This is a genomic window from Pseudomonas sp. A-1, assembly GCF_004801855.1.
Classification (GTDB): Bacteria; Pseudomonadota; Gammaproteobacteria; order Pseudomonadales; family Pseudomonadaceae; genus Geopseudomonas.
In genome coordinates this window covers 1-56,160 of the sequence record NZ_SSTC01000023.1, presented here as the reverse complement: position 1 = coordinate 56,160, position 56,160 = coordinate 1, and the positions used below count along the sequence as shown (strand labels likewise).

53 protein-coding genes (1 of these 53 only partly in view) are annotated in these 56,160 nt (G+C 67.3%); 26 read left to right on the top strand and 27 right to left on the bottom strand.

Going from position 1 to position 56,160, the window contains the following annotated elements; genetic code table 11:
* Positions 1-673 carry the 3' portion of an AraC family transcriptional regulator gene (locus E5198_RS07375; protein WP_136489355.1) on the top strand. 395 nt of this gene lie to the left of the window's left edge, so only the last 673 of its 1,068 coding nucleotides appear in the window; its start codon lies beyond the left edge, outside the window; its stop codon occupies positions 671-673.
* A 24-nt stretch (positions 674-697) separates the two neighbouring features.
* Here E5198_RS07375 and adhP read toward each other — a convergent pair whose 3' ends face one another.
* The 3 genes from adhP to E5198_RS22325 form a co-directional block, all read right to left on the bottom strand.
* Positions 698-1,726, bottom strand: coding sequence for an alcohol dehydrogenase AdhP (gene adhP, locus E5198_RS07370; RefSeq protein ID WP_136489354.1), 1,029 nt, complete (start codon positions 1,724-1,726; stop codon positions 698-700).
* A gap of 159 nt (positions 1,727-1,885) precedes the next feature.
* On the bottom strand, positions 1,886-2,215 hold the full coding sequence (locus tag E5198_RS07365; RefSeq protein WP_136489353.1) for a hypothetical protein: 330 nt from the start codon (positions 2,213-2,215) through the stop codon (positions 1,886-1,888).
* Between the two features lie 528 nt (positions 2,216-2,743).
* Positions 2,744-3,358 (bottom strand): PAS domain-containing protein, encoded by a 615-nt coding sequence (locus E5198_RS22325; RefSeq protein ID WP_136489352.1) that lies wholly within the window; start codon positions 3,356-3,358, stop codon positions 2,744-2,746.
* 356 nt (positions 3,359-3,714) lie between these two features.
* On the opposite strand from E5198_RS22325, the gene E5198_RS07355 reads away from it, so the two are divergent.
* The 6 genes from E5198_RS07355 (at position 3,715) to zapE (ending at position 11,422) form a co-directional block, all read left to right on the top strand.
* Positions 3,715-5,085, top strand: a complete 1,371-nt coding sequence (locus E5198_RS07355; RefSeq protein WP_136489351.1) for an NAD(P)/FAD-dependent oxidoreductase — start codon at positions 3,715-3,717, stop codon at positions 5,083-5,085.
* 157 nt (positions 5,086-5,242) lie between these two features.
* On the top strand, positions 5,243-7,582 hold the full coding sequence (locus E5198_RS07350; RefSeq protein ID WP_136489350.1) for a DUF1989 domain-containing protein: 2,340 nt from the start codon (positions 5,243-5,245) through the stop codon (positions 7,580-7,582).
* 48 nt (positions 7,583-7,630) lie between these two features.
* Complete coding sequence (locus E5198_RS07345; RefSeq protein ID WP_136489349.1) at positions 7,631-8,950, top strand: ammonium transporter; 1,320 nt, start codon at positions 7,631-7,633, stop codon at positions 8,948-8,950.
* Positions 8,951-9,242: 292 nt separating this feature from the next.
* Positions 9,243-9,716, top strand: coding sequence for a hypothetical protein (locus tag E5198_RS07340; RefSeq protein WP_136489348.1), 474 nt, complete (start codon positions 9,243-9,245; stop codon positions 9,714-9,716).
* A 113-nt stretch (positions 9,717-9,829) separates the two neighbouring features.
* Positions 9,830-10,285 (top strand): nucleoside deaminase, encoded by a 456-nt coding sequence (locus E5198_RS07335; protein ID WP_136489347.1) that lies wholly within the window; start codon positions 9,830-9,832, stop codon positions 10,283-10,285.
* Entirely contained in the window at positions 10,286-11,422 is a 1,137-nt protein-coding gene (gene zapE / locus E5198_RS07330) for a cell division protein ZapE (protein WP_136489346.1), read from the top strand. It begins immediately after the preceding gene.
* A gap of 156 nt (positions 11,423-11,578) precedes the next feature.
* Here zapE and E5198_RS07325 read toward each other — a convergent pair whose 3' ends face one another.
* The 7 genes from E5198_RS07325 to E5198_RS07295 form a co-directional block, all read right to left on the bottom strand.
* Positions 11,579-12,049, bottom strand: coding sequence for a hypothetical protein (locus tag E5198_RS07325; protein ID WP_136489345.1), 471 nt, complete (start codon positions 12,047-12,049; stop codon positions 11,579-11,581).
* 163 nt (positions 12,050-12,212) lie between these two features.
* Positions 12,213-12,557 carry a multidrug efflux SMR transporter gene (locus E5198_RS07320; RefSeq protein WP_136489344.1) on the bottom strand — a complete coding sequence of 115 codons (345 nt, stop codon included), beginning with the start codon at positions 12,555-12,557 and terminating at the stop codon, positions 12,213-12,215.
* A gap of 175 nt (positions 12,558-12,732) precedes the next feature.
* On the bottom strand, positions 12,733-13,866 hold the full coding sequence (locus E5198_RS07315; RefSeq protein WP_136489343.1) for an aminomethyltransferase family protein: 1,134 nt from the start codon (positions 13,864-13,866) through the stop codon (positions 12,733-12,735).
* Positions 13,867-13,993: 127 nt separating this feature from the next.
* Complete coding sequence (locus E5198_RS07310) at positions 13,994-15,022, bottom strand: DUF3445 domain-containing protein (RefSeq protein ID WP_136489342.1); 1,029 nt, start codon at positions 15,020-15,022, stop codon at positions 13,994-13,996.
* A gap of 15 nt (positions 15,023-15,037) precedes the next feature.
* A complete protein-coding gene (locus E5198_RS07305; RefSeq protein WP_136489341.1) occupies positions 15,038-15,994 on the bottom strand; it encodes a PDR/VanB family oxidoreductase in 957 nt (318 codons plus the stop codon).
* Entirely contained in the window at positions 15,991-16,506 is a 516-nt protein-coding gene (locus E5198_RS07300; protein WP_136489340.1) for a dimethylamine monooxygenase subunit DmmA family protein, read from the bottom strand. The genes E5198_RS07305 and E5198_RS07300 overlap by 4 nt, the downstream gene beginning before the upstream one ends.
* Positions 16,507-16,796: 290 nt before the next feature.
* Positions 16,797-17,342: a hypothetical protein gene (locus tag E5198_RS07295; RefSeq protein WP_136489339.1), complete on the bottom strand. Its 546-nt coding sequence runs from the start codon at positions 17,340-17,342 to the stop codon at positions 16,797-16,799.
* 178 nt (positions 17,343-17,520) lie between these two features.
* On the opposite strand from E5198_RS07295, the gene E5198_RS07290 reads away from it, so the two are divergent.
* The 3 genes from E5198_RS07290 (at position 17,521) to E5198_RS07280 (ending at position 20,762) form a co-directional block, all read left to right on the top strand.
* A complete protein-coding gene (locus tag E5198_RS07290; RefSeq protein ID WP_136489338.1) occupies positions 17,521-18,825 on the top strand; it encodes an ATP-binding protein in 1,305 nt (434 codons plus the stop codon).
* Between the two features lies 1 nt (position 18,826).
* Positions 18,827-19,735 carry a response regulator gene (locus E5198_RS07285; RefSeq protein ID WP_136489337.1) on the top strand — a complete coding sequence of 303 codons (909 nt, stop codon included), beginning with the start codon at positions 18,827-18,829 and terminating at the stop codon, positions 19,733-19,735.
* A gap of 244 nt (positions 19,736-19,979) precedes the next feature.
* Entirely contained in the window at positions 19,980-20,762 is a 783-nt protein-coding gene (locus E5198_RS07280) for a TorF family putative porin (protein WP_136489336.1), read from the top strand.
* 63 nt (positions 20,763-20,825) lie between these two features.
* Here the strand turns inward: E5198_RS07280 and gstA are convergent, their stop codons facing one another.
* Positions 20,826-21,434, bottom strand: a complete 609-nt coding sequence (gene gstA, locus E5198_RS07275; RefSeq protein ID WP_136489335.1) for a glutathione transferase GstA — start codon at positions 21,432-21,434, stop codon at positions 20,826-20,828.
* 25 nt (positions 21,435-21,459) lie between these two features.
* Positions 21,460-21,768 carry a hypothetical protein gene (locus E5198_RS07270; RefSeq protein WP_136489334.1) on the bottom strand — a complete coding sequence of 103 codons (309 nt, stop codon included), beginning with the start codon at positions 21,766-21,768 and terminating at the stop codon, positions 21,460-21,462.
* Here E5198_RS07270 and E5198_RS07265 point away from each other — a divergent pair.
* Positions 21,767-22,633 carry an oxaloacetate decarboxylase gene (locus E5198_RS07265; protein ID WP_136489333.1) on the top strand — a complete coding sequence of 289 codons (867 nt, stop codon included), beginning with the start codon at positions 21,767-21,769 and terminating at the stop codon, positions 22,631-22,633. The two genes, E5198_RS07270 and E5198_RS07265, sit on opposite strands and share 2 nt — an antisense overlap.
* A 10-nt stretch (positions 22,634-22,643) precedes the next feature.
* Here the strand turns inward: E5198_RS07265 and E5198_RS07260 are convergent, their stop codons facing one another.
* Positions 22,644-23,621, bottom strand: coding sequence for a hypothetical protein (locus tag E5198_RS07260; RefSeq protein WP_136489332.1), 978 nt, complete (start codon positions 23,619-23,621; stop codon positions 22,644-22,646).
* A 179-nt stretch (positions 23,622-23,800) separates the two neighbouring features.
* On the opposite strand from E5198_RS07260, the gene E5198_RS07255 reads away from it, so the two are divergent.
* Positions 23,801-24,067 (top strand): DksA/TraR family C4-type zinc finger protein, encoded by a 267-nt coding sequence (locus tag E5198_RS07255; protein ID WP_136489331.1) that lies wholly within the window; start codon positions 23,801-23,803, stop codon positions 24,065-24,067.
* Between the two features lie 58 nt (positions 24,068-24,125).
* Here E5198_RS07255 and E5198_RS07250 read toward each other — a convergent pair whose 3' ends face one another.
* The 5 genes from E5198_RS07250 to glnT form a co-directional block, all read right to left on the bottom strand.
* A complete protein-coding gene (locus tag E5198_RS07250; protein WP_256659004.1) occupies positions 24,126-25,400 on the bottom strand; it encodes an ammonium transporter in 1,275 nt (424 codons plus the stop codon).
* A gap of 297 nt (positions 25,401-25,697) precedes the next feature.
* Positions 25,698-27,020, bottom strand: a complete 1,323-nt coding sequence (locus tag E5198_RS07245) for an FMN-binding glutamate synthase family protein (RefSeq protein WP_136489329.1) — start codon at positions 27,018-27,020, stop codon at positions 25,698-25,700.
* A gap of 92 nt (positions 27,021-27,112) precedes the next feature.
* Complete coding sequence (locus E5198_RS07240) at positions 27,113-27,796, bottom strand: protein glxC (protein ID WP_136489328.1); 684 nt, start codon at positions 27,794-27,796, stop codon at positions 27,113-27,115.
* Between the two features lie 11 nt (positions 27,797-27,807).
* The gene (locus tag E5198_RS07235) at positions 27,808-28,710 is read right to left on the bottom strand and encodes a glutamine amidotransferase family protein (RefSeq protein WP_136489327.1); all 903 of its coding nucleotides are present in this window, start codon (positions 28,708-28,710) and stop codon (positions 27,808-27,810) included.
* Between the two features lie 59 nt (positions 28,711-28,769).
* Positions 28,770-30,104 (bottom strand): type III glutamate--ammonia ligase, encoded by a 1,335-nt coding sequence (gene glnT, locus E5198_RS07230; protein WP_136489326.1) that lies wholly within the window; start codon positions 30,102-30,104, stop codon positions 28,770-28,772.
* A 253-nt stretch (positions 30,105-30,357) separates the two neighbouring features.
* Between glnT and E5198_RS07225 the strand changes: the two genes are divergently transcribed.
* On the top strand, positions 30,358-30,957 hold the full coding sequence (locus E5198_RS07225) for a helix-turn-helix domain-containing protein (RefSeq protein WP_136489325.1): 600 nt from the start codon (positions 30,358-30,360) through the stop codon (positions 30,955-30,957).
* Positions 30,958-31,321: 364 nt separating this feature from the next.
* Here E5198_RS07225 and E5198_RS07220 read toward each other — a convergent pair whose 3' ends face one another.
* From E5198_RS07220 to E5198_RS07210, 3 genes are all read right to left on the bottom strand, one after another.
* Entirely contained in the window at positions 31,322-32,707 is a 1,386-nt protein-coding gene (locus tag E5198_RS07220; protein ID WP_136489324.1) for an IS4 family transposase, read from the bottom strand.
* A 630-nt stretch (positions 32,708-33,337) separates the two neighbouring features.
* Positions 33,338-33,943 carry a hypothetical protein gene (locus tag E5198_RS07215; RefSeq protein ID WP_136489323.1) on the bottom strand — a complete coding sequence of 202 codons (606 nt, stop codon included), beginning with the start codon at positions 33,941-33,943 and terminating at the stop codon, positions 33,338-33,340.
* Positions 33,933-35,246 carry an AAA family ATPase gene (locus tag E5198_RS07210; RefSeq protein ID WP_136489322.1) on the bottom strand — a complete coding sequence of 438 codons (1,314 nt, stop codon included), beginning with the start codon at positions 35,244-35,246 and terminating at the stop codon, positions 33,933-33,935. The genes E5198_RS07215 and E5198_RS07210 overlap by 11 nt, the downstream gene beginning before the upstream one ends.
* Before the next feature lie 762 nt (positions 35,247-36,008).
* On the opposite strand from E5198_RS07210, the gene E5198_RS07200 reads away from it, so the two are divergent.
* Positions 36,009-37,931, top strand: a complete 1,923-nt coding sequence (locus E5198_RS07200; protein ID WP_136489321.1) for an FAD-dependent monooxygenase — start codon at positions 36,009-36,011, stop codon at positions 37,929-37,931.
* A 158-nt stretch (positions 37,932-38,089) separates the two neighbouring features.
* Positions 38,090-39,088, top strand: coding sequence for an LLM class flavin-dependent oxidoreductase (locus tag E5198_RS07195; RefSeq protein ID WP_136489320.1), 999 nt, complete (start codon positions 38,090-38,092; stop codon positions 39,086-39,088).
* Positions 39,089-39,293: 205 nt separating this feature from the next.
* Here the strand turns inward: E5198_RS07195 and E5198_RS07190 are convergent, their stop codons facing one another.
* The 4 genes from E5198_RS07190 to E5198_RS07175 all read right to left on the bottom strand — a co-directional run bounded on the left by E5198_RS07190 (position 39,294) and on the right by E5198_RS07175 (position 41,260).
* The gene (locus E5198_RS07190; protein WP_136489319.1) at positions 39,294-39,506 is read right to left on the bottom strand and encodes a cold-shock protein; all 213 of its coding nucleotides are present in this window, start codon (positions 39,504-39,506) and stop codon (positions 39,294-39,296) included.
* A 395-nt stretch (positions 39,507-39,901) separates the two neighbouring features.
* Complete coding sequence (locus tag E5198_RS07185) at positions 39,902-40,129, bottom strand: DUF2798 domain-containing protein (RefSeq protein WP_136489318.1); 228 nt, start codon at positions 40,127-40,129, stop codon at positions 39,902-39,904.
* A complete protein-coding gene (locus E5198_RS07180; protein WP_136489317.1) occupies positions 40,126-40,725 on the bottom strand; it encodes a flavodoxin family protein in 600 nt (199 codons plus the stop codon). Before E5198_RS07180 ends, E5198_RS07185 begins: the two co-directional genes overlap by 4 nt.
* Positions 40,726-40,762: 37 nt before the next feature.
* Positions 40,763-41,260 (bottom strand): DUF2938 domain-containing protein, encoded by a 498-nt coding sequence (locus E5198_RS07175; RefSeq protein ID WP_136489316.1) that lies wholly within the window; start codon positions 41,258-41,260, stop codon positions 40,763-40,765.
* 82 nt (positions 41,261-41,342) lie between these two features.
* Here E5198_RS07175 and E5198_RS07170 point away from each other — a divergent pair, with 82 nt between their 5' ends.
* The 3 genes from E5198_RS07170 to E5198_RS07160 all read left to right on the top strand — a co-directional run bounded on the left by E5198_RS07170 (position 41,343) and on the right by E5198_RS07160 (position 44,713).
* Complete coding sequence (locus E5198_RS07170) at positions 41,343-41,768, top strand: helix-turn-helix domain-containing protein (RefSeq protein ID WP_136489315.1); 426 nt, start codon at positions 41,343-41,345, stop codon at positions 41,766-41,768.
* A gap of 118 nt (positions 41,769-41,886) precedes the next feature.
* Complete coding sequence (locus E5198_RS07165; protein ID WP_136489314.1) at positions 41,887-42,504, top strand: hemolysin III family protein; 618 nt, start codon at positions 41,887-41,889, stop codon at positions 42,502-42,504.
* A gap of 142 nt (positions 42,505-42,646) precedes the next feature.
* Entirely contained in the window at positions 42,647-44,713 is a 2,067-nt protein-coding gene (locus tag E5198_RS07160; protein WP_168772493.1) for an HD domain-containing protein, read from the top strand.
* A 10-nt stretch (positions 44,714-44,723) separates the two neighbouring features.
* On the opposite strand, the gene E5198_RS07155 is transcribed toward E5198_RS07160, so the two are convergent.
* Both E5198_RS07155 and E5198_RS07150 read right to left on the bottom strand, forming a co-directional pair.
* The gene (locus E5198_RS07155) at positions 44,724-45,824 is read right to left on the bottom strand and encodes an NADH:flavin oxidoreductase/NADH oxidase (RefSeq protein WP_136489312.1); all 1,101 of its coding nucleotides are present in this window, start codon (positions 45,822-45,824) and stop codon (positions 44,724-44,726) included.
* Positions 45,825-45,902: 78 nt separating this feature from the next.
* Positions 45,903-46,583, bottom strand: coding sequence for a type 1 glutamine amidotransferase domain-containing protein (locus E5198_RS07150; RefSeq protein WP_136489311.1), 681 nt, complete (start codon positions 46,581-46,583; stop codon positions 45,903-45,905).
* 107 nt (positions 46,584-46,690) lie between these two features.
* On the opposite strand from E5198_RS07150, the gene E5198_RS07145 reads away from it, so the two are divergent.
* From E5198_RS07145 to E5198_RS07110, 8 genes are all read left to right on the top strand, one after another.
* The gene (locus tag E5198_RS07145) at positions 46,691-47,611 is read left to right on the top strand and encodes a LysR substrate-binding domain-containing protein (RefSeq protein ID WP_136489310.1); all 921 of its coding nucleotides are present in this window, start codon (positions 46,691-46,693) and stop codon (positions 47,609-47,611) included.
* 401 nt (positions 47,612-48,012) lie between these two features.
* A complete protein-coding gene (purU, locus tag E5198_RS07140) occupies positions 48,013-48,879 on the top strand; it encodes a formyltetrahydrofolate deformylase (RefSeq protein ID WP_136489309.1) in 867 nt (288 codons plus the stop codon).
* On the top strand, positions 48,876-49,793 hold the full coding sequence (gene folD / locus E5198_RS07135; protein ID WP_136489308.1) for a bifunctional methylenetetrahydrofolate dehydrogenase/methenyltetrahydrofolate cyclohydrolase FolD: 918 nt from the start codon (positions 48,876-48,878) through the stop codon (positions 49,791-49,793). The genes purU and folD overlap by 4 nt, the downstream gene beginning before the upstream one ends.
* Positions 49,775-51,016 carry an FAD-dependent oxidoreductase gene (locus E5198_RS07130; RefSeq protein WP_136489307.1) on the top strand — a complete coding sequence of 414 codons (1,242 nt, stop codon included), beginning with the start codon at positions 49,775-49,777 and terminating at the stop codon, positions 51,014-51,016. The genes folD and E5198_RS07130 overlap by 19 nt, the downstream gene beginning before the upstream one ends.
* A gap of 10 nt (positions 51,017-51,026) precedes the next feature.
* A complete protein-coding gene (locus E5198_RS07125; RefSeq protein WP_136489306.1) occupies positions 51,027-51,335 on the top strand; it encodes a sarcosine oxidase subunit delta in 309 nt (102 codons plus the stop codon).
* Positions 51,332-54,238, top strand: a complete 2,907-nt coding sequence (locus tag E5198_RS07120; protein WP_136489305.1) for a 2Fe-2S iron-sulfur cluster-binding protein — start codon at positions 51,332-51,334, stop codon at positions 54,236-54,238. The genes E5198_RS07125 and E5198_RS07120 overlap by 4 nt, the downstream gene beginning before the upstream one ends.
* Positions 54,239-54,240: 2 nt before the next feature.
* Complete coding sequence (locus E5198_RS07115; RefSeq protein ID WP_136489304.1) at positions 54,241-54,921, top strand: sarcosine oxidase subunit gamma; 681 nt, start codon at positions 54,241-54,243, stop codon at positions 54,919-54,921.
* 147 nt (positions 54,922-55,068) lie between these two features.
* Positions 55,069-55,851: an IclR family transcriptional regulator gene (locus E5198_RS07110; protein WP_136489303.1), complete on the top strand. Its 783-nt coding sequence runs from the start codon at positions 55,069-55,071 to the stop codon at positions 55,849-55,851.
* Positions 55,852-56,160: the final 309 nt, after the last annotated feature.

Genomic DNA, 56,160 nt, shown 5'->3' with positions numbered 1-56,160 from the left:
CCGCCTGGTCGACGAGGGCGAGTGCTACCGCTTCGACTACCAGGTGCGCCACGGCGCCATCCTGGTCCGCCGCCAGGATGCCGAGCTGACCCTGGGCATGGCTCTCAACCTGATCCGCCACGTGCTGGGCAGCCAGTGGGCGCCGCGCGCCGTGCACTTCGAGCACCCGCGCCCGGAGCACTGGCACGAGCACTGCAAGGTGTTCGACGCCCCGGTGTACTTCGAGCAGCCGTGCAATTCGCTGCTGATCCCCAAGCGCGACCTCGGCCGCGCCATGCCCGAGCACAACCCGACCCTGCTGCTGGTGATGCAGGACTCGCTGCGCCAGCTCAGCCTGGCCGGCCGCGAGGCACCGAACATCGTCGACGACACCCGCGCCCGGGTGCGCCAGCAGCTGCTGGCCGGCGAGCCGAGCCTGGAGGATGTCGCCGAGCAGATGGGCCTGGCCAGCTGGTCGCTGCAGCGCCGCCTGCGCGAGCAGGGCCTCACCTTCAGCCAGCTGGTCGACAAGGTGCGCTGCGAGCTGGCCACCCACTACCTGCGCCAGCAGCAGCTGCCGATCTCCGAGCTGGCGCCGCTGCTCGGCTACTCGGAAACCAGCGCCTTCTCGCGCGCCTTCCGCCGCTGGTTCGGCGTCAGCCCGCGGCAGTGGCGCCAGGGCGGCGCGCACTGAGCGACGCCCGCCCCGGCGGCTGGCTCAGGCGCCGAAGTCGAGGACGATGCGCCCCTCGATCTGCCCCCTGTGCATGCGGGCGAAGATGTCGTTGATGTTTTCCAGCGGCTCGCTGGCGACCGTGGCGTGCACCTTGCCCTGGCCGGCGAAGTCCAGCGCCTCCTGCAGGTCCAGGCGGGTACCGACGATGGAGCCGCGCACCGTGGTGCCGTTGAGCACCATGTCGAAGATCGACAGGCTGAACTCGCCGGGCGGCAGGCCGTTGAGGGCGACGGTGCCGCCGCGGCGGGCCATGCCCAGGGCCTGCTCGAAGGCCTTCGCCGAGACGGCGGTGACCAGCACGCCGTGCATGCCGCCGACCTCCTGCTGCAGGTAAGCCGCCGGGTCCTGCTGGCGGGCGTTGACGGTGAGGCTGGCGCCGAGCCGCCGGGCGAACTCGAGCTTGGCGTCGTCGACGTCCACCGCGGCGACGTTCAGGCCCATGGCGCAGGCGTACTGCACGGCCATGTGACCGAGGCCGCCGATGCCGGAGATCGCCACCCACTGGCCCGGACGGGTATCGGTCATCTTCAGGCCCTTGTAGACGGTCACTCCGGCGCAGAGGATCGGCGCGATCTCGACGAAGCCGACGTTGTCCGGCAGACGGCCGACGTACTCGGCCTCGGCCAGCGCGTATTCGGCGAAGCCGCCGTTCACCGAGTAGCCGGTGTTGTGTTGCGCGAGGCAGAGGGTTTCCCAGCCGCCCAGGCAGTGCTCGCAATGGCCGCAGGCGGAGTGCAGCCAGGGAATGCCGACCCGGTCGCCTTCCCTGATGTGGGTGACCCCGGCGCCCACGGCGACCACGTGGCCGACGCCCTCGTGGCCGGGAATGAACGGTGGCTGGGGCTTGACCGGCCAGTCGCCCTGGGCGGCGTGCAGGTCGGTGTGGCAGACGCCGCAGGCGGCGATCTTCACCAGCAGTTGGCCGGGACCGGGGGTGGGTACCGGTACTTCGCGGATCTCCAGCGGCTTGCCGAATGCGGCGACAACCGCCGCTTTCATCGTCTTGGCCATGATGATGGCCCTCGTCGAGCGGATGGATGACCCATTCAGTAAAGACCGCCCGGTGTGGCTCGCCAGACCAGGGGACGGAAGGCGGATGAGCGCGCAAAAAAAAAGCCTGACCCGCGAGGGTCAGGCAAAACTGAGGGTTGTTGCTCGTTTCAGCCGCGATCAGCAGTAGCGATCGATGTAGGCGATCTCGGGCTGGCTGCGAACTGCCGGCCATTCCTGTTGCAGGGTCTGGTACACGCGGCCGATGAATTCCTTGTCGGCGGCGGCCTTCTTGCCCACGTAGCCCTTGCCGCGGTGGTAGGTGCGCAGGCGGGCGCGCATGCCGGGGGTGCGCTTCTCGAATTCGTCCTCGCCGAGTTCCGGTGCCAGGGTGTCCAGGTGCACCTCGCCGCACTCGCTGATCCACAGGATGTGGCTGCCGTGGGTGTCCTTGCGGGTGGCGAACAGCTTGGCCAGGTCTTCGGGAGTGTGCTGGTTGTTCAGATTCATGGTGTGAGCCCCTTAATTGTCGGTCGAAAACGTCGATTCTGAATTTGGGTGGACCCGGATACCGTCGGCGGTAGGCCGACGAGTGCACGCTGGGTCGCCTCTCAACCTGAGCCTGATGTAGCGCTGATCCAAGCGAGCTACAGAAGGCGGCAGAGCGTTGAAGCCTGCGGCGGGATCGCAGGGTCGGGGAGCAGGAGGTGGACGTTCGAAGATGCGGGAAGGCTCAACCGAGCAGCATACGGCCTTGGCCAGCATCATGAAGACGTTTCACCAGCGCTTCTCGTCCGCAGACGAACTTGCCAGTCAACTTCATCAGTCTGCCTTGTGGGCAGTACAAGCACGGGAGTCCGGCTGGTGGGCCGGAGAGACGCTGGAACCCCTTGCCAGGGCCCCCGCGTCTGGGAGTGGCTTCATCCTGCAATGCGGGATGGGCCCTCGTCAACAGTTTTGTAGCGTTTTTTTTGCCGCACTACAAAAGCACTACGGAAAGCCAGTACCAAGGTAGCGAGTCGGCCTGGATGAATGCCGCTAACGCGCCATCACCACCCCCTCCAGCTCCAGCACCTCGCCGCTGCCTGCGTAGATGCCGCAGCCGCGCTCCTGCACCGGACGCTCGCTGCCGTCGGCGCACAGCAGGCGGTAGTCGACGCTGAAGGGGCGGCCTTCCTGCAGGCCGCGCTGCACCGCCAGCCACACCCGCTGGCGGTCGGCGGGATGGATCAGGCTGTTCCAGCTCAGCCGCCGGCTGCCGACCAACTGCGCGGGGCTGTAGCCGGTCAGCGCCAGGCAACCGCCGCTGACGTAGGCCATGCTCCAGTGCGGGTCGTTGCGGCAGCGGTAGAGCATCAGCGGCAGGTCGTCGAGCAGGTTGCCCAGATCCTGCGGGCCGACCGCCAGGTGACGCACCTCCGGCAGCGACGCCTCCCGCTGCTCGCCGGAACGATGGGCCCAGGCCGCCAGCTCCAGGCGCGAATGCAGGCCGAGCTTGCTCAGCAGGTGGCGGACGTGAACCTTCACCGTGCCGTCGCTGATGCCCAGCTGGCGGGCGATCAGCTTGTTGCTCAGGCCCTCGGCGATCAGCGCCAGGGTCTGCCGTTCCCGTTCGGTCAACTCGGGCGCGCCCGGCCCCGGGGCGCCCATCATCCCCGCTCTCCCAGCCGGCGGGTGGGCATGTTCGCGTGCGACGCCATGGGTAGTCCCTCGCAGAAAGGATCGCCGGAACCACGCAGCAAGTTCCGTGCCCCAGGCGCGTCGCCGCGCGAAACCTGCAGGAAACCATCTTTCCCTCCAGGCATATCAACCCCCCCTGCACCAACGCGAAGCAGAGCGTCCGTTGCCCGCCTGTTCGCGGTGCTTCAGCGCCGATCAGCCACCGATCTACCTCCAACGGCGTATCTCCACCGGCAGAGTTTCGCCGCGGCGCGGTCACGGTAGCGTAATTCGCAACGGGAAATTTTGTTTCCCAAGAATCCGCCACTCACCGTTCCCAGGAGCTGACCATGACCACTCGCATCGCCATCATCGGCGCCGGCCCCTCGGGCCTTGCCCAGCTGCGCGCCTTCCAGTCCGCCAGGGCCAAGGGCGCCGAGATCCCCGAACTGGTCTGCTTCGAGAAGCAGCAGGACTGGGGCGGCATGTGGAACTACACCTGGCGCACCGGCCTCGACGAGAACGGCGAGCCGGTGCACGGCAGCATGTACCGCTACCTGTGGTCGAACGGGCCCAAGGAGTGCCTGGAGTTCGCCGACTACACCTTCGACGAGCACTTCGGCCGGCCGATCGGCTCCTACCCGCCGCGCGAAGTGCTGTGGGACTACATCAAGGGCCGCGTGGAGAAGGCCGGCGTGCGCGACTACATCCGCTTCAACAGCGCGGTGCGCCAGGTCAGCTTCGATCCGGCCAGCGGCCTGTTCACCGTCAGCGTGCACGACTACACGAAGCACGAAACCTACGCGGAAACCTTCGACTACGTGGTCTGCGCCAGCGGCCACTTCTCCACCCCCAACGTGCCCTACTTCCCGGGCTTCGAGAGCTTTGCCGGCCGGGTGCTGCACGCCCACGACTTCCGCGACGCGCTGGAGTTCAAGGGCAAGGACGTGCTGATCGTCGGCGCCAGCTACTCGGCCGAGGACATCGGCTCGCAATGCTACAAGTACGGCGCTCGCTCGATCACCAGCTGCTACCGCAGCGCGCCCATGGGCTACCGGTGGCCGGCCAACTGGGAGGAGAAGCCGCTGCTGGAGCGCGTCGAGGGTCACAGCGCCTGGTTCGCCGACGGCAGCCACAAGCACATCGACGCGGTGATCCTGTGCACCGGCTACAAGCACCACTTCCCCTTCCTGCCCGAGGAACTGTGCCTGAAGACCGACAACCGCCTGTGGCCGCTGAACCTGTACAAGGGCGTGTTCTGGGAGCCCAACCCGAAGCTGATCTACCTGGGCATGCAGGACCAGTGGTACAGCTTCAACATGTTCGACGCCCAGGCCTGGTACGTGCGCGACGTGCTGCTCGGCCGCATCGCCCTGCCCGGGCGCGAGGAAATGCACGCGGAGAACCTCGCCTGGCGCGCCGAGGAGGAAACCCTGCAGGACGCCAGGGAAATGTTCGAGTTCCAGGGCAAGTACATCCAGCAGCTGATCGACGCCACCGACTATCCGCGCTTCGACATCGCCGCGGTGAACCAGACCTTCCTGCAATGGAAGAAGGACAAGTACGCGGACATCATGGGCTACCGCGACAAGTGCCATCGCTCGCTGATGACCGGCACCCTGGCCACCCCCCACCACACCCCCTGGCTCGACGCGCTGGACGACTCGATGGCCGCCTACCTGTCCGACCAGCCGGAGCAGTCGCTCAAGGCGGTCGGCTGACACCCGTAGGGTGCGCCATGCGCACCACGCGCGTGCCCGATGGTGCGCACGGCGCACCCACCGGACCTCGACGGCGCCACCACACGGTGCGCGCGGCGCACCCCACGAGACCTGTCCTCCCGGAGACTTCCGCCGCGCCCTCGCGCAGGAGCCTTGCATGCACACGCCCGTGATTTCCCGACCGCGCGAACCCGCGCTGTTCGCCCGCGCCCCGGCGCTGGAACGCCACCGCGTCGCCCCCGGCGGGCTGACCGTGGTCGCCCTCGAGCCCGGCGACCGTCTCGAGGTGATCGACCTCGAAGGCCGGCAGAGCGCCGAGCTGCTGGCCTTCGCCGGCGGCCGTGCCGCCCTGAGCGCCCTCGGCCTGAGCGCCAGCCCCGGCGCGCGCTTCATCGCCGAGCTGCTCGGCGAGGCCAGCGCCGCATCGCTGCAAACCCGTCTCGGCCTGGCCCGGCGCGACATCGACTGCCGCCAGTTGCCCGACGCCGCCCGCCTGTGGGACAGCGACACCGCGGCCGGCTTCTCCCGCAGCCTCACCGCCAGCGCCGAACTGCTGGTGATCGTCGCCGCCCCCGGCGGTCGGGTCGCGGTGGACTGCCAGCAGCGCGCCAGCGAACTGCGGCTGGTCATCCAGCGCGTCAACCCGCGCAGCGTGCTGGCGCCGCCGCTGCCGGCACCGCTCGGCGAAGTGATCGACGAGTTCACCATCAGCCCCGGCACGGCCCGCGACTACGTGGTCGAAGCCGGCCAGTACCTCCAGGTGCTCGACGTGGCCGGGCGGCAGTGCTCGGACTTCGTCGCCTTCGACCGCCGCGGCCTCGACGCCGGCCGCGAGATCGACCTCGACCCAACGGTCACCCGCACCCTCAACGGCAACGCCTACCCCGGGCCGGGGCTGTTCTCCAGGTTCTTCGACCGCAACCTGCAGCCGATGCTCGAGGTGGTGCGCGACACCGTCGGCCGCCACGACACCTTCGCCCTCGCCTGCACCGCGCGCTACTACGAAAGCCAGGGCTACTTCGGCCACGCCAACTGCAGCGACAACCTCAGCCGCGCGCTGGCTGCCCATGGCGTCGGCGCCCGGGCCGGCTGGCCGGCGATCAACTTCTTCTTCAACACCGGCATCGACGCCCACCAGCAGCTGACCGTCGACGAGCCCTGGTCGCGCCCCGGCGACTACGTGCTGCTGCGCGCGCTGACCGACCTGGTGTGCGCCAGCAGTTCCTGCCCGGACGACATCGACCCGGCCAACGGCTGGCAGCCGACCGACATCCACATCCGCGTGTATTCCGCCAAGGAGCGCTTCAGCATGGCCATGGCCACCCGCAAGACCGCCGACGCCGACCCGGTGCTGACCCGCGAGAGCGGCTTCCATCCCGGCACCAGCGCGCTGACCGGCAACTTCGTCGACTACCGCGGCTGGTGGACGCCGACCCACTACGCGGGCTTCGGCGCCATCGAGGAGTACCACGGCTGCCGCGAACGGGTGGCGGTGATGGACCTCTCCGCGCTGCGCAAGTTCGAGGTGCTCGGCCCGGACGCCGAGGCGCTGCTCAACCACTGCCTGACCCGCGACGTGCGCAAGCTGGCGGTGGGCCAGGTGGTCTACTCGGCGCTGTGCTACGAGCACGGCGGCATGCTCGACGACGGCACCCTGCTGCGTCTGGGCCCGGACGCCTTCCGCTGGATCGGCGGCGAGGACTTCGCCGGCGACTGGCTGCGCCAGCAGGCCGAACGGCTCGGCATGAAGGTGTGGGTGAAGTCGGCCTCCGAGCAGGTCCACAACGTCGCCGTGCAGGGACCGCGCTCGCGCGAACTGCTCAGCCAACTGATCTGGACGCCACCCAGCCAGCCGCAACTGGAGGAACTCGGCTGGTTCCGCTTCCTGGTCGGTCGCCTGGGCGACTACAACGGCTGCCCGCTGATGGTCTCGCGCACCGGCTACACCGGCGAGCTGGGCTACGAGATCTGGTGCCACCCCAGCGACGCCATGCAGGTCTGGCAGCGCCTGTGGCAGCTCGGCGAGCCCATGGGGCTGGTGCCGCTCGGCCTGCACGCGCTGGACATGCTGCGCATCGAGGCCGGGCTGATCTTCGCCGGCTACGAGTTCTGCGACCAGACCGACCCGTTCGAGGCCGGCATCGGCTTCTGCGTGCCGCTGAACAGCAAGCAGGACGACTTCATCGGCAGGGAAGCCCTGCTGCGCCGCAGCGCCCACCCGCAGCGCAGGCTGGTCGGCCTGCAGCTGGAGGGCAACGAACAAGCCCAGCACGGCGACTGCGTGCACGACGGCCGCGCGCAGATCGGCGTGGTCACCAGCGCCACCCGCTCGCCGATCACCGGCAGGAACGTCGCCCTGTGCCGGCTGGACATCGGCTACTGCACGCCCGGCACGGCGGTGGAGATCGGCAAGCTCGACGGCCAGCAGAAGCGCATCGCCGCCACGGTGTGCGCGCCGATCTTCTACGACCCGGACAAGAGCCGCGTGCGCGCCTGAGCGCCGCTCCCCCGCTCATCGCTTACCACTCAACCAGAGGAACAGACCATGAAGCGATTCGGACTTCTGCGTCGCAGCCTGATCGGCACGCTCCTGCTATCGGGCTCCATCGGAGCATGGGCGGATGACGCCGCCCCGACATTGAACAGCGGCGACACGGCCTTCGTGGTGGTGTGCGCGCTGGTGGTGCTGCTGATGACCCTGCCCGGCCTGGGCCTGTTCTACGGCGGCATGGCGCGCAGCAAGAACGTGCTGTCGGTGCTGATGCAGGTGTTCTCCGGCGCCGCGCTGATGGCGCTGCTGTTCGCCGTCTACGGCTACAGCCTGACCTTCACCGACGGCGGCGAGCTGCAGGCGTTCATCGGCGGCACCGACAAGCTGTTCCTGCAGGGCGTCGGCCCGGACTCGATGCAGGGCAGCATCCCCGAGCTGCTGTACTTCCTGTTCATGCTGCTGTTCGCCGCCATCACCCCGCCGATCATCGTCGGCTCCTTCGCCGAGCGCATGAAGTTCTCCGCCGTGATGGTGTTCATGGCGCTGTGGCTGACCCTCAACTACATCCCCATGGCGCACATGGCCTGGGGCGGCGGCTGGGTGTTCGCCCTCGGCGTGCAGGACTTCGCCGGCGGCAACGTGGTGCACCTCAACGTCGGCATCGCCTCGCTGGTCGGCGCCTGGCTGATCGGCCGGCGCCGCGGCTTCGGCACCGCGACCCTGTCGCCGCACAACATGACCATGACCGTCACCGGCGGCTGCCTGCTGTGGGTCGGCTGGCTGGGCTTCTGCGGCGGCTGCGTGCTGGCGGCCAACGGCTTCGCCATGCTGGTGATGGTCAACACCATGCTGGCCAGCTGCGCCGGCGCGCTGGCCTGGCTGCTGGCCGAATGGAGCTACCGCGGCAAGCCGAGCATGTTCGGCGCGGTGTCCGGCGCCATCGCCGGGCTGGTCGCGGTCACCCCGGCGTGCGGCTTCGTCGGCCCGATGGGCGCCATCGGCCTGGGCCTGATCGCCGCACCGATCTGCGTCTGGGCCGTCGACAGGCTCAAGCCGCTGATCGGCCTGGACGACGCCTTCGACGTGTTCGGCGTGCACGGCGTCGCCGGCATCGTCGGCGGCCTGCTCACCCCGGTGTTCGCCATGAGCGTCCTCGGCGGCCAGGGCTTCGCCGCAGGACGCGGACTGCTCGACCAGCTGGCGGTCAACGGCGGTGCCATGCTGTTCAGCATCCTCTACTCGGCGCTGAGCAGCTGGCTGGCGTTCAAGCTCGCCGCGCTGCTGTGCCGGGGCCTGCGCGTCGACGAGGAGCACGAGGTCTACGGCCTGGATCTCTCCAGCCACGGCGAGGTCGGCTACAAGTACGCCAACTGAGTTCCCCGCCCCGCGGCCCGTCCGGCCGCGGGGCGGGGCGTGCCGGCCAGCGGCGACGGCTCCCGGATGGCGGCATGGCCGGGCCACGCCCTGCGGCACCGTGTCACGCACGGGAATGTGACGCAACGCACAAAGCGCGCGCGCCGCCGCCATCGCCGCGTAAGACCTTGATCGACTTCGACGCTGCCGCCGCCTTGGGCATACTCCCGCCGCTCGACGCGCGAGCGGTGCGCCCCGCCGCTCACGGCCCCATGGGGGGTTTCTTGGCCAATAACGAAAGAAAACTAGAAAAATGAAAATTCGCTGCTTTGCACCCGCTGTCGCTCTCCTCGTCGTCGCCCACCAGGCCGTCGCCCAGGGCGATCCCGCCCAACAGCCGTTCAAGTACCTCGACCTGCCGGTGAAGGAAGCCGCCAGCCGCGCCGGCGTGCAGCCCAACCAGGCCAACAACGTGGTGTTCGACACCGCCAGGCACCATGTCTTCCTCGAGGCCGACGGCACCAGCATCGGCTACGCCGACGTCGAGTTCCGCGGTACTCCCCCGTGCAGCCCGAAGCAGCCGCTCGACTCGGTGGCGGCGCTCAAGGAACTGGGCGTCGACGCCAGCGCGCTCGAACTGGCCATCGACAAGCCCGACAACCACACCTACTACGACCACCAGCAGGGCATCAAGGTGAGCGTCACCTGCAACTACGAAGGTGCCCCGCTGACCGCCGGCTTCAGCCGCAAGCAGTACGGCGTGCTGATGGGCAGCACCAACCGCTGATGTCCCGCCCCCGGGCTGCCGCGGCCCGGGGCGCAGATTTCCGGCAACACATCGGCCAACGCGCCGGACAGGGTTATGATGGCTTCCCGACCGTTCCATCGCGAGGAAGCCCCATGGATCCGTTCATGCAAGCCGCCATCGAGGAAGCCCGAGCGGGCCTCGCCGAGGGCGGCATCCCCATCGGCTCGGTGATCGTCCACCGGGGCCGCATCATCGGCCGCGGCCACAACCGCCGGGTGCAGCAGGGCAGCGCCATCCGCCACGGCGAGATGGACGCCTTCGAGAACGCCGGCCGCCAGCCGGCCAGCGTCTACCGCGACGCGGTGCTCTACACCACCCTGTCGCCCTGCCCGATGTGCAGCGGCGCCATCCTGCTCTACGGCATCCCGAAGGTGATCGTCGGCGAGAACCGTACCTTCATGGGCGAGGAGGAGCTGCTGCGCGCGCGCGGCGTGCAGGTCGAGGTGCTGCAGGATGAAACCTGCATCGCCCTGATGCGCGAGTTCATCGCTGCGCGTCCCGAGCTGTGGAACGAGGACATCGGCGTCGACGACGCGGGGCAGGCCTGAATGCCGCACGGCGCCACCGAGCACCGCCCCCTGGCGCCGCTGGCCGCCTGGCAGGCCGCCGTCGCCGCCGGCTTCCAGGCCGACGAGGCCCAGCGCCAGGCCGCGCAGCTGCTGGACGACTGCCATGCGGCGCTGCACCGCAGCGGCCCGCCGCCACGCGGGGTGTACCTGTGGGGGCCGGTCGGCCGCGGCAAGACCTGGCTGATGGACCAGTTCCACGCCAGCCTGCAGGTGCCGGCGCGGCGCCAGCACTTCCACCATTTCATGCGCTGGGTGCACCGCCGCCTGTTCCAGCTCACCGGCACCGCCGACCCGCTGCCGGCGCTGGCCCGCGAACTGGCCGCCGAGGTGCGCGTGCTGTGCTTCGACGAGCTGTTCGTCAGCGACATCGGCGACGCCATGCTGCTCGGCCCGCTGCTGCAGGCGCTGTTCGTCGAGCAGGTCACCGTGGTCGCCACCTCCAACCAGCCGCCGGCGCAGCTGTACGCCGATGGCTTCAACCGCCAGCGCTTCCTGCCGGCGATCGCCGCCCTCGAGCGGCACATGCAGGTGGTGGCGGTGGACGGCGGCACCGATCACCGCCTGCATCCCGGCGCGCTGCAGCAGCGCTACTGGATCGCCGAGACCGGCCAGCCCAGCGCGCTGGAGGCGGTGTTCGCGCAGCTGAGCGCCGGCCTGCCGGTGTCCACCGAGCCGGTCGAGATCGGCCCGCGCCGGATCGGCGCGCTGCGCCACAGCCCGGCGGCGCTCTGGTGCCGCTACGCCGACCTCTGCCAGCAGCCGCTGGCGGCCTTCGACTTCATCGCCCTGTGCGACCGCTTCCCGGCGATCCTGCTCGGCGAAGTGCCCAACCTCAGCGCCCGCCGGCGCGCCGCGCGCATCGCCCGCGGCACCGAGGACGGCGTGGAACGGGTGGTCGCCGGCGACCGCCAGTTGCCCGAGCTGTCGGTGCTCGACGACAGCGTGCGGCGCTTCATCGCCCTGGTCGACGAGTGCTACGACCGCCGCGTGCCGCTGTACCTGGAAGCGCAGGTGGCGCTGGAGCAGCTGTACACCGAGGGCGGCCTGGCCTTCCCGTTCCGCCGCACGCTGAGCCGCCTGCGCGAGATGCAGCTGGCGCGCTTCGCCAGGCCCTGAACGCCTCGCGCGAGCGCCGGGCAGGCGCAACCTGCGCCAGTCCGGGCGCGCCATCGCAGCCGGGAAGTCGGTCTGCTGCGGCGACCGCGCGCGTCAGGCGGCAGCAAGGGCAGGAGTGCGATCCTGCCTTGCCGCCTGCGGGGAAAACCTCATGCGTCAGGCCGAGGCGCGACGCGCCTGCAGCCGCTGCTCGCCCTCGCGGATCCGCTCGGCAAGGCCCAGCAGATCGCCGGGGCTGAAATACAGCCTGCGCGACAGCGCGCCGAGGCTCATGCGCCAGACCCCCTCCTCCCGGCCGGGACGCCCCTGCTCGGCCTCGTACACCCAGACGCTCCCGTACACCACCACGCTGCCGCTGACGGTCAGCATGCCGGAGGCGCCCGCCCCGCTCCACTCGCCGCCATCGAGCAGCTGGCAGCAGCCAATGCCGCGGACCCGCCGCACGAACATCTGTTCGGCGTCGACCACGCCATGGGCGAAGGAGCAATCGATGAAGACCCGGCACAGCTCGGCCTGGCACAGGGTCAGCAACTGCCGGCTGCCCAGGGACAGGCCGGTCAGTTCACGCAAACGATCCAGAGCCTGCGACGCATCCAGCCACGACTCCGGGCAATACGCCATGTCCATCCCTTGCCTCCTTATGGCTGTTGTTCTTGTAGGAATAAGGCTAGCAGCCACGCTGGAGGGCGTCGCTGCGACTTTCCGCAGAAGCGGAAAATATCCGACCGGCATGGTGGGACGACTGGCGGCATGGCGCCGGCCCGCCGGCGCAGATGAGCCGCTGCGCGGCTCAGGCCAGTTGCGGCGAAAACAGCTTGAGCCCGACCACCCCGGCGACGATCAGCGCCAGGCAGGCGATACGCCCGGCGTTGGCAGCCTCGCCAAGGAAGGCGATGCCGTAGATCGCCGTGCCCACCGCACCGATGCCGACCCACACCGCATAGGCGGTGCCCACCGGCAGGGTGCGCATGGCCAGGGCCAGCAGGTACAGGCTGAGGCCGATGAACAGCGCGCAGTAGAGCGTCGGCCACAGGCGGGTGAAGCCTGCGGTCCTCGGGATGACGGCGGCGTAGCAGATCTCGCAGATGCCGGCGCTGATCAGGAACCACCAGCCGGCGCTGGTACCGGTGAACATGTCTCCCCCCTTGCAATGAAAATCAGGCGGCACGTCCGTGTGCCGCCCGGTTCCTGCCCCAGGAACGCGTTGACGGACGCCGCCCATCGTGCGGGCGGCGCCGGTATCTATTCGCAGGGTTCGCCATGCGCACCGCCCCGACGTGGAGAGCGGTGCGCACGGCGCACCCTACTGATCAGCCCTTGGCCGTACGCTTCTTCTTCTCCGGATCGTCGAACGGCATGCTGTGGGCGATGGCCTTGACCTCCAGGCTGCCGCGCACCTCCAGCGGGCAACCCTGCTCGGCGTAGGGCACCTCCATCCGCGCGATGGCCATCGACTGGCCGGTCAGACGCGAGTACATGGCGCAGGTGATCACCCCGACCTGGCGGTCGTCGGCCCACAGGCTGTCGCCGCCGGCGGCGGCCTGCTCGCCCTCGAGCAGCACGCCGAAGATCCGGAAACGCTCCTTGCCCTTGAGCCTTGCATGTTCCAGGCCACCGCGGAACTCGCCCTTGGTCGGCGACACGGTGAAGTCCAGGCCCAGCTCCCACAGGGTGTCGCCGGCGGCCTGGTCGGCGAAGGGGTACATCTCCGAGTTGTCGTAGGGGAAGAACAGCAGGTAGCTCTCCACCCGCAGCCAGTCCAGCGCGGTGAAGGCGCAGGGGATGATGCCCAGCGCCTTGCCCTTCTCCAGGATGGTGTCCCAGAGCAGCGGGGCGTCGGCGGCCTTGCAGAAGATCTCGTAGCCGCGCTCGCCGGTGTAGCCGGTGCGCGAGATCATCACCGGGCAGCCGAACAGCCTGGTCTGCAGGTGGTGGAAGTACGGCAGCTCGCGGATGCCCGGCACGTGCTCGGCGAGAAAATCCACCGCCAGCGGGCCCTGCAGCGACAGGTCGTGCAGGTCGTCGTCGAACAGCACCGCCACCTGGCGGCCCTGGGCCGAGCGCACCAGCATCTCGTAGCCCTGGCCTGCGCCGTGCACCACCATGAAGGCGTTGGGGCCGGTGCGGTAGATCACGCAGTCGTCGACGAACTTGCCGCTCTCGCTGAGCATGGTCGCGTACACCGACTTGCCCGGATACAGCCTGGAAATGTCGCGGCTGGTGGCGTATTCGAGCAGCGATTCGGCGTGCGGGCCGACGTAGTGGACCTTCTTCAGCCCGGACACGTCCATCAGTCCCGCACGGGTGCGGATCGCCTCGTGGGCCTCGGCCAGCGAGGTGGCGCCGTAGGTCCAGGCGGTGCCCATGCCGTTCCAGTCCTCGAGGGCCGAGCCGAGGGCGCGATGGCGGGAAGCCAGGGCGGAAATTCGCCAGGAATTGGCCATGTCGTTCTCCTTGATCTTTCGGGCGCGCGCCGGCCCATCCGGCGCACGCAAGGCGGTCGGGGTATTCGGGTAATCGCAGGGTGGATGACGCCGCCTGCGGCTTATCCACCGGCCATGGTGGGTAACGCTACGCAGCGACCTCGGCGTCGGGGTCGTACTGGCGCAGCCAGTCCACCACCGTCTGCCGGTAGCGGGTCAGGCCCTTGTAGTCGGCGATGGCCTCGGGCAGGTCGCGCAGCACGCGGTGCAGGCGCCGCGCCCAGACCGGGTTGCTCGCCAGCTCCTCGAGGCTGATCAGGTAGGTGCGGATGCCGAACAGCAGCGCGTTGCTGCGCGGCAGGCGCGCCATGTGCTGCAGCTCGACGCGCAGGTGCACCAGTTTCGCGACGTTGTCCGCGGTGACCAGGCCGCGCTCGTGGCCCCACTCGTGGAAGGTTTCCGAGGAAGTGTCCAGACGCGGGTTGACGGTCATGGTCCAGTTCAGCCGGCGCGCCGGGCGCTCGACCGGGATGTTCAGCAAAAACTTCAGCGCGCGGTCGAACACGCCCAGCTGGTGGGCCATCGGCACCGGCGCATGCCACTGCCTGAAGCTCATGCCGGCGTCGAAGGCCAGCGACCAGTCGGCCGGCCCGGTGACCAGGCCGGCGTCCATGAACAGGTCGCCGTCGCGCTGGTCGAGCAGGGCGAAGTCGCCCTGCACCTGGCGGCCGATGTACTCCAGCGGCTCGTAGGGCAAGGTGTCGGCGTCGCCGAAGGTGAAGCGCTGGCAGAGGTCGAGGGCGTGGTTCTCCCAGGTCCACTGGTCGCCGTCGCGGGTCAGGCGGAACAACTCCGGGTAATCGGCGGCCAGGTGGGTCATCAGCATTTCCAGCGCGTCCCAGCAGGCCTCGTGCATGTGCGGCATGACCACGCAGCGCAGCGGATCGCGGGCCAGCACCCGCGCGCGCTCGGCGGTTTCCGAGCGGTAGTGCTCGTCGATGTCGAAGCAGTGCTCGAACACCGAGCCCGGCGCGCCGCAGCCGGCCGGCTCGATGTTGACCGAGTACATGTACTGGTCTTCGGGGAACGGGAAGGGAAAGCGGGCGATGGCCTGCGGGCTGTTGCGGAAGGTGAAATCGTCCCGGTAGCTTTCCAGCGGCTTGAGGGTGACGGGCATGACGGACTACTCCTCTCAGAGATCGAGCAACAGGGTGCTGCCGCAACGGCCGCGGGAAACGCAGGGCATCAGCTGGCGGGTGCGCTCGGCGGCGCCGAGGCATGCGTCGCGATGCTCGACCTCGCCGGCGAGATGGCGCGTCGCGCACTGACCGCAGACCCCGCCGCGGCACAGGCTGGGCACCGCCACCCCGGCGGCTTCCAGCGCCTCCAGCAGGCTGACCTCGGCGGGCACCGCGATGCGCCGGCCGCTCCCCGCCAGCTCGGCGACGAAGGGTTCGGCCGGCGCACCGGCACCGGGCGCGGCGGCGAAGGCTTCCCAGTGCACCCGCTGCGCCGGCCAGCCGAGAGCGGCGGCCGCCTCGCGCACGCCGTCGATCAGCCGCTGCGGACCGCAGACGTAGACGTGGCTGCCGAGCGGCTGGCCGGCCAGCACGGCCGCCAGGTCGAGGCGCGCGCCGGCGCCGGCGTCGTAAGCGTGGAAGCGTGCGCCGAGACGTGCGGTCAGCTCGTCGCGATAGGCATCGGTGAGCCCGCCGCGGCAGGCATGGTGCAGCTCGAAGCTGGCGCCGCGGCGCTGCAGTTCGGCGATCTGGGAGAGGAACGGGGTGATGCCGATGCCGCCGGCGATCAGCAGGTGATGCTGCGCCTGGGAATGCAGGGCGAACAGGTTGGCCGGCGGCGACAGCTGCAGGCGCTCGCCCTCGCCCACCTGCTCGTGCAGGAAGCGCGAGCCGCCGCGCGAGTCCTCCTGCAGGCGCACGGCGATGCGGTAGCGCTGCGCATCGGCCGGGTCGCCGAGCAGCGAGTAGGCGTTGCGCAGGGTGCGCTGCGCCGTCGGCAGGTGCACCAGCACATGGCTGCCGGCGGAAAAGCCGGGCAGCATGCCGTGCGCGGCCTCGAAGGTGAATTCGCGCACCAGCGGGGTCAGCTGGCGCACCGCGGCCACCCGCACGTCGAGCAGTCCGTTCATGGCCGGGCCTCCGCGAAGGGCTGGTCCGGGTCCAGGCACACGCCCATGTAGGCGCCCAGGCGCCGGGAGAAATGCTCGCGCACCAGCAGGCGCACGCCGCAGCCCTGGCAGGTCACCTCACCCTCGCCGCCGATACTCTGCAGGTGCGCGCAGTGCACGCAGTACAGCTCGCGGCGGCTGCCGGCGCGCACCAGTTCGATCTCCTCGGCGAGCAGGCCGCTGCTGCGCGCCAGGCGGTAGACGCGCCAGAGGAAGCTCTCGTCGCCGCAGACGTACAGGCGGCTGCCGACCGGTGCCGCCGACAGCAGGGCGAGCACGCGCACCTGCAGCAGCTCGAAATCGCCGCCGCCGGCTTCGCCGTGCAGGGCGACCCGCTCCACCGCCCGGCCGTCGGCCGTCAGTTGCCCGTGCAGCCGGGCAGCCTCCTCCGCGCCGGCATCCTGGATCACCAGCAGGCGTCGCCCGCTGGCGAGGATGGAAACCTCCGGTGCGTACACCGGCTTGCTGGGCATTGCGCCCGTAACCGCGCCACTCATCCGCCACCCCTCCCGTGCTCCCGCCGGGCAACGCGGCCGGGGGCCGCTGCACGACGGATAAGATTACCCAAGAGAACATTTTGTTCTCAAAGGGAAAGCACATGGCATGCCAGACTCTTTCAATCCGTTGATTTGACGAGGGTTTCAGCGGGAGCAGGGAAATTCGCTTCGTCCAGCGGGAGCCCGGCCGACGACCGCGTGCACAGCCCTTGCGCACGCGGGGCGAAAATGGGGCGGGCGACGCCGACAGGGCGCGGCCGGGACGCTTACTCGTCCTCGCCGCCTTCCTCGAGCTGCGCCCGCAGGCTCTCGTAGGCCGGCGCGGCGTAGATGCCCACCTCCACCGCCAGCTCCAGCACCCGCGGCAGGTCGGCGGTGTACACCAGCACGCACTGCAGCTCGTCGTCCAGCGGCTCGCTGAAGTCGACCAGCACGTAGCCGCCCTTCTCCGGATACAGCGCGCTCAGCTGCACCTGGATGCGGCGCAGGCCGGCGAGCAGGTCGGCCTTGGCCAGCTGCTTGGCGGTGAGCACGAAGGGCACGCCCGGGCCGAAGGAGTCGCGGATCTGCTGGAACAGCTCGCTGGGGCTGTCGCCCAGGAACAGCACGGTGTCCGGCAGGCTGCCGACCACCACCCATTCGCCCAGCGGGATGGGGTAGTCGTCGTCGTAGTTGATGTCGGGATTGGCGGCGAGGAACGCCTGCGGATCGGCATAGGCCTGGGCGGCCTCGTCGGCGATGCGGGCGATCTCGTCGTCGCGCATGCAGCCCGAGCTGATCAGGGTGATCAGCTCAACCAGCGGGTCTTTCATGGGGAGGTCCTGTTGGGAGCCAAGGAAATTCGCCGGCATTTTCGCCGATGCCGCCGCCGGCGGATACGCCATTCGCCGGCCGGCGGAAAACCGCCGGCGCCAGCGGGCCGCGTTCACACCATCGCAACCTTGCGCTGTTTCAATGGCGGCCTCTCGCAACCGGAGGCCGGGAGCTGCCATGACCCACCAGAGAGTCCTGAACTACCTGCTGATGCCCGTGGCGCCGCTGGAGGCCGAGATGAGCATCGTCGACGTCGCCGACCGTCTGCTCACCCCGGAGTGCAAGGCGTTCCTGTCGCTGCCGGTGGTCGACGCCGATGGCCGCCCGCTGGGCCTGATCAGCCGCTACACCCTGCAGGACATCTTCATGCTGCGCTTCGGCCGCGACCTGCACGGGCGCAAGCCGGTGCGCGAGGTGATGAACCCGGCGCCGCTGGTGGTCAGCCTGGAAAACTGTCTCGAGGAGGCCGCCCAGGTGGTCACCTCGCAGCTCAGATACCCGATCACCGAGGACTTCATCCTGGTCGACGGCGAAGGCCGCTACCGGGGCCTGGGCACCGTGCTCGACCTGCTCAAGGCCATGGAGAAGCGCGTCGCCCAGCGCAACGCGGTGCTGCGCCGCACGCTGATCGACCTCAAGGAATCCCAGGCGCAGCTGGTGCAGTCGGAGAAGATGGCCTCGCTCGGCCAGATGGTCGCTGGCGTCGCCCACGAGCTGAACACCCCGCTCGGCTACGTGAAGAACAACGTGCAGCTGCTGCGCGAGCTGCAGGCGCCGCTGCTGCAGCTGGCCGAGGCGCAGCGCGAGCTGATCGCCTGCCTGCACGACCCGGACTGCGACGAGACCCGCCTGGCCAGCGCGCTGGACAACGCCAGCCGCAACCGCGAGGCCGCTGCCGCCGACGGCCTGGCCGAGGACCTCGAGCAGCTGTTCGACGACACCCTCTACGGCCTCGGCCAGATCGGCGAACTGGTGGCCGGCCTCAAGGACTTCGCCCGCCTCGACCGCGCCATGAGCGAGGAGATCGACCTCAACGACTGCGTGCGCAGCGCCCTGCTGATCGCCCGCAACAACCTCAAGGAGCGCGCCGAGGTGACCACCCGCCTCGGCGAGCTGCCGCGCATCCCCTGCGCGCCGTCGCAGATCAACCAGGTGCTGCTCAACCTGCTCAACAACGCCGCCCAGGCCATGGACGGCTTCGGCCGCATCCTGGTGAAGACCTGGGCCGACGACGCCGCGGTGTTCGTCTCCGTGCAGGACAGCGGCAAGGGCATGCCGCCCGAGGTGCTGGCGAAGATCTTCGACCCCTTCTTCACCACCAAGCCGGTCGGCCAGGGCACCGGCCTCGGCCTGTCGATCAGCTTCAAGATCATCCAGGACCACGGCGGCAGCATCCGCGTCGCCTCCGAACCGGGGCGCGGCACGCGCTTCCTGATCAGCCTGCCGCGCCCGCAAGCGTCCCAGCTCAAGGAGAGTGCCTGACATGACCGCACCGATCCGCATCCTGTTCGTCGACGACGAAGAACGCATCCTGCGCAGCCTGGCCATGCAGTTCCGCCGCCAGTACGAGGTGCTCACCGAGAGCGACCCGCAGCGCGCGCTGGAGCGCCTGAAGAGCGAGGCGGTGCAGATCATCGTCAGCGACCAGCGCATGCCGCAGATGAGCGGCGCCGAGCTGCTCGAGCAGGCCAGCGCCATCGCCCCGCAGACCCTGCGCATCCTGCTCACCGGCTACTCGGACCTCGACGCGGCGGTCGATGCGCTCAACAACGGCGGCATCTTCCGCTACCTGACCAAGCCCTGGGACCCGCAGGAGATGGCCTTCACCCTGCGCCAGGCCGCGGAGATCGCCGCCCGGCAGATGCCGGCGGAGACGCGCGACGAAGCCCCGGCGCTGCCGCTCAACGTGCTGCTGCTCGACGACGACGCACAGACCCTGTCCAGCGTCGCCGGCTTCTGCGACGCCGGCGGCCACCGCCTGCTGCGCGCGCGCAACCTGCCCGAGGCCCTGCACCAGCTCAACACCGAGCGCGTCGACCTGCTGATCAGCGACCTACGCCTGGCCGGCGAGGACACCGCGCCGCTGCTCAAGACCCTGGCCCAGGCCCATCCGCGCCTGCTCAGCCTGGTGGTCACGCCGTTCCGCGACACCCAGTCGCTGCTGCGCCTGATCAACGAGGCGCAGATCTTCCGCTACCTGCCCAAGCCGATCCGCCCCGGGCTGTTCGAGAAGGGCCTGAGCGCCGCCGCGCGCCAGGCGCAGAGCTGGCGCGCGCAGCCGCAGGCCGTGGTGAGCCGCGTGGCCGAGGTGCCCAGGGAGGAGCCCGAGCGGCACAAGGTCGGCAACCTGCTGGGCATGCTGGGGCGCCTGCGCGAGCGGCTGACCGCCTGAGCAACCGGGCCCCAGTTGAAGGCCCGGCCGCCGCCAGCGCGCCCCACGCTGGTGCATGGCCTTCCCTGCCCGGCACGCTCGGGAATCCCGGGAAGATCCGCAATTTACACGCAACTCATTGATTTTCAAGGTCTTTCCAGAGTTGGCAAAGCAAATGCATAAGCCTGATCAGCTTATTCCAAAGCTGTATCAGAACTTAGAAGCCGGGGACCGAACCCTCGCTGCCAACTTAGGGACCAAGACCATGCTCAAGAAACTGACCCTCGCCATCGCCGCCGCCAGCGCCGTATCCGCCACCAGCTTCGCCGTCGCGGAAACCGTGCAAAGCCCGGTGGGCGACTTCGACGTCAGCATGAACGTCGGCCTGACCACGGACTACATCTTCCGCGGCGTCTCCCAGACCCAGGGCAAGGGCGCCATCCAGGGCGGCCTGGACGTGGCCCACGACAGCGGCCTGTACATCGGCACCTGGGCCTCCAACGTCGACTTCATCGCCGCCGACGGCAACGACGCCAACGTCGAGTTCGACTACTACCTGGGCTTCGGCAACGACATCACCGAGAACGTCTCCTACGACCTGGGCTGGATCAAGTACGACTACCCGGGCGCCAGCGCCGCCAACTTCAGCGAGTTCTACGGCAGCGTCACCGCCTACGGCTTCAAGGTCGGCGCCGCCTACTCCGAAGACTTCCCGATGTTCGGCGGCAACGGCATCGCCGACGACAACAGCACCCTGTACTCCTACGTCGGCTACGAGTACACCCTGCCCTACGAGATCGGCCTGGCCCTGCAGTACGGCAACTACGACTTCAAGGACGACATCTTCCTCGACAGCGCCGGCGTCGCCAGCGAAGACTCCTACAACGACTGGTCGATCGGCCTGACCAGGACCCTGGCCGGCCTGGACTTCGGCCTGACCTACACCGACACCAGCCTCAGCGACAGCGAGTGCAAAGGCTTCGCCGCCGGCGGCAAGTCCGACTACTGCGACGCCAACTTCGTGCTGTCGGTCTCCAAGACCCTGTAAGCCGCTTTCGCCACCGACAGCACAAGGGGCGCCCGCAGGCGCCCCTTGTGCATCTGCACAGCGCTACTTGAGCAAGCCCTCCTCGCGCATCGCCTGCTGCACCGCCGGGCGCTCCGCCATCCGCGCCTGGTAGGCCGCCAGATCCGGCCAGGGCGCCAGGTCGATCTTCATGAAGCCGGTCCAGCTGACGATGGTGAACAGGTAGGCATCGGCGACGGTGAAATGCCGGCCGCAGAGGAAGGCATTGCCCTTCAGCGCCTGGTTGACCAGGTTCAGGCGCTGGCCCACCCGCTCCAGCACCGCCTGCTTCCACTCCGGGGTGACCGCCGGGTTGAACAGCGTCCCCAATCCCTTGTGCAGCTCGCTGCTGATGAAGTTGAGCCACTCCAGCACGCGCCAGCGCTCCATGCTGCCGGCCGGCGGCAGCAGGCCGGCGCCCGGCCTGAGTTCGGCCAGGTACTGCAGGATGACCGCATCCTCGGTGAGCACCTGGTCGTACTCCAGCTCCAGGGCCGGCACGTAGCCCTTGGGGTTGATGGCGTAGAAATCGCCGCCCCCGGCGACGGTGTGCGTCTTCAGGTCGACCCGGACCAGTTCGTGCTCCAGGCCCAGCTCGCACAGCACGATGTGCGCCGCCAGCGAGCAGGCGCCGGGGGTGTAGTAGAGCTTCATGCAGGTGTCCTCGAAGGTGGGCGACCTAAACACCATAGAAGTCGCTGGCGCTTTGCGCGAGGCGCGCAGGCAAGGTGCCGTTGTCGCGCCGCCATCCGTCGCCCCGCCCACGCCCGCTCCGCGGCGAAAGCTCGCTGAAAGCCTGACGCTCTAGCATGCCCCGGTAGCGGCGGAATTTCGCCACCGCCGAACCGGGTAGCGGCGCCCGTTCGCCACTCCAGCGCGCCAGCCGCCCAGCAAAGCGAGGAAAACCACGCAATACGACCTTCGGGTACAGGATTTGCAATACTTGAAAGGTACAAGACAAGACAAAGACACAAGGGATAACAAGCATGCAGAAATCCTGTCACCACCAACTGCGCAAAGCCTTCCGTGCCCTGCTGGCCAGCAACGCCTGCTACCACACTGCCTCGGTGTTCGACCCCCTGTCCGCACGCATCGCCGCCGACCTCGGCTTCGAGGTCGGCATCCTCGGCGGCTCGGTCGCCTCCCTGCAGGTGCTCGCCGCCCCCGACGTGGCGCTGATCACCCTCAGCGAATTCGCCGAGCAGGCCACCCGCATCGGCCGCGTCGCCCGCCTGCCGGTGATCGCCGACGCCGACCACGGCTACGGCAACGCGCTCAACGCCATGCGCACCGTCATCGAGCTGGAGCGCGCCGGCGTCGCCGCGCTGACCCTCGAGGACACCCTGCTGCCGGCGCAGTTCGGCCGCAAGTCCTACGACCTGATCAGCGTCGAGGAAGGCATCGGCAAGCTGCGCGCCGCCCAGGAAGTGCGCGACGACAAGGCGCTGGCGATCATCGCCCGCACCCATGCCGGCGTGCAGTCGCTGGAAGACGTGATCCACCGCACCCAGGCCTACCAGGCCGCCGGCGCCGACGGCATCTGCCTGGTCGGCGTGCAGGACTTCGCCCACCTGGAAGCCATCGCCGAAGGCCTGCACGTGCCGCTGATGCTGGTCACCTACGGCAATCCGGAGCTGCGCGACGACAACCGCCTGGCCGACCTCGGCGTGCGTATCGTGGTCGACGGCCACGGCGCCTACTTCGCGGCGATCAAGGCCACCTACGACAGCCTGCGCGAGCAGCGCGGCATCGCCAGCGACAACGGCCTGAGCGCCTCGGAGCTGGTGACCAAGTACACCCACCCGGACGACTACATCGCCTGGGCGCGCGAGCACATGAACGTCAAGGAGTGAGGCGCGTCGCTCAGGCGATCGGCCGCCCGCTGACGGCTCCCGACAGCTCGTCGTGCAGCCACTGCACGCGGGCCACTGCCGGCGCCACCACGCCGCTGCCGAGCACCTCGAGGAAGCTGCAGGCCGCATAGCCGCTGGCCGCCGCCTCGTAGCGCTCGACCCAGTCGCGGCGCATGTGCAGGCGCTCCGGCGCCACCGGCCAGACGCCGGGGCGCGGCTTCAGGTGGTGGGCGATGCCCATGCGCCAGGGCTTGGCGCTGAGCCGCGCGCGGAAGCATTTCTGCCGCTGACACATGCGTGCATACAGCGGGTCGACCCCCAGCGCGGCGAAGCAGCGCGCCACCGCCGGATCGTCCGGGGCGAAGGTGGCGTGGGTGGCCAGTGCACGCAGGCCGGCGGGGGTGCGGTACAGGCGGAAGCTCCAGCCGGGATGGCGCTCGAGGAAGCGCAGGATGCGCTGGCGGGCCAGCGCCGGCGCGCCGCCATGCCAGTCCAGGTACAGGCGGTGCACCCGTCCGGCCAGCACGCCCGAGGCGCCCAGGGCGACCAGCAGCAGCGCCGCCAGCAGCAGTACCGAGCCAGTCAGCCAGCTGGCCAGCAGACCGAGCGCGGCCAGGGCGGCGAACACGCCGACGGCGAAGCGCAGGCTGGGCCGGCAGGCGAAGTCGATGTCGGCGAACAGCACGTCCGCCGTGTTCAGGCAGCGCGCACCGTAGCCGTTGCGGGTGATCAGCACGTCGTCGTGGCGCGCGACTATCTCCTCGCGGATCGGCACGCCGTCGGCGCCGTTGTAGGCCACCTTCGGCTCGCGGCGCGGCAGCTTCTCGCCGTCGCGCAGGCCATCCAGCGCATCCTGCGCGCGCCGCTCGGCGTGGGCCTGCGCCTCCGCCTGGCTGACGTCGGACCAGCCGAAACGCCGCACGGTGATCTGCCGGTTCTTGCGCCGGTACTGCACCCGGGCCTCGGCCCAGTACTGTGGAACGATCAATTGCTGCCACCCCATTGTTGTTCTTGTTCGCTCGGGCGCTCAGCGGCGCCCGTGACGCAGAGCATAGGGGCAGCGACGGGGCGCAGTCACCCCGCAGGCTCCGCCAGTCGCACGCCCCTTGCATTGGCGCAGGCGGGGGCGCATATCTGCGGATATCCCCCCACCCCTGCGGAGGCGACATGGCCGGCGGCTGGACCAGCGACGGAGCGGTACAGGAGCAGATCGACAGCACCATCGAGGACGCCATCGCCCGCGCGCGCAGCCAGCTGCCGCGCGGCGAGAGCCTCGCGCACTGCGAGGAATGCGACGCGCCGATCCCCGAGGCGCGCCGCCAGGCGATCCCCGGCGTGCGCCTGTGCGTCGCCTGCCAGAGCGAGCACGACAAGCAGCAGGCGGTGTTCAGCGGCTACAACCGGCGCGGCAGCAAGGACAGCCAGCTGCGCTGAACCACAAAGCGAAACGCCGGGCAGATGCCCGGCGTTTCGCTTGCGGCGTGACAGCCGATCAGTGGCTGTACGCCCGCTCGTTGTGCTCGGCGAGATCGAGGCCGAGATCCTCGGCTTGCTCGTCCACGCGCAGGCCGACCAGCTTGTCGACCAGCTTGAGCAGCACCCAGCTGACCACGAAGCAGTAGACGAAGGTGAACGCCACGCTCTTCACCTGCGCCCAGACCTGGGTGGCGATCTCGCTGCCCTCGACGTAGCCGCCCAGCTCAGGCACGCAGAACACGCCGGTGAGGATGGCGCCGACCACGCCGCCGACGCCGTGCAGGCCGAACACGTCGAGGCTGTCGTCATAGCCCAGGCGCTGCTTCAGCGAGGTGACCGCCAGGTAGCACAGCACGCCGCTGAGCAGGCCGATGGCCAGCGCACCGCCCGGACCGACGTAGGCGCAGGCCGGGGTGATGCCGACCAGGCCGGCGATGGCGCCGGAAGCCAGGCCCATGGCGCTCGGCCGGCCGGCCTTGATCAGCTCGGTGACCATCCAGCCGACGATGCCGGCGCAGGCGCCCAGCTGGGTGTTGAGCATGGTGATGCCCGACACGCCGCCGACCCCGGCGGCCGAGCCGACGTTGAAGCCGAACCAGCCGACCCACAGCAGCGCCGCGCCGGTCATCGCCAGCGGCAGGTTGTGCGGACGGATCTCGACGTGCGGATAGCCCTTGCGCTTGCCCAGCAGCAGGCAGGCGGCCAGCGCGGCGACGCCGGCGTTGATGTGCACGGCGGTGCCGCCGGCGAAGTCCAGCGCACCCCAGTTGTGCATCAGTGCACCGGGACCGCCCCACACCATGTGCGCCATCGGCGCATAGACGAAGGTGAACCACAGCGCCATGAACAGCACCGCGGCGACGAACTTCATGCGCTCGGCGAAGGCGCCGGCGATCAGCGCCGGGGTGATGATGGCGAAGGTCATCTGGAAGGTGATGAACACCCCTTCCGGCATGCCCAGCACCAGGCTGTCGCCGTTGAGGCCGGCGAGCATGGCGCGCTCCAGGCCGCCGACGAAGCTGTTGAAGCTGTATTCGCCGGCCGCCATGCCGGTGGTGTCGATCACCAGGCTGTAGCCGTAGAGCACCCAGAGCACGCCGATCACCCCGGCGATGGCGAAGCACTGGGAAAACAGCGAGAGCATGTTCTTGGCGCGCACCAGGCCGCCGTAGAACAGCGCCAGACCGGGCAGGCACATGCACAGCACCAGCACGGTGGCGGTCATCATCCAGGCGGTGACGCCGGTATCCAGCGTGGCCTCCTCGGCCAGCGCCAGCGGGGCGAAGGACATCAGCAACAACGGCAAGCCGAACTTCAGTGAGCGATGCAGCGGGGTGGAACCTGATGCTGTGGTCGACATGGTGAAGTACCTCGAACGGTCATGGAGGATTCCTGAAAATCGTGGTGACGCAATGCAAGTTTCCGGCCGGGATACAGACCTGCAGGGGCGAATTCATTCGCCAAGGGGCGCGAAGCGCCCCCGAATCACCAAGCGCAGGCCGTTGGCATGCCTGGCGAATGAATTCGCCCCCACAGGGTCCGGGCCAACGGGCGGGCGCCGCTACGCTGCCGGCGCCCGCCCGGCAGGTCAGAACTGCTGGCCCGGAATCCAGCCGGTGCCGGCCAGCGGCACGCGGGCCATGGCGGCGGACTCCACGGTCAGCGCCACCAGGTCCTCGGGGTCGAGGTTGTGCAGGTGCGACTTGCCGCAGGCGCGGGCCATGGTCTGCGCCTCCAGCACCAGCACGCGCAGGTAGTTGGCCAGGCGGCGGCCGCCCTCCACCGGGTCGAGGCGCCTGGACAGCTCCGGGTCCTGGGTGGTGATGCCGGCCGGGTCGCGGCCGTTCTGCCAGTCGTCGTAGAAGCCGGCGGCCGAGCCGATCTGCTTCAGCTCGTCGTCCAGGCGCGGGTGGTTGTCGCCGAGGGCGATCAGCGCGGCGGTGCCGATGGCCACCGCGTCGGCGCCCAGGGCCATGGCCTTGGCCACGTCGGCGCCGGTGCGGATGCCGCCGGAGACGATCAGCTGGACCTTGCGGTGCATGTCCATCTCCTGCAGGGCCTGCACGGCCTGCGGGATGGCGCAGAGGATCGGGATGCCGACGTGTTCGATGAACACTTCCTGGGTGGCCGCGGTGCCGCCCTGCATGCCGTCGAGGACGATCACGTCGGCGCCGGCCTTCACCGCCAGCTTGACGTCGTAGTACGGGCGGCTGGCGCCGATCTTCACGTAGATCGGTTTTTCCCAGTCGGTGATCTCGCGGATCTCGGCGATCTTGATCGCCAGGTCGTCCGGGCCGGTCCAGTCCGGGTGGCGGCAGGCGGAGCGCTGGTCGACGCCGATCGGCAGGGTGCGCATGCCGGCGACGCGCTCGGTGACCTTCATGCCCAGCAGCATGCCGCCGCCGCCCGGCTTGGCGCCCTGGCCGAGGACGATCTCGATGGCGTCGGCCTTGCGCAGGTCGTCGGGGTTCATGCCGTAGCGCGACGGCAGGTACTGGTAGACCAGGTGCTGCGACTGGCCGCGCTCTTCCGGGGTCATGCCGCCGTCGCCGGTGGTAGTGCTGGTGCCGGCGATGGTCGCGCCGCGGCCGAGGGCTTCCTTGGCGTTGGCCGACAGCGCGCCGAAGCTCATGCCGGCGATGGTCACCGGGATCTTCAGGTGGATCGGCTTCTTGGCGAAGCGGGTGCCGAGCACTACGTCGGTGCCGCACTTCTCGCGGTAGCCTTCCAGCGGGTAGCGCGACATGCTGGCGCCGAGCAGCAGCAGGTCGTCGAAGTGCGGCACCTTGCGCTTGGTGCCGCCACCGCGGATGTCGTAGATGCCGGTCTCGGCGGCGCGCTGGATTTCCTGGATGGTCAGGCGGTCGAAGGTGGCGGACTCGCGCAGTACCGGGGTGTGTTTCTCGCTCATGGGGCTACTCCTCGTGGCCGGCCGGCGCAGGGCGCCAGCGAGCCGGAATCGGGTGGCCGGGCCGCGCGCCGCGGCCCGGTCGATGGTCTCGATCAGTAGGCGGACGCGTTGTCGACCTTGAAGTTGTACAGCTGGCGGGCCGAGCCGTAGCGCTTGAAGGCTTTCGGGTCCTCGTCGAAGCCGGCGCGGTTCAGCAGCTCGGCCAGCTCCTCCAGGTGCTCGGCGCGCATCTCCTTCTCGATGCAGTCCGAGCCCAGCGACTTGACCGTGCCCTTCACGTAGATGCGCGTCTCGTACAGCGAATCGCCCAGCGCGTCGCCGGCATCGCCGCACACCACCAGGCGTCCGGCCTGCCCCATAAAGCAGCTCATATGGCCGATGCTGCCGCCGACCACGATGTCGACGCCCTTCATCGAGATGCCGCAGCGCGCACCGGCGTCGCCCTCGATCACCAGCAGGCCGCCGTGGGCGGTGGCGCCGGCCGCCTGCGAGGCGCTGCCCTTCACCCGCACCGAGCCGGACATCATGTTCTCCGCCACGCCGACGCCGACGTTGCCGTGCACGGTGATGGTGGCCTTCTGGTTCATGCCGGCGCAGTAGTAGCCGGCATGGCCCTGGATATCGATGGACAGTGCTTCGTTCACGCCGACGGCGAGGTTGTGCTTGCCGTCCGAGTGGGTGACGACCCACTCGCGTTCTTCGAGGGTTTTCGCCTGGTCGTGCAGGGCCTGGTTCAGTTCGCGCACTTCAGCTTTGGAAAGGTCGATGGTCTTCATGTGTGCGCTCCTCAGGCAGTCTTTTCCCAGATGTACATGGTCGCGGGTTCGGGTTCCCAGACCTTGGCCTTGTCGATCCCCGGCAGGCTGGCCAGCGCCTGGTACTCCGAGGCCATGGCCACGTAGTCGTCGGTTTCGGCGAGGATCGCCGGCTTGCAGGCGATCGGGTCGCGGATCACCGCGAAGCCGTTGCGGGTGCCGATGGCGAAGGTGAAGAAGCCGTCGAGGTCTTCCAGCGAGTGGTCCAGCGCTTCCTTCAGCGAGTCGCCCTCCTGCAGGCGCCAGGTCAGGTAGCCGGCAGCCACCTCGGTGTCGTTGAGGGTCTCGAAGGTGATGCCCTTGCGCTTGAGTTCCTGGCGCAGGCGGCTGTGGTTGGACAGCGAGCCGTTGTGCACCAGGCACAGGTCGGCGCCGGTGGAGAACGGGTGGCTGCCCTCCATGGTCACCGCGCTCTCGGTGGCCATGCGGGTGTGGCCGATGATGTGGCTGCCCTTCATGTTGGCCAGCTGGAAGCGCGCGGCGATTTCCGCCGGCAGGCCCATGCCCTTGAGGATCTCGATGCTCTGCCCGGCGCTCATGATGCGCACGTCCGGGGCCAGCTCGGCGAGGGCGGCGCGCACCGCGCCCTCCTCGGCGGCGACCTTGAGCACCGCGGCGCTGGCGTTCTGGAACCAGTCCAGCGAGCAGCCCAGGCGGCCTTCCAGCGCGCCCATCAGGGCCTTCCAGTCGTACTCGCCGACCGTGCTCTGCAGGGTCAGCTTGACCCAGCCGTCGGCCACTTCGTCACCGTAGATGGCGAAGCCGGCGCTGTCCGGGCCGCGGTCGGTCATCGCCAGCAGCATCGGCTCGAACAGCTTGCCGAGCTGGGACTCCAGCGCCGGGTTCTTCAGGTAAAGACCTACGATTCCACACATGTTCACTCTCCTTCGGAGGCAGGTGGCCGCCGCCGACGCGGGCGACGGCCCGAAGCGGGTCAGAAAAATTCGGTGTAACGCTGGATTTCCCAGTCGGAGACGTGGCGGCTGTACTCCACCCACTCCATGCGCTTGAGCTTGATGAACTCGTCGACGATCTGCGGGCCAAGCACCTCGCGGAACAGCGGGTCGGCCTCCAGGGCGTCGCAGGCTTCCTTGAGGCTCTGCGGCAGGGTGGCGATGCCGCGCGCGGCGATCTCCTCCAGGCTCAGCTTGTAGAGGTTCTCGTTGCACACCGCGCCCGGCTCCAACTGGCGGTCGATGCCGTCGAGGCCGGCGGCGATGATCGCGGCGCTGACCAGGTACGGGTTGCAACCGGCGTCCGGCAGGCGGAACTCGATGCGCCCGTAGGGGATGCGCACCATCGCCGAGCGGTTGTTGGCGCCGTAGGTGATGAACGCCGGCGCCCAGGTCGCCCCGGACAGCGAGCGGCCCACCACCAGGCGCTTGTAGGAGTTCACCGTCGGCGCGGCGAAGGCGCACAGCGCCGGGCCATGAGCCAGCAGGCCAGCCATGAAGTGGTAGGCCATCTTCGACAGGCCCATGCCGCTCGGGTCGCTGGCGTCATGGAACAGGTTCTTGCTGGTCGCGCTGCTGATCGACAGGTGGAAGTGCATGCCGTTGCCGGCGCGCTTGGGGTCCGGCTTGGGCATGAACGAGCAGATCATCCCCAGCTCGTTGGCGATCTCACCGGCGGCCATGCGGAAGAAGGTGAAGCGGTCCGCCGAGGTCATGGCGTCGCTGTAGGTGTAGTTGATCTCGAACTGGCCGTTGGCGTCCTCGTGGTCGATCTGGTAGATCTCGAAGCCCACCGGCTGCAGCGCCTCGGTCAGCCGCTCGAGGAATTCGCGCGAGCGCGACAGGCCCTTGTAGTCGTAGCAGGGCTTGTCGAGGTTGTCGGAGGCGTCGACCAGTTGCAGGGTGCCGGCCGCGTCGCGGCGGAACAGGCTGAACTCCGGCTCCAGGCCGGTGTTCAGGGTCCAGCCCTTGTCGGCCAGGCGCTGCACCTGCTGCTGCAGCACGTAGCGGCTGTCGTAGGGCCACGGCTGGCCGTCGACGTGGCCGATGCACAGCACCCGGCCGTAGCCCGGCTGCCAGGGCACCGGGGTCAGGGTGGAGAGGTCGCCGCGGGCCATGAAGTCCGGACCGTGGGGCTCCATGCCCATGCCGCTGATCGCGAAGCCGGCAAAGCCGGCGCCGGCCTCGGCCACCGCCTCCAGGCCGCAGACCGGCACCGACTTGGTCTTGGCGGCGCCATGGATGTCGACAAACTGCGCCAGCACGTACCTGATGCCGTGCTGGTCGATGATTTTCTGGGTTTCGCTGGGCAACATGGGCGGTGGGCTCCTCGGCTGCAGGCTGTCTATTCCGCAAGGGAAATTTACTTTCACCAAGAGAAATGCAAACAGCTTGCCAACCCGAGCCGGATCACGTGCCAGCCCCCGCCGGGGCCCGAATCCTTCTATCTATATGGGAAAGATGCTTTCATAACGCGAAAGCGTCGCACCGGGAGACCGAACATCGGCCCCGCGCCGTACATTCTTGGTGCGAAAATTAAATTCTTGAACTGAAAAAGTGCAGCGACGCATGAAAGACACCGCCGACAGCCAGCACCGCCTCAAGCTCGAGCAGTACCTGGGCATGCAGATCAAGCGCCAGCGCCTGGCCCAGGAACTGAAGATCGCCGACGTCGCGCGCATCGCCGGCATCAGCCAGGGCATGCTCAGCAAGATCGAGAACGCCCAGGTCTCCACCAGCCTCGACACCCTCAGCCGCCTGTGCGACGCCCTCGGCATGCCCATGTCCAAGCTGTTCAGCCAGTACGACCAGCAGGGCGGCAGCGCGCTGCTGGTCAAGGCCGGCGAAGGCATGGAAGTGGTCCGCCGCGGCACCGACAAGGGCCACACCTACCACCTGCTCAACCACGTGCGCGGCCCGAAGAAGAACTTCGAGGCCTACATGGTCGACATGGGCGACGCCAGCGAAGTGTTCCCGACCTTCTCCCACCCCGGCACCGAGTTCCTTCATCTACTGGAAGGCGAACTGGTCTACCGCCACGGCAACCAGCTCTACCCCATGCAACCCGGCGACAGCCTGACCTTCGACGGCGAAGTGCCGCACGGGCCGGAGCAGCTGGTGAAGGTGCCGATCAGGTTGTTGTCGGTGGTGAATTATGGGAAGGAGTGAGGGAGAATCCCTGCTCAGCTACTGACGCATTCCCCTGCTGCGGGAATGCGTAAACCAGGGAAGAACTGCTCCGACATGTGGGGCAACAACGGCACCGAGGGAGTGGGCCATGATCGAAGACCTACCGAGTCTCAAGGCAGCGAACATCAGGTGCTGCGTCAGCCACGCTGGCGAAGAGTACGCCCTCGCTCCGGACTCCTTGGCCACTGACCTGCAAGCCCGGGATGCCGACAGCCTCAATATCCTCCGCGGCTGTGAGGTGATGCTGAGCACAGGTCAGCATCCGATCCACCGCGAACGCCTCTGCGCTTGGCAAAACACCCGCAAACTATTGATGATCGTACCCATGCTCCTGCGCTCGTCGTTATACACAAGTCCCGGTGAGCGCGTCGCGGGCCTCAAAAGCGATGACAAAGTCCCGCAACCGCTGCAGCCCGGTCCACATTGCCTTGGGGCCGGGTGGCCCATCGTGCTTGCGCCCCAAATAGCCGCCCAGGCTGGCTATCAGCATCACGACCTCACCCAGCGAGGGGGGAGTCTGTGGCGGCATGCAACGCTTGGCCACCATGTAGGCGGCCCGCCACTCCCGAGCCTCGAACACCAGCTCGCAGCTCAGATCTGGACAGCTTCGCCCCAACATCAGGCTGTACAGCACCCGCCATGTCACGACCAGGTAAAGCCCGATGCAGGGCAGTAGTCGCTCTTCGGTCTCCAGCTGCAGTCGATTGATCTGGCAACCATTCTTCAGAACGTGGAAGTAAACCTCGATACACCAGCGCACGGCATACCATTCGACGACTGTAACGGCTTGGGCCAGGCCTTCCACCGGCAGGCTTGTCAGCAGCAACCACTCCAACGGCTCGACGCCCTCCGGCGGGTGCTCCTCGCAAGCCAGGACGGCATTGATCATGACCTCAGGCAAGCGATGCCCGACGCGGGGCGGTGGTTGCAGCGTGAGACTGGCAGAGCGCAGAGTGACCTGCGCCAGGCGGGCGGGACGTTTCGGGCGCGCCCGTACCTCAACCTCGACTTGCCCCAGGCTTGGCGTCGCCGCCACAGAGGCCCACAGCTTGTCGGCAGCACCGCCCAGCACGCGGCGATCCTGTGCTGCGCGCACAATCCATTGCGCCCGCGTCGTCGCAGCGACGTCTTCATACTCGACGAACCACTCGTACAGATCACCTTCGGCGTCGGCGAGATTGACGACCTGGCTTTGCGGGAGCTGCCCCTGTAGCGCACAACTGCTCTGGTAGCTGTCGATCCAGCGTCGACTTTCCTTCTCGTCCACTCCTTTTCCGCGCCGCTCCTTGCGTGGGCTTGGCTCATCACGCTGCCACCACTCGGCCGCCACCACGCCCAGACAAACCCGCTCCGGTGTGAATGCCACGGTCGGATGGAGTCGGCGGGGATGCTTCTGCCTCTCCTTGATGGTGCCCACTCCCTTGGGGCCCAGATTCACCCACTTGTCGAGCTCGGTCGTGTCCTGGGCTAACAGCACCACGGGGCAGCACTCCATGCGCTGCAAGGTGGCATCCCGATGGGGGGCCAAAACTGTTTCGAAAGTGGCCTTCTCGTTATCGAAGAAACGGTAGGCCGCCATCGTCTCCGCCCAGCTCCGGCAAGCGGTAGGAATGCTGTTGCGTGGATCTGCACCCAACTGCTCCAGCAGCTTGGCAGCACGCGCATTCAATCGCTCATCGCCCAGGTTTGCCGTGCGCATCTCTTCCTCAGCCCAGCTCGCGGATGACATCCCTGTACTCCCTCGGAAAACCTAAGATGGTGACTGAACTTGTGTATAACGACGAGTGCTCCTGCGTGGGCACAGAACGCAGCCGCTCCCGTGGCTGGACGCAGAGCGTCCGGAGTTCGGGCTCCCACGCTGGAGCGCGGGAGCAATCGAAACGGCATCCCGCTGACGCTGTGCTCCACGTGGGGGCGAATCGCCAAGACTCGATCGTGTTCGAGTCGCTGATGGATGCTCTGCCTGCCATTGGAGGCAAGCGAGGTAGACCTTTACGCGAGCCGGCCAAACTGCATATCGGCAACGCCTAAAATTGCCGTCTCTGTCGCAAACACATGCGTGAGGGAATTGATCTTGCCCAGCGCGCAGAGGCATCGCGAGCCAAGATCGACCGGACGATACCGCTGGGCTGGTGAGCACCTGGCTGGCAGCTATAAGCAAGCTGCGCACACGTTCCGAGCGGATACTAGATACCCATCTAGCCTAGTCATAGGCTTAGGCTTAGGCTTAGGCTTAGGCTTAGGCTTAGGCTTAGATTCTGCGTGATTTGCACCAAGAAATTAGTGACGTTTTATTAGCCGTTCTAAATGACATTTCTTGAGTTTGAACAAGCTTACTCGACCAAGACCATATCACGAGTCAGATACTAAAGGTCTGAGTATCGCCCGGACCTTCAAATATCTGAATTGAAGTTAATTTAGTCAGAGTTAGCTTATGCAACAAATTAAGGATTAGACTTGGATCCGAAGTAAATCTAGTGTTTTTTACCAACAGCCCCTCAATGTTTTTCAAATTGTACTTTCTGGATGTATCAATGAGGGCAGCTTGAAATGAACTTTCGCGATGCCTAGCATCACGACGCGCAATCACAGCATAATTAATATCAAGCTCGACAAATTCGGCCCTTGTTATCACAGGAAGATGCTCACGCACAAACATATATAGCGTCGTTACGCCTTCATGGATCTTTAGCCGTATATCGTTTTTGTCGTGCTTTCCATCCTTGAACTCAATGAAATAAAGCTTATCACCCACACAAAAAAGCGCATCGGGAGATTTTTCCTTCTGGTGCGCCTCGTAACACGGCGAGCAATTTTGCACTTGATCGTAATCAAAACCAATTTCGTCAGATACGATGAAATTCCGCTTTCCGCCATCATTGTAGCTCAGCTCTGTAATTGTCTTCAAAGCATGGGGAAAATGAGCAGCAAGCTTGTCATAAATCAGCTGTGCATTAGAAGTCATCGAACGATTCCTTGTTCAATAAGTAAAGCGGAGCAGCAAGCCTATCAATAGCAACCGAAATATTTTGACTAATGTCAAGGAAATCCGATGATGCATTAGGCTCTTTGGAGGCCAAATAAAAAGCGCCGCCCAGCCCATATTTGTCACTATAATGCTTGAGCGCCTCGAGAATATATGGACTATGCGTAGTTACAATTACATCTACGCCGGACGCCACTAGTCCGCACACTATATCACAATAGTCCAACTGCCATTTAGGATGCAGATTAACCTCAGGCTCATCTAGAATCAGCAGCGAATTCTTCTTAATACTACCGCCTCTAACCAGCAAATCCAAAACCCCAAGAGACTTAATTCCGGACGCGATATTGCCAGATGAAAGCTTGTAGCCATTCCGCTCAAGAACAAAATCAGATGAATCATCATCATACGACAACGACCCACCAAATACTTTTTTTATCCGACTAGAGATATCCACTTCCTGCTCTCTTTCCACAAAGAAGTCCGGAACAGGGAAGTTATAAACTGAATCACTAAGCTTTGTGGCGAGATCTTTAATATGAAGCGGGACAGTACCGACCCCTGAAGAGTCTGCATCAAATAGCGTCCTCGCCATTTTGACCAAGCGATGGAACTGAATTATTGCCGGCGAATCCACATAGGTCGCATCAGCGTACCCGAGGGAGTCAACATATTTAAAATTCTGCATCTGGTCTTTTGACCAGGTGATATCAATAAGCTCACTAGCACCATCATTTATAGTGACGTGCGCTTTTGATGGAGCCTTCCCCCCCTTGTGAATTATTTCACCCTTGAACTCCGAAAAAAAAGCCTTCTTAACGGCACGCGTGATGACATATATTTCATCATCTGGCTCATCCATTATCAAACTAATTTTTTCGAGCCGCCGCATGAGAGACTCATACAAGGCGGTCGGCATATTTTTGTCGATTTCCATGAGATGCGTGACAAATGCAACTCTCTCATCGAGCGCTTTTGCTTTGTCCAGCCGAAGCTGGCTATAAAACTTTCTTGGGTGAAACAACTCCCTAAATTCTAGATGACTAGCAACATTGACATAGCGACGAATATTAAAATACATTCTCTCGGCAATGTCTTTGATTCTAGCCTCTTTTGCCTCTTCAAGATCCTCTTCGTATCGAGCGCTTGCTTTAACCAAAGAAAATAGTATTTTCCCAATGGTGCTTTTGCCCGTATCATTCTCGCCCGTGATTACTGTCAGACCGCCTACGTGAACTTCTGCGTGTGATATCGTCCCAAAATTCCGTACAGAGACTTCCATAATATACCCACTCAAGGTTTATTCATTAATACCGCCACAGAAAAGCGATTAGCCACCTGAACTCGCGCGACAATAACACATTTTTATTAGACTTGCATACAAATTTCACCACCAATACATTGCAAGACCAGCTTCACGACACGCTTACATCGCAATTTTATCTTACTCATTGACAGACTCCTTCCCGCCACCACATCCGACTCTGATTATTTTTACTTCTCCAATCCGAAATGGACTGGCGCGCACCTAAAAAGAAACTGAAATATTAATAAAGCATAAATCTTAGAACATAGGATGGAAAACTCGCCCAGCGATTTTCTACCACGTTGCCGGATGCGGTACTCCTAGGTGGGCAATGCCTCCGGCAGTTGCCCACCCTACGATTCGCGCGACACCGCTGGGCCACACTCAGCCGCAATTGCCAGCCGCAGCGCATCGACAGCATGCGCAGGGAGAAGCACACCAGGATGGCCAGCCAGGGCAACCAGACACTCGCTCAGTCCAGCGCTTCACCCCACTCCCGCCCCTGCACTGAGTACCTGCATCTACTGGAAAGCTAACTGGCCTACCGCCACGGCAACCCGCTCTACCCCATGCAGCCCGGTGACAGCCTGACCGGCAAACCACTTCACACCCCGTGTCCCCATTTTCAGGGGACACAGCAGTGTCTCTTATCGACCTAAGCTGTTGCTCAGTGTCAAAACAGCGTAACGGCGTCCTGACGTGCGCTCAGTCGACAACAACGACAAGAGGATTCTGCTCATGCAATACCATCTGAACGGCTTCAAGCCCGGCAACTACCAGATTCCCGATGCGGCGCGTGAGCCGGCAGCGCCGCCGCCGATGGTCGATCTGCCGCAAGAGGTCGATGTGCTGATCGTCGGTTGTGGCCCGGCGGGCCTGGCGCTGGCGCGGCAGCTGGCGGATTTTGCCGACATCAGGACCTGCATCGTCGAGCAGAAGGCCGGGCCCATGCTGTTTGGCCAGGCGGATGGTATTTCCTGTCGCACCATGGAAATCATGGAAGCCTTCAACAGCAGCGAGCTGCTGGCGAAGGAGGCCTACCAGCTGCACCAGAACGCCTTCTGGGAGCCGGATGCGCAGAATCCGCAGCACATCAAGCGCACCCACAAGGTGCCGGATGCGCGGCTAGGGCTGTCCGAGTTCACCCACTGCGTGGTGAACCAGGCGCGCCTGCACGACATCCTGCTCGACGGCATGGCGCATTCGGTCACGCACCTGGTGCCGCATTACAGCCGCCGCCTGCTGGAACTGACCGTTGACCAGAGCCTGAGCCAGGACCTGCACGCCTATCCGATCACCGCGACCTTCGAGCGCAACGATGCCGGCCAGTCGGGCAAGGTCGAAACCATCAAGGCCCGCTACGTGGTGGGTTGCGATGGCGCCCGCAGTGCGGTGCGCAAGAACCTGGGGATCGAGCTGCAGGGCGACTCGGCCAACAAGGCCTGGGGCGTGATGGACGTGCTGCTGGCGACGGACTTCCCGGATATCCGGGTGAAGAGCTTCATCCAGTCGAAGGACAACGGCGCGGTGATGCTGGTGCCGCGCGAGGGCGGCTATCTGGTGCGCCTGTATGTCGAGCTCGACCTGCTGGGCAAGGATCAGCGGGCTTCGCAGCTGAACCTGAGCGTCGATGACGTCATCGCCAAGGCCAAGCGGATCATGAGTCCGTATCAGGTGGATGTTAAGGAAGTCGCCTGGTGGTCCATCTACGAAGTCGGCCAGCGCGTTGCCGAGCGCTTCGACGACACCCCGGTGGGCAATCCGGATGGCCTGATTCCGCGTGCCTTCGTCGCCGGCGATGCCTGTCATACCCACAGCCCGAAAGGCGGTTGGGGCCTGAACACTTCGCTGCCCGACACCTTCAACCTGGGCTGGAAGCTGGCGGCTGTGCTGCAGGGCAAGTCGCAGCCGAAACTGTTGCAGACCTACGCAACCGAGCGCCGCAAGGTGGCCTTCATGCTGATCAACGCCGACCGCGAAATGTCGGCGCTGGTCGCCACCCGTGCCAACAAGGACGCCACCGCGGCGAAGACCAGCACCGCCGAGATCGAGCAGTTCATCGCCCGGCAGAACGGCTTCATCGCCGGCACCTCGATCGGCTATGACGAATCCTGGCTGTGCACGGGGCATGAGCACCAGGCGCTGGCGAGCGGCTTCCCGATCGGGCAGCGCTTCCACTCCGCCCAGGCCGTGCGCGTGGCGGATGGATGCCCGGTGCATCTGGGGCACCTGAACAAGGCGGATGGCCGCTGGCGCATCTTCATCTTCGCCGATGCGCCCAGCCCGCTGGATGCGACCTCCAAGTCGGCCAGGCTGGTCGAGTTCCTGGCCAACGCGGACAGCTCGCCGGTGAAGCAGTACACCCCGGCCGGGGCGGATGTCGACGCGGTGATCGATGTCTACGCGGTGTTCCAGCAGCAGGATCTGGCCATCGACGCACTGCCGGACTTCCTCTGGCCGGCCAAGGGCAAATACGGCCTGCGCGATTACGAAAAGGTCTTCCAGACCAGCGCGGCGCACGACATCTTCGCCCAGCGCGGCATCGACCGTGCGCAGGGCTGCATGGTGGTGGTACGTCCGGACCAGCACATCGCCACCATCCTGCCGCTCGATGCCCATGCCGAGCTGAGCCAGTTCTTTGCCGGGTTCATGCTGAAGTAGGTCTGCTCGCCCGTTGGGAAAAACGGCACAGCCCGCGAAAGCGGGCTGTGTCGCGTCCCGGCCAGGAAACCGTGGCCTGCCCCTGCTTCCTGCGCTTCCCCCAGCCTTGCCTTTCCCCCATCCGCCCCCATAAAGCCATGACGACTTCTGGAGGCTGTATGAGCAAGCTGTCCACCACCCCGTTTTCCATCCTCGACCTGGCGCCGCTGCGCGACGACGACGTCGGCCCGGGGCCGGCCCTGCGCCGTTCGCTGGCGCTGGCGCAGCACGCCGAGCGCCTCGGCTTCTCGCGCTTCTGGGTGGCCGAGCACCACAACATGGAGGGCATCGCCAGTTCGGCCACCGCGGTGCTGCTCGGCTATCTGGCTGCCGGCACCTCGACCCTGCGCCTGGGCTCCGGCGGCGTCATGCTGCCCAACCATGCGCCGCTGGTGATCGCCGAGCAGTTCGGCACCCTCGCCGCGCTCTATCCGGGGCGCATCGAGCTGGGCCTCGGCCGCGCGCCGGGCGCCGATCCGCAGACCGCCCGCGCCCTGCGCCGCGAGCGCAGCGGCAGCGCCGACGACTTCCCCGAGGACGTCGCCGAACTGCAGATGCTGCTCGGCCCGCGCCAGCCGGGGCAGAAGGTGATCGCCATGCCCGGCATGGACAGCAACGTGCCGATCTGGCTGCTCGGCTCCAGCCTGTTCAGCGCCCAGCTGGCAGCGCAGATGGGCCTGCCCTACGCCTTCGCCGCGCACTTCGCGCCGCGCTACCTGCACCAGGCGCTGCGCATCTACCGCGACAACTTCCAGCCCTCGGCGGCGCTCGCCAGGCCCTACGCCATGGTCGGCGTGCCGCTGATCGCCGCGCCCAGCGACGAGGAGGCCGAGTTCCTCGCCACCACTGCCTACCAGCGCGTGCTGGCGCTGATCCGCGGCGAGAGCCTGGTGCTGCGCCCGCCTGTCGAGAGCATGGCCGGGCGCTGGCAGCCCCGCGAGCAGGCGGCGGTGGGCGACTTCCTCGGCCTGGCGGTGATCGGCGGGCCGGAGAAGGTGCGCGCCCGCCTGGAGGTGCTGCTGGAGCAGACCGGCGCCGACGAGCTGATCTTCACCGGCGACATCTACCAGCCCGAACACCGCCTGCGCAGCTTCGAGATCGTCGCCGGGTTGCGCTGATGCCGCTGGCCTTCCTCGGCTGACGACAAATAAAGGCACACAAGCAAAGGGGCGGATTCAATTGCCGGGCTGACCGCCAGCAAAGTGCAGGTTGGCGGTCGGTCGTGCTCCAGAAAGTTCTGTCCATCCTGCTCTTCCCGGCAGGGTTCAGATTATTCCAGGCGAAAAAAAGCCCCGCATTGCGGGGCTTTTTCAATCAGGCGTCTTAGTTGACTTGAACCTGATCAGCCTGCATCCCTTTCTGGCCTTTGGTCGGCACGAAAGAGACGGATTGGCCTTCGCTCAGGCTTTTGAAGCCTGCGCTTTCGATCGAGCGATAGTGAACGAACAGGTCGGCGCCGCCATCAGTCGGGGTGATGAAGCCGAAACCTTTTTCATCGTTGAACCACTTGACGGTACCAGTTTGACGAGTAGACATGCTGTATCTCCAGGGTAAATTAAGACTGCGACGCTGAAACATTCAGGCCGAGACTGAGAAGCCAATAGCAAAACGAACCAGGGAGATGAGGCTTTGAAGCATCAAACTGAGTATCGAAGTGGCAATCGCAAAGCAGTGAGGCGAATATACGCTACTTCCTGAAAATGTATAGTTTTATTTTCATAAAATGCCTCCCGAAAGGAAAATATCGCCTATCGGCGAGATTGTCATTCCGCAATTAATTCTCAAACCGTTGATTTCATTCAATTTAAAACCGCAACTTGCAGACTGGTCCGAATTGATCGAATCGCCGCGCCAGCCGGGGCAGACAGTGATCGCCATGCCCGGCATGGAGGTGCTGCTGGAGCAGGCCGCAGATCCCGCCGGGCTATACCCTACGGCTTCGCTACCAGCGACTCGACCGCCCGCCGCGCCAGCGGCGCGATGACCAGCACCAGCGGAAAGGCGAACAGCCAGGCGGTCAGCCAGGCGCCGATCCACAGCGCACCGAAGTCGGCAACCGGCCCCACGGCGCGCAGGGTGGAGATTCCCGACACCATCAGCGACATGAGTCCGGAGAGGATCAGGGCGAACAGGACCTGGCTGTATTTTCTGGGAATCATCGGGCGGCCTCCGGGTTCTGGCCGCACGGCTCAGCGCGGCGCAGACGGTGCAGCGTTTCGGCGAAGTTCCTGCCGAACATCCGCGCCGTCTTGATGTCGCCGGGGGCGAACGCCTGGGCGGGCGACGCCTTCTCGGCCTGGGCCATCAGGCCGGACCAAGAGCCGAGCCGGTTGGCCGCTTCGTCGTAGGGCACGCCCAGGTGCTGTTCCGGCAGGATCGGATTGCCGACCCAGAGCATGCCGTGCTGCATGCAGAACACGAACATCGACATCAGCGTCGACTGCTTGTCGCCGGCCGGCAACGCCGACACGGTGAAACCGGCCGCCAGCCGTCCGCGCAGACGCTGGGCGCGCCACAGGCCCCCGGTGGCGTCCATGAAGGCCTTGACCGGGGCGGACACGCCACCCAGGTAGGTAGGCGAGCCGAGGATGAAGCCGTCGAAGCCGAGCAGTTCGTCCGGAGCCGTGGCGAGCTGCTGCGCCTGCAGCAGCTGGACTTCGGTATTGGCAACGCTGCCGGCTCCCTCGGCAACTCTGCTGGCGATGTATTCGGTATGGCCGTGGGCACTGTGGTAGATGACTGCGATCTTGTTCATTGCTCGCTCTCCAGTAGGGGGGTGATGGTGTTCGGCTTCAGCGCAGGAGCCAGGCCAGCAGGACGGCGCTCAGGTAGAGCCCTAGGCCGAAGACCGCGTGATTGGCCAGGCTTCTGATGCAGTTCTTCAGCGGGGTGGGCGTTCTGGCGGCGGCGAAGCCGGCGCCCATGGCGGGCTGGATCGCGAACAGGGGAATGACCACCGTAGCGATGCCGACCAGCAGTGCGGGCAACAGGGTCGGGCTGCGAGCCCAGTCCATACCGGCGATGCCGAGCAGCAGGCCGGCGAAGGCGATGCCGGTGACGTAGTGCATCAGCCAGCCGAGGGCGAGTTCGCCGCTGATCGGTTGCGCTTTGGCAATCGCTGCGTGCCTCAGCCTGCCCCGTGCCAGATGCCCGACCCAGCGGCCGATGAAGGCGAAGTCGAGCGTCTTGACGCCCCTGGACTTGAGGAACGTCAGCCAGATGTCCATGACCGCGGTGGCGCCAATACCGATTCCGGCGGCCAGGATGATGTCGTGCAACAGGTGTCCCATGATTACCTCGCTCAGATTGACCGGTGAAGGGTTCAAGGCGACTATAGAAGTTCAAGCGAACTTGAGGTCAAGGGGGGGTTCCGTGGATATCGCTGACGTGGCCAAACGCTCCGGCGTGCCGGCATCGACGCTGAGGTTCTACGAGGAAAAGGGGCTGATCGCATCGCTCGGCCAGCCCGGCGAGCGGCGCCGCTTTGCGCCGCAGATACTCGACCAGCTGGCGCTGATCTCCCTCGGGCAGTCGGCGGGCTTCACCCTGGAGGAAATACGCTCGATGTTCGGCGCCAACGGGGAGCCCGAGATCGACCGGCAGCTGCTCGCGGCCAAGGCCGACGAACTCGACGCGACCATCAAGCGCCTGCAGGCCATGAGCCGGGGCCTGCGCCATGCCGCTGCCTGCCCGGCCCCCAGCCACGCCGAATGCCCCACCTTCCAGCGGCTGGTGAAAGCCGCGGCGGCCGGTGCGCACGCACGCAAGCACAGCACGCGCGGGCGCCTGCGCAAATGAGACGACCGCCGGCCCTCCTCCGTCCCTGGCACGCTGCCCGGCTTGTGCTGAACTTGTAGCTACGGCCCGCAGCAACTGCGGAGCCCTCATGCAGGTCTGGATGCGTGAGGGAGGGATCATGTACCACGGTGAACGCTTCAACGCCTGGACCCATCTGGTCGGCGCGGTGCTGGCCAGCATCGGCGCGCTGTGCCTGCTGGTGCAGGCGCTGTGGGAGGGCGAGCCGCTGAAGATCGGCAGCGTCGCGGTCTACGGCGGCAGCCTGGTGCTGCTCTACGTCGTCTCCACCGTCTATCACAGCGTGCGCGGCCGGGCGAAGGCGGTGCTGCGCAAGCTCGATCACCTGTCCATCTACCTGCTGATCGCCGGCAGCTACACGCCGTTCTGCCTGCTCAGCCTCGGCGGCCCGCTGGGCTGGACGCTGCTCGGGCTGGTGTGGGGGATGGCACTGGTCGGCATGCTGCAGGAGCTCAGGCCGCGCTCCGAGGCGCGGGTGCTGTCGCTGGTGATCTATGCGCTGATGGGCTGGATTGCCGTGGTGGCGATCAAGCCGCTGGCCGCATCGCTCGGCCCTGCGGGCTTTGCCTGGCTGCTCGCCGGCGGCCTCTGCTACACGGTCGGCATCATCTTCTTCGTGTTCGACGACCGCTTCCAGCACTGGCACGGCATCTGGCACCTGTTCGTGATCGGCGGCAGCACCCTGCACTTCACCGCGGTGCAGCTCTACGTGGTGTGAGACCGAGTGGCGCCGGCCGGAGATGCCGCCCGCGAGGGTCAGCAAACCGCCGCTTGCCGCATCGCCGGACGGCTCGCCGCGACAGCCTGCGCGCTGTGCTAGCTTTCTGATTCGCCTCCCCCAAAACCACCACGGCGCGCCCATGACCACAGCTGCCAGCCTGTCCTGGAGTGAAAGCACGACCGCCAGGGATGCCGACCTCGCCGCCTGGCTCGACGCCACCGCCCGCGATCCGCTGGTGAGGGCGCTGATGGCGACCGAGGCCTTCCGCCGCCTGCACGACGTCGCCTTCCTCGGCGCGCTGGACTACAGCCACCGGCCGTTCCCGCCCGCCGCCCAGCGCAGCCGCGCCGCCCATTCCCTGCACGTCGCCGCGCTGGCCAGCTACGTCGCCAGCGCCCGCGGCTACGACGCCGACCTGCGCCGCCACCTGCTGATCGCCGCCCTGCTCCACGACATCGGCCACCCGCCGCTGTCGCACAGCGCCGAGCCGGTGCTGCGCGCATGCTGCGGCTACGGCCACCACGAGCTTGGCGCGCGGATCATCCGCGGCGAGGCCGCCATCGGCCGCGAGCTGCACGCCCTGCTGCGCGGGGTGGCCGACCTGCCGTTCCTCCTCGACCTGCTGGGCGGCAGGGTCGCCGCGGCGGCGGGCGGCGACCTGTTCGCCAGCGCGCTGAACGTCGACACCCTCGACGCCATCGCCCGCACCCTCGACTGCCTGGCGCCGGAGCTGCCGCCGCTGTGCCGGCTGGCCTGCGCGCGCGCCGCGCTGCTCGACAGCCACCGCGATGCCGCGGCGCTGGCACTGCTCGACGAGTTCTGGGAGCGCAAGAACCTGGTCTACACCCAGTTCATCGGCCAGCCGCTGGGCATCCTCGCCGACCGCGCCTGCCGGCAGTTCTTCGCCGCCGCGCCGGCGCTCGCCGAGGAGGATTTCCTGGTCGGCGAACGCTGCTGGCAGGAGCGCCATCCGGCGCTGTTCGCCGGTCTCGCCCAGCTCAGGCACGGGCAGCTGCCCGCCTGGCTGGACGACGGGCCGTTCGAGATCGAGTTCCGCGGCTACTTCGTCGACCGCGAGCAGGACTTCGCCAGCCGCTACCGCCAGGTGCGCGGCCGCCAGCAGGCGCAGGCCGTGGCGCTGCTGGCGAAGCTGCCGGCGCACGCGGCGCCGGCCGAGCAACGCGCCCCAGGCTATGGCGACTTTCTCGCCGGCTATCCGCATATCGCCCGCGCCCGCCGGCACAGCGCGCAGGTGCTGCGCCAACTGCGCGCCGAGCTGCACGCGGCACTGGCCGGCAGCCCGCAGCGCGACCACCTGTGCGTGGTGGCCACCGGCTCCTACGGGCGCGACGAGGCCTGCGCGGAGTCCGACCTCGACTGGTTCATCCTGCTCGACGGTTGCAGCACAGTGGAGATAGTCGAGGAACAGGCGGAGATCAGGCAGGTGATCGAGCGCCACATCGCCCGTCCGACCGGCGACTCGGGCATGTTCGGCGGCGCGGCGACCCAGGACTTCCGCCAACTGGTGGAGCATATCGGCGGCAGCCAGGACAGCAACCAGTCGCTGACCCGGCGCATGGCGCTGCTGCTGGAGGGGCGCAGCCTGTTCGGCGACGCCTCGTTCGCCCGCCTGCGCCGTCAGCTGATGGAGGCGTACATCTGCAAGGGCAGCCCGGACAAGTCGATCTCGCGTTTCCTGCTCAACGACGTGATCCGCTACTACCGGACCATCACCACCGACGTGCAGCACAAGGCCTGCGTGGACCAGAAGGCCTGGGGGCTGCGCAGCATCAAGCTGAAGTTCTCGCGCAAGCTGCTGTACTTCGCGGCGATCATCGCCATCGCCGAGACCGCCGGCGAGCCGGCCCGCGATGCGCGCATCGAGCGGCTGCTCGCCCTGCTCGAGCTGCCCGCACTGGAGCGCCTGCACGCCATCGCCAGCGCCAGCGGGCCGCTGCAGAAGTCGTGCGCGGAGGTGCAGCGCAGGACGCGGGAGATCTTCGCCCTCTACGAGGGCTTCCTGCGCCAGCTCGCCGAACCGGCCAACCGCCAGGAACTGGCCGCGCTGCGCGAGGACGACCGCGCGGAGTGCGAGCTGTACATGGAGCTGCGCGCCGGCAGCAAGACCTTCACCCGCACCCTGTTCGACTGGCTGCGGGTGAAGTACGCCGAGGAGCATCCCATCCACCACGCGCTGGTGTTCTGAACCGGCGCCCTCACTCGGCGACGCGGTAGCGCTCCAGCCAGTGCGCGTAGGGCGCCGGCAGCACCCAGGTCGGTCGCTCGACGCCGAGCTGCTGGGCCGCCTTGAGCGGCCAGTGCGGGTTGGCCAGGTGGGCGCGGCCGATCATCACCAGGTCCATCTGCCCGTCGGCGACCACCCGCTCGGCGTTGGCCGGGCTGTCGATGCCCCAGGACGAGGCCACCGGCAGTTCGGCCTCGCGGCGCACGCGCTCGGCGATCGGCGCGAGGAAGGCCGGGCCCCACGGGATGCGGGCCTCGGGGATGGTGAAGCCGACGCTGACGTTGAGCAGGTCCAGCCCGCCGCGACGGAAACCCTTGGCCAGCTCGATGGACTCCTCGAGGGTCTGCTCGTCCTGGCCGTCGTACTCGATCACGCCGAAGCGGGCGGTCAGCGGCAGGTGCTCCGGCCACACCTCGCGCACCGCGGCGAGGGTTTCCAAGAGGAAGCGGCTGCGGTTGGCCAGGCTGCCGCCGTACTGGTCGTCGCGCCGGTTGGAGTGCGGCGAGAAGAAGCTCTGCGCCAGGTAGCCGTGGGCGAAGTGCAGCTCCAGCCACTCGAAGCCGGCGTCGCGGGCGCGGCGCGCGGCGGCGACGAAGTCGGCCTGCACGCGGGCGATGTCGCCCTGGCTCATGGCCTGCGGCACCTTGGGCAGGTGGGCGCCGAAGGGGATCGCCGAGGGGGCGATGGTCTGCCAGCCGCGCTCGTCACCTTCGGCGATGTGGTCGTCGCCCTCCCACGGGCGGTTGGCGCTGGCCTTGCGCCCGGCGTGGGCGATCTGGATGCCCGGCACCGCGCCGGCGGCCTTGATGGCGCGGGCGACCGGGGCGAAGGCTTCGGCCTGGGCGTCGTTCCACAACCCGGCGCAGGCCGGGGTGATGCGCCCCTCGGGGGCGACGGCGGTGGCCTCGACGATCACCAGCCCGGCGCCGCCGCGGGCGATGCTGGCGTAGTTGTGCAGGTGCCAGTCGTTGATCAGGCCGTCGGTGGCGCTGTACTGGCACATCGGCGGCACGGCGATGCGGTTGCGCAGGGTGACGTCTTTGAGCTGGAACGGGGAAAACAGTGCGGACATGCGGAAACGTCTCGTGAACCGGGATGAACGGGGGATGGAGCGGAGCGCCGGCCCGGTGGCGGGGCCGGCGCGAAGGGGTCAGTGGCCGAGCAGCTTCAGCAGCGCCTCAGCGCTGGCGTCCGAGGAGGCCGGGTTCTGCCCGGTGACCAGCAGGCCGTCGACGGCGACGTGGCTGTGCCAGTCGGCAGCCTTGCTGTAGTGGCCGCCATTGGCCTTGAGCATGTCCTCGACCAGGAAGGGCACCACGTCGGTGAGCTGCACGGCCTCCTCCTCGCTGTTGCTGAAGCCGGTGACCTGGCGGCCCCTGACCAGCGGCTGGCCGTCGGCGCCCCTGGCGTGGCGCAGCACCGCCGGGGCGTGGCAGACCGCGCCGACCGGCTTGCCGAGCGCCTGGAAGCGCTCGATCAGCGCCACCGAGCGGGCATCCTCGGCGAGATCCCACAGCGGGCCATGGCCGCCGGGATAGAACAGCGCGTCGAAGTCCTCGGCGCGTACCTGATCGAGGCTCAGGGTGCTGGCCAGTGCGGCGCGCGCCGCGGCGTCCTCAGCGAAGCGGCGGGTGGCGGCGGTCTGTGCGCCGGGATCACTGCTCTTCGGGTCGATGGGCGGCTGGCCGCCCCTGGGCGAGGCCAGGACGATTTCGGCGCCGGCGTCCCTGAACACGTAGTAGGGCGCGGCGAATTCCTCCAGCCAGAAGCCGGTCTTGTGGCCGGTGTCGCCCAGCTGGTCGTGGGAGGTGAGCACCATCAGGATTTTCATCGAGGTCTCCAGTGCGGGCCAAGCGGCCGGTGGATCGTGTGGTGGGCATCATAGGCCGCCGGCTAAGATTCGATAATTCGAAAGCTTCGATCCGAGGTATTCAATAAATGAATATCGCCAACAAGGACCTCAACCTGCTGCTGGCCTTCCACGTGCTCTACCAGGAGCGCAACGCCTCGCTGGCCGCGGCGCGCATGGCGCTCAGCCAGCCGGCACTGAGCCACAAGCTGAACAAGCTGCGCCACGAGTTCGGCGACCCGCTGTTCGTGCGTGCGCCGCGCGGGCTGACGCCGACGCCGCGCGCCCACGAGCTGGCGCCGACCGTGCAGCGCCTGGTCGGCGAACTGGAGGCGTTCTACGACCACTGCGCGGGCCGCGACTTCCTCGCCCGCGCCGAGCGCATCCACCTGTACACCACCGACTTCATCGAGCAGACCCTGCTGCCGCGCCTGCTGCCGCAGCTGCGCGCCCAGGCGCCCAACCTGGTGCTGATCACCCACAACACCCGCGGCCAGCTGCCGCGCGAGGAGCTGGAGAAGGGCACCTGCGACCTGGCCATCGCCGGCTTCTACGCCAACCTGCCGGACACCTTCCGTCAGCAGCGCCTGTTCGGCGAGGACTTCGTGGTGCTGGCCTCCAGGCACAACACCCGGCTGGCCGGCGGTCTCGACCTGGCCGCCTTCGTCGCCTGCGAACACCTGCTGACCACCCTGACCGGCGACCTGCACGGCGTGGTCGACCGCGCCCTGGAAGCGCGCGGCCTGCAGCGCCGGGTGGCCGCCGGACTGTCCAGCTTCATCGCCCCCACCCGGCTGATCCGCGGCACCGACCTGCTGCTCACCTGCCTGCGCCCCATCGCCGAGGAAGCCGCCGAGCGCGATCCCGAGCTGGTCATCCATCCGCTGCCCATCGAGCTGCCGCGCGTCGAGCTGATGCAGATCTGGCACGAACGCACCGACGCCGACCGCCTGCGCCGCTGGCTGCGCCAGCAGATCCAGCAGGTGGCGGGGGAGTTGCAGCGGCGCTGATCCCGCTGCTCGCCCAGGGCTGGCGCATGAGGCCGACCCGGTAACCCCACGCACGACAGAACATCTGCCCTCCCCTGCCGGAGCGAATTCATTCGCTCCTTGCCGTTGCTGCGCCAGCCGTTGCTGCGCCTGCCCTGGCCGCGTCCCCTTCCCCGCCTCGTCTCCACCCGACTTTGCTTGCCCCGCGCACTCCTGGCAGGGCCGGCAGGCCTCTCGAATAAAATTCCCATCAAGATAAAAAATTTCACAGCAGCTATGGACGGCCCCATCCACCTTCGCTTATAAAAACACCACAGAGAAAAATATATTCCCAGCAGTCAAAAATATTCAGGAATGAAATCGGGCTTCACCGACGAACTTTTCGCTTTGCAACCGCTGCCTCCATACCCCGAGGACTCGACATGCAACACGCTCCGAACCAGTACGTGATCAAGATCAGCTGCCCGGCGACCTCCGGCATCGTCGCCGCGGTGACCACCTTCCTCGCCGACCATGGCTGCTACATCAGCGAGATGGCGCAGTTCGACGACGAGGTCAGCGGCACCTTCTTCATGCGTGCGGTGTTCCGCTTCAATGCCGGCCTCAAGGGCGATATCGCGGTGATCGAGCAGGGCTTCGTCGACGTGGCCGGCAAGTTCGCCATGAACTGGGAGCTGCACGACGCCAGCCAGCCGATGCGCGTGCTGCTGATGGTCAGCAAGTTCGACCACTGCCTGTCCGACCTGCTGTATCGCCACCAGAAGGGCGAGCTGCACATGCAGATCACCGCCGTGGTTTCCAACCACCTCGACCTGCGGCCGATGGCCGAGCGCGAGGGCATCCGCTTCATCTACCTGCCGGTGACCAGGGACACCAAGGCCCAGCAGGAAGCCGAGCTGATGAAGATCGTCGACGAGACCAGGACCGAACTGGTGGTGCTGGCGCGCTACATGCAGATCCTCTCCGACGATCTGTGCAAGCAACTTTCGGGCCGCGCCATCAACATCCACCACTCGTTCCTGCCCGGCTTCAAGGGCGCCAAGCCCTACCACCAGGCCTTCGAGCGCGGCGTGAAGCTGATCGGCGCCACCGCCCACTACGTCACCGCCGACCTCGACGAGGGCCCGATCATCGAGCAAGAAGTGCAGCGCGTGGACCACAACTACGCACCGGACGACCTGGTCGCCGTCGGCCGCGACACCGAGACCGTGGCCCTGTCCAAGGCGGTCAAGTACCACCTGGAGCACCGCGTGTTCCTCAACCACGACAAGACGGTGATCTTCCGATGAGCACGCCCGGCCAACTGATCGACGGCAAGGCCGTCGCCGCCCAGGTCCTCGCCGAAGTGACCGCCGATGTCATCACCCTCAAGGCCCGGGGCATCGAGCCGGCGCTGGCGGTGGTGCTGGTCGGCGACGATCCGGCCAGCCACGTCTACGTGCGCAACAAGGTGCTGCGCGCCGGCGAGGCGGGTATCCGCTCCCTCGAGTACCGCCTGCCGGCCGAAGCAGGCGCTGCCGAGGTGCTGGCGCTGGTCGCCGAGCTGAATGGCGACGCCTCGGTGCACGGCATCCTGGTACAGCTGCCGCTGCCCAAACACATCGACGAGACCGCGGTGCTGCAGGCCATCGACCCGACCAAGGACGTCGACGGCTTCCACAGCGAGAACGTCGGCGGCCTCAGCCAGGGCCGCGAGGTGCTGGTGCCGTGCACCCCGGCCGGCTGCATGCGCCTGCTGCACGACACCCTAGGCGACCTGTCCGGCAAGCACGCGGTGGTGATCGGTCGCTCGAACATCGTCGGCAAGCCGATGGCCGCCCTGCTGCTGGCCGCCGACTGCACGGTGACGGTGCTGCACTCGCGCAGCCAGAACCCGCAGGCGCTGTGCCGCAAGGCCGACATCGTGGTCGCCGCGGTCGGCCGGCCGCGGATGATCGACGCCGAGTGGATCAAGCCCGGCGCGGTGGTGATCGACGTCGGCATCAACCGCATCGAGGAAGACGGCAAGAGCCGCCTGGTCGGCGACGTCGACTTCGCCAGCGTGCAGCCGCTGACCGCGGCGATCACCCCGGTGCCCGGCGGCGTCGGGCCGATGACCATCGCCCTGCTGATGCAGAACACCGTGACCGCGGCGCGCCAGCAACAACCCAAGCATGCGGCCCCTGCGGCCGGTGAGGAGGCCACATGCCGTTCAGCCTGCTGAAATACGGCCTGTCTTCGGACTACCCGGTGGATGTCGATCTGCCGGCGCCGAAGGAACTGAAGTCGTCCTACGACGTGGTGATCATCGGCGGTGGCGGCCACGGCCTGGCCACCGCCTACTACCTGGCCAAGTACCACGGCATCACCAACGTGGCGGTGCTGGAGAAGGCCTACCTGGGCGGCGGCAACACCGCGCGCAACACCGCGGTGATCCGCTCCAACTACCTCACCTCGGAAGGCGTGAAGTTCTACGCCGAGTCGGTGCGGCTGTTCAAGGAGCTGTCCAACGAGTTCGACTTCAACATCATGTACTCCGAGCGCGGCCAGCTGACCCTGGCGCACACCGACGCCACGGTGCGCGCCTTCCGTCAGCGCGCCGAGGTGAACAAGCACTTCGGCGGCCGCACCGAGATGATCGACCGCCAGCAGATCCGCGAGCTGGTGCCGACTCTCAACCTCGACCCCGGCCACCTGCCGGTGCTCGCCGGTCTGTGGCACATCGACGGCGCCACCGCGCGCCACGACGCGGTGGCCTGGGGCTACGCCAAGCAGGCGGCCAAGCGCGGCGTGGAGATCCACCAGCTCACCGAGGTGCAGGACTTCGTGGTCGAGCACGGCAAGGTCACGGCGGTGAAGACCAACCGCGGCACCGTGAAATGCGGCTGCGCGGTGCAGGCCATCGCCGGACACAGCTCGCTGCTGCTCAACAAGCTGGGCATCCGCGCGCCGATCCACAGCTACCCGCTGCAGGCGATGGTCACCCAACCGTTCAAGCCGTTCCTCGACCCGCTGGTCAGCTCGTCGGCGCTGCACTGCTACGTGCAGCAGACCGGCCGCGGCGAGGTGGTGTTCGGCGGCGGTTCCGACCCCTATCCGCTGTACAACACCCGCTCGACCCTCGACCTCAAGGAAAGCCTGCTGGCCCACGCCATCGAGATGTTCCCGTTCCTGGCCAACGCCAGGCTGATGCGCCAGTGGGCGGGCACCACCGACATGACCCCGGACTACAGCCCGATCATGGGCCGCTCGCCCATCGACAACTACTACCTCGACGCCGGCTGGGGCACCTGGGGCTTCAAGTCGACGCCGATCTGCGGCAAGACCATGGCCGAACTGGTGGCCAGCGGCGGCAGGACGCCGGAGCTGATCGCACCCTTCGCCCTGGAGCGTTTCTCGACCTTCCAGCAGGTCAACGAAATGGGCGCCACCGCCGCCAGCCACTGAGGAACCCGCGATGAAGATCATGCCCTGCCCCCTGAACGGTCCGCGCAACATCAGCGAATTCACCTACGGCGGCGAATTCAAGCAGATGCCCGACCCGGCCACCTGCAGCGACGCCGAGTGGGCCGACTACGTGTTCAACAGCGACAACCGCGCCGGCCTGGTGGTCGAGTGGTGGATGCACAACGCCTCCAGCTACTGGTTCCTCGCCGAACGCCACACCGTCACCGACGAGATCGTGCGCACCTTCGATCCCAAGGAAATCTTCACCAGCCGGGTCGACTTCGCCGCGCCCGCCAAGCCCCAGGAGGTCGTCGCATGACCGCTTACAGCCGCCTGCCCGCACCCATGGGCCTGCTGATCGACCGCGATCAGCCGCTTCGCTTCGACTTCGACGGCAAGCCGTACCAGGGCTTCGCGGGCGACAGCATCGCCAGCGCCCTGGCCGCCAACGGCCGCTGGCTGCTGTCGCGCTCGTTCAAGTACCACCGCCCGCGCGGCCCGCTGACCATGGCCGGCCAGGACGCCAACACCCTGGTGCAGCTGCCCAGCGAACCCAACGTGCTGGCCGACCTGCAGCCGCTGGCCGAGGGCCTGAGCGTGACCGGGCAGAACTTCGCCGGTTCGCTGGACAACGACCGCGACGCCCTGCTCGGCAAGTTCTCCAAGTTCATGCCGGTCGGCTTCTACTACCGCTCCTTCTACAAGCCCAAGGGCATCTGGAAGGTGTGGGAGCCGATCATCCGCAAGAAGGCCGGTCTCGGCGTGCTGGATCTGCAGTTCCAGCCCGAGTACCACGACAAGGCCTTCCTGTTCGTCGACGTCGCCGTGGTCGGCGCCGGCCCCGCCGGCCTCACCGCCGCGCTGCACGCCGCCAACGCCGGCGCCAAGGTGCTGCTGGTCGAACAGCAGAGCTACCTGGGCGGCGCCCTGGCCTGGGCACGCTTCGACATCGAGGGCCAGCGCGCCGGCGAGCTGCGCCGCGAGCTGGTCGACGCGGTGGAGAACCACCCGAACATCCGCATCCTCAAGGACGCCACCTGCAACGCCTGGTTCACCGACAACTTCCTGCCGGTGATCCAGGGCAACCGTCTGTACAAGGTGCGCGCGAAACAGTGCATCGTCGCCGCCGGCGCCTTCGACCAGCCGGTGGTGTTCCGCAACAACGACCTGCCGGGCGTGATGCTGGCCAGCGCCGCGCAGCGCCTGATCAAGCTGTACGCGGTCAAGCCGGGCCAGCGCGCAGTGGTACTGACCGGCAACGACGATGGTTATCTCGCCGCCCTCGACCTGCTGGATGCGGGCGTGGTGGTGGCCGCTCTGGTCGACATGCGCACCCAACCGGACGATGCCGCCCTCGCCGCCACGCTGAAAAAAGCCGGCGTCGCGCTGCACAGCGGCAGCACCGTGTACGAGGCGCTTCACGAGAAGGGAATGCGCCACGTCAGCGGCGTCGACGTGCGGCGCATCGTCGGCAAGGGCCAGGTGGCCGGCAAGGGCATGCAGCTCAACTGCGACCTCTTGTGCATGTCCGCCGGCTACATGCCGGTCTACCAGTTGCTCTGCCAGGCCGGCGGCAAGCTGAGCTACGACGACGCCCAGGCCGCCTTCACCCTCAGCGGCCTGCCGCAGAATCTGAGCGTGGCCGGCTCGGTCAACGGTCGTCACGCCCTCGACAACGTGCTGCGCGAAGCCGCCCAGGTGGCCAACGCCGCCTGCGCCAGCCTCGGCCTGCAGGCGGACGCGGCGCCGGCCAGCTTCGTCGCCGAGCCGCGGGTCAACTACGACTGGCCGATCTTCCCGCACCCGGACGGCAAGGACTTCGTCGACTTCGACGAGGACCTGCAGGTGCGCGACATCGTCAACGCCACCCGCCACGGCTATCGCGACGTGCAGCTGGTCAAGCGCTTCTCCACCGTCGGCATGGGCCCGTCGCAGGGTCGCCACTCGGCGCTGCCCACCGCGCGCCTGGTCGCCCAGGCCACCAACCGCAGCGTCAGCGAAACCGGGGTGACCACCGCACGCCCGCCGTTCGTCGCCGAGAAGCTGGCCCACGTCGCCGGCCGCGGCTTCGACCCGTACCGGCAGACCGCCATGCACCAGCGCCACGTCGAGCTGGGCGCGAAGATGATGCCGGCCGGCGTCTGGCAGCGCCCGGCCTACTACGGCAAGCCGGAGGAGCGCGAGGCGTGCATGCAGGCCGAAGCGCGCCACGTGCGCGAGAAGGTCGGCATCATCGACGTCTCCACCCTCGGCGGCCTCGACGTGCGCGGCCCGGACGCCGCCGAGCTGCTCAACCGCCTGTACACCTTCGCCTTCGCCAAGCAGCCGGTCGGCCGCTCGCGCTACGCGCTGATGACCAACGAGCACGGCGTGGTGATCGACGACGGCGTGTGCGCGCGCTTCGCCGACAACCATTTCTACGTCAGCGCCACCACCAGCGGCGTCGACCGCATCTACCAGCAGATGCTCAAGTGGAACGCGCAGTGGCGCCTCGACGTCGACATCACCAACGTCACCGCGGCGCTGGCCGCGGTCAATCTGGCCGGGCCGCGCGCGCGCAACGTGCTGCGCAAGCTGTGCCAGGACGTCGACCTCAGCGCCGAGGGCTTCCCCTACCTGGCCGTGCGCCAGGGCACGGTCGCCGGCATCCCGGCGCGCCTGCTGCGGGTCGGCTTCGTCGGCGAACTGGGCTACGAGATCCACGTACCGGCGCGCTACGGCGAGTACCTGTGGGACGCGCTGATGCAGGCCGGCGAGAAGGACGAGATCCGCCCGTTCGGCGTCGAGACCCAGCGTCTGCTGCGCCTGGAGAAGGGCCACGTGATCATCGGCCAGGACACCGACGGCATGACCCACCCGGCCGAGATCGACATGGGCTGGGCCATCGCGCGCAGCAAGCCGTTCTTCGTCGGCAAGCGCTCGGTGGAAATCCTCGAGGCGCAGCCGCTCAAGCGCAAGCTGGTCGGCTTCGTCCTGCCGGCGACCTCGACCAAGCCGCTGGAAGGCCACCTGGTCCTCAACGGGCCGGACATCAGCGGCAACGTGACCTCCTGCGAGTACAGCGCCACCCTCGGCCAGATCATCGGCCTGGCTTACTGCGCCGCCGCGCAGAGCGCGCCGGGCAGCCAGATCCCGATCCGCGTCGAGGGCGGCCAGATGGTGCAGGCGACGGTGGTCAAGCTGCCGTTCTTCGATCCCGAAACCCAACGTCAGGAGCTGTGATCATGGCCGCACTGCAAGCCCAGCAATTCACCGAACGCAGCCCGCTGTACCGCCAGCAGGCCGGCGCCACCCTCGGCCGCCTGGGCGACAGCTCGATAGTCGCCCACTACGGCGAGCACGACGAAAGCGCCCAGCTGCAACGCTGCGCGCTGCTCGACCTGACCAACCTGGCGCGCGTCGGCTTTCGCGGCGCCGCGGCCGCCGAGTACCTGACCGTTCGCGGCTATGCGCTGCCGGAGGCGCCCAACCGGGCGCTGACCCAGGCCGACGGCAGCCACGTGGCGCGCCTGTCGCAGACCGAGTACCTGCTGCTCGGCAGCCTGCGCGACGCCGGCGCGCGCATCGCCGCCGAGGAGGCCGCCTGGCAGTTCGGCGCAGCGGCCAACTACCTGCTGCCGCGCCAGGACAGCCACGCCTGGCTGCTGCTGACCGGCGAACACATCGCCGCGGTGATGGCCAAGCTGTGCGGCGTCGACCTGCGCGCCGAGGCCTTCCCGGTCGGTGCGGTGGCGCAGACCTCGGCGGCGCGCATCAACGTCATCGTCGCCAACCTGCCGGAAGGCGAGCTGCCGTGCTTGCAGATCCTCTGCGACCGCGCCTCGGCGAGCTACTTCTGGGACGCGCTGCTGGACGCCATGGACGAGTTCGGCGGCAAGCCGGCGGGGATCGACGCGCTGCTGTGAGGCGCCAAATCTGCCCCGCCTCTGATCGCTCCCACGCTCACGCGTGGGAGCGCAACGCCCGGGACGCTCCGCGTCCCCGGACACCGGCGCCTGGGTTCCCACGCAGGAGCATGGGAACCATCAAATGCCCCCGCCCGGAGAACAACCATGACCATCGCCGAAGACCTCGACAGCGGCCGCGACACCGATTACATGGTCCCCGCCCTGCAGCGCGGCCTCTCCATCCTGCAGATGTTCAACGCCCAGCAGCGCACCCTCGGCACCAGCGAGATCGCCGAGCGCCTCGGCGTCAGCGTCTCGGCGATCTACCGCATCGTCCACACCCTCGAGGAGATGGGCTACCTGCGCAAGCTCGCCAAGAACACCTGGGAACTCGGCCCGCAGGTGGTGTCCGCCGGCTTCAGCTACCTGGCCAGCCGCGACCTGGTCGACCTGGCCCTGCCGCACCTCAACGCCCTGCGCGACCGCACCTCGCTGTCCTGCCACCTGAGCATCCGCGAGCACACCGACAGCCTGTACCTGTACCGCGCCTTCGCCGCCCAGCGCCTGTCGGTGAACATCCCCATCGGCACGCGCCTGCCCTGCCACTGCACCGCCATGGGCCGCATCCTGCTCACCGGCCTGACCCCGCCGGTACTCGACGCGCTGTACCTGCACGTGCGCCTCGACGACCACCCGCCGCCGGCCCCCAAGACCCTGCCCGAGCTGCAGGAACTGATCGCCGGCGACCGCCAGCGCGGCTGGGTGCTGCACCGCTCCGACTACTCCACCGCCATCGCCACCGGCATCCGCAACCACCTCGGCGAAGTGGTCGCCGCCATAAACCTCTCCGGCCCGGATGCGGTGATGGACAGCGCGGAATCGCAGGCGCGCTTTCGCGAGGCGCTGCTGCTGACGGCGGCACGGATTTCGGCGGAGCTGGGCGGTTGAGGCGTCAGAAGGCGGAGGATGCCGATCCGCGAATCGAGCCCCGGCAAGCCGGCCAGGCGACTGCGCCTCGCCCCAGCCGCCGCTGGCGCAAGGCACCCGGCATCAGCGCGCTGCACACTCCTGGCAATCGGCCAACGCCAGGCGCATGAGCCCGGCGTGGACCGCGGAGGCCGTCAGCCTCATGGCCATAGGAATGGTCGCGCCGGCTGCTCGCGACCGTATCAGCCCGCCGCGCGGCGCAGCAGCACCCGCGCGGCCGGGCTGCCCGGCTTGGCGTCGACGCGCTCGGCGGCCAGGCCGCGGGCCAGC

Bases quoted from the DNA above. Each gene is read 5' to 3' on its own strand.
- E5198_RS07240 (WP_136489328.1), bottom strand. From the start codon at position 27,796: ATGAAGACCATCGACCTTTCCAAAGCTGAAGTGCGCGAACTGAACCAG.
- E5198_RS07285 (WP_136489337.1), top strand. From the start codon at position 18,827: ATGACCGCACCGATCCGCATCCTGTTCGTCGACGACGAAGAACGCATC.
- E5198_RS07145 (WP_136489310.1), top strand. From the start codon at position 46,691: ATGAATATCGCCAACAAGGACCTCAACCTGCTGCTGGCCTTCCACGTG.
- E5198_RS07345 (WP_136489349.1), top strand. From the start codon at position 7,631: ATGAAGCGATTCGGACTTCTGCGTCGCAGCCTGATCGGCACGCTCCTG.
- gstA (WP_136489335.1), bottom strand. From the start codon at position 21,434: ATGAAGCTCTACTACACCCCCGGCGCCTGCTCGCTGGCGGCGCACATC.
- E5198_RS07335 (WP_136489347.1), top strand. From the start codon at position 9,830: ATGGATCCGTTCATGCAAGCCGCCATCGAGGAAGCCCGAGCGGGCCTC.
- E5198_RS22325 (WP_136489352.1), bottom strand. From the start codon at position 3,358: ATGATGGGCGCCCCGGGGCCGGGCGCGCCCGAGTTGACCGAACGGGAA.
- E5198_RS07220 (WP_136489324.1), bottom strand. From the start codon at position 32,707: ATGTCATCCGCGAGCTGGGCTGAGGAAGAGATGCGCACGGCAAACCTG.
- E5198_RS07175 (WP_136489316.1), bottom strand. From the start codon at position 41,260: ATGGGACACCTGTTGCACGACATCATCCTGGCCGCCGGAATCGGTATT.
- E5198_RS07300 (WP_136489340.1), bottom strand. From the start codon at position 16,506: ATGCCCAGCAAGCCGGTGTACGCACCGGAGGTTTCCATCCTCGCCAGC.
- folD (WP_136489308.1), top strand. From the start codon at position 48,876: ATGAGCACGCCCGGCCAACTGATCGACGGCAAGGCCGTCGCCGCCCAG.
- E5198_RS07350 (WP_136489350.1), top strand. From the start codon at position 5,243: ATGCACACGCCCGTGATTTCCCGACCGCGCGAACCCGCGCTGTTCGCC.
- E5198_RS07115 (WP_136489304.1), top strand. From the start codon at position 54,241: ATGGCCGCACTGCAAGCCCAGCAATTCACCGAACGCAGCCCGCTGTAC.
- E5198_RS07340 (WP_136489348.1), top strand. From the start codon at position 9,243: ATGAAAATTCGCTGCTTTGCACCCGCTGTCGCTCTCCTCGTCGTCGCC.
- E5198_RS07120 (WP_136489305.1), top strand. From the start codon at position 51,332: ATGACCGCTTACAGCCGCCTGCCCGCACCCATGGGCCTGCTGATCGAC.
- E5198_RS07165 (WP_136489314.1), top strand. From the start codon at position 41,887: ATGTACCACGGTGAACGCTTCAACGCCTGGACCCATCTGGTCGGCGCG.
- E5198_RS07200 (WP_136489321.1), top strand. From the start codon at position 36,009: ATGCAATACCATCTGAACGGCTTCAAGCCCGGCAACTACCAGATTCCC.
- E5198_RS07160 (WP_168772493.1), top strand. From the start codon at position 42,647: ATGACCACAGCTGCCAGCCTGTCCTGGAGTGAAAGCACGACCGCCAGG.
- E5198_RS07365 (WP_136489353.1), bottom strand. From the start codon at position 2,215: ATGAATCTGAACAACCAGCACACTCCCGAAGACCTGGCCAAGCTGTTC.
- E5198_RS07265 (WP_136489333.1), top strand. From the start codon at position 21,767: ATGCAGAAATCCTGTCACCACCAACTGCGCAAAGCCTTCCGTGCCCTG.
- E5198_RS07155 (WP_136489312.1), bottom strand. From the start codon at position 45,824: ATGTCCGCACTGTTTTCCCCGTTCCAGCTCAAAGACGTCACCCTGCGC.
- E5198_RS07270 (WP_136489334.1), bottom strand. From the start codon at position 21,768: ATGCTTGTTATCCCTTGTGTCTTTGTCTTGTCTTGTACCTTTCAAGTA.
- E5198_RS07295 (WP_136489339.1), bottom strand. From the start codon at position 17,342: ATGAAAGACCCGCTGGTTGAGCTGATCACCCTGATCAGCTCGGGCTGC.
- E5198_RS07280 (WP_136489336.1), top strand. From the start codon at position 19,980: ATGCTCAAGAAACTGACCCTCGCCATCGCCGCCGCCAGCGCCGTATCC.
- E5198_RS07245 (WP_136489329.1), bottom strand. From the start codon at position 27,020: ATGAGCGAGAAACACACCCCGGTACTGCGCGAGTCCGCCACCTTCGAC.
- E5198_RS07235 (WP_136489327.1), bottom strand. From the start codon at position 28,710: ATGTGTGGAATCGTAGGTCTTTACCTGAAGAACCCGGCGCTGGAGTCC.
- adhP (WP_136489354.1), bottom strand. From the start codon at position 1,726: ATGGCCAAGACGATGAAAGCGGCGGTTGTCGCCGCATTCGGCAAGCCG.
- E5198_RS07250 (WP_256659004.1), bottom strand. From the start codon at position 25,400: ATGTCCTTCGCCCCGCTGGCGCTGGCCGAGGAGGCCACGCTGGATACC.
- E5198_RS07310 (WP_136489342.1), bottom strand. From the start codon at position 15,022: ATGCCCGTCACCCTCAAGCCGCTGGAAAGCTACCGGGACGATTTCACC.
- E5198_RS07215 (WP_136489323.1), bottom strand. From the start codon at position 33,943: ATGACTTCTAATGCACAGCTGATTTATGACAAGCTTGCTGCTCATTTT.
- glnT (WP_136489326.1), bottom strand. From the start codon at position 30,104: ATGTTGCCCAGCGAAACCCAGAAAATCATCGACCAGCACGGCATCAGG.
- E5198_RS07110 (WP_136489303.1), top strand. From the start codon at position 55,069: ATGACCATCGCCGAAGACCTCGACAGCGGCCGCGACACCGATTACATG.
- zapE (WP_136489346.1), top strand. From the start codon at position 10,286: ATGCCGCACGGCGCCACCGAGCACCGCCCCCTGGCGCCGCTGGCCGCC.
- E5198_RS07305 (WP_136489341.1), bottom strand. From the start codon at position 15,994: ATGAACGGACTGCTCGACGTGCGGGTGGCCGCGGTGCGCCAGCTGACC.
- E5198_RS07195 (WP_136489320.1), top strand. From the start codon at position 38,090: ATGAGCAAGCTGTCCACCACCCCGTTTTCCATCCTCGACCTGGCGCCG.
- E5198_RS07290 (WP_136489338.1), top strand. From the start codon at position 17,521: ATGACCCACCAGAGAGTCCTGAACTACCTGCTGATGCCCGTGGCGCCG.
- E5198_RS07185 (WP_136489318.1), bottom strand. From the start codon at position 40,129: ATGATTCCCAGAAAATACAGCCAGGTCCTGTTCGCCCTGATCCTCTCC.
- E5198_RS07180 (WP_136489317.1), bottom strand. From the start codon at position 40,725: ATGAACAAGATCGCAGTCATCTACCACAGTGCCCACGGCCATACCGAA.
- E5198_RS07190 (WP_136489319.1), bottom strand. From the start codon at position 39,506: ATGTCTACTCGTCAAACTGGTACCGTCAAGTGGTTCAACGATGAAAAA.
- E5198_RS07325 (WP_136489345.1), bottom strand. From the start codon at position 12,049: ATGGACATGGCGTATTGCCCGGAGTCGTGGCTGGATGCGTCGCAGGCT.
- E5198_RS07315 (WP_136489343.1), bottom strand. From the start codon at position 13,866: ATGGCCAATTCCTGGCGAATTTCCGCCCTGGCTTCCCGCCATCGCGCC.
- E5198_RS07210 (WP_136489322.1), bottom strand. From the start codon at position 35,246: ATGGAAGTCTCTGTACGGAATTTTGGGACGATATCACACGCAGAAGTT.
- E5198_RS07130 (WP_136489307.1), top strand. From the start codon at position 49,775: ATGCCGTTCAGCCTGCTGAAATACGGCCTGTCTTCGGACTACCCGGTG.
- E5198_RS07355 (WP_136489351.1), top strand. From the start codon at position 3,715: ATGACCACTCGCATCGCCATCATCGGCGCCGGCCCCTCGGGCCTTGCC.
- E5198_RS07255 (WP_136489331.1), top strand. From the start codon at position 23,801: ATGGCCGGCGGCTGGACCAGCGACGGAGCGGTACAGGAGCAGATCGAC.
- purU (WP_136489309.1), top strand. From the start codon at position 48,013: ATGCAACACGCTCCGAACCAGTACGTGATCAAGATCAGCTGCCCGGCG.
- E5198_RS07125 (WP_136489306.1), top strand. From the start codon at position 51,027: ATGAAGATCATGCCCTGCCCCCTGAACGGTCCGCGCAACATCAGCGAA.
- E5198_RS07320 (WP_136489344.1), bottom strand. From the start codon at position 12,557: ATGTTCACCGGTACCAGCGCCGGCTGGTGGTTCCTGATCAGCGCCGGC.
- E5198_RS07150 (WP_136489311.1), bottom strand. From the start codon at position 46,583: ATGAAAATCCTGATGGTGCTCACCTCCCACGACCAGCTGGGCGACACC.
- E5198_RS07225 (WP_136489325.1), top strand. From the start codon at position 30,358: ATGAAAGACACCGCCGACAGCCAGCACCGCCTCAAGCTCGAGCAGTAC.